The sequence below is a fragment of the Cupriavidus basilensis OR16 genome, assembly GCF_000243095.1.
In the GTDB taxonomy this organism is placed as follows: domain Bacteria; phylum Pseudomonadota; class Gammaproteobacteria; order Burkholderiales; family Burkholderiaceae; genus Cupriavidus; species Cupriavidus basilensis_D.
This window is the reverse complement of record NZ_AHJE01000021.1, coordinates 1-45,328: the sequence shown is the minus strand read 5'-3', so window position 1 is coordinate 45,328 and position 45,328 is coordinate 1. Positions and strand designations below refer to the sequence as shown.

43 protein-coding genes and 6 pseudogenes are annotated in these 45,328 nt (G+C 67.1%); 24 read left to right on the top strand and 25 right to left on the bottom strand.

Annotation, left to right across the window (positions count from 1 at the left end):
* Positions 1-327 (bottom strand): annotated as a pseudogene (locus OR16_RS08990) (MFS transporter); the annotation flags it as partial.
* Between OR16_RS08990 and OR16_RS43460 the strand changes: the two are divergent.
* On the top strand, positions 326-556 hold the full coding sequence (locus OR16_RS43460) for a hypothetical protein (protein WP_141639858.1): 231 nt from the start codon (positions 326-328) through the stop codon (positions 554-556). The pseudogene OR16_RS08990 and the gene OR16_RS43460 sit on opposite strands and share 2 nt — an antisense overlap.
* Before the next feature lie 184 nt (positions 557-740).
* Here the strand turns inward: OR16_RS43460 and OR16_RS08985 are convergent, their stop codons facing one another.
* The 3 genes from OR16_RS08985 to OR16_RS08975 form a co-directional block, all read right to left on the bottom strand.
* Complete coding sequence (locus OR16_RS08985) at positions 741-3,740, bottom strand: c-type cytochrome (RefSeq protein WP_006157656.1); 3,000 nt, start codon at positions 3,738-3,740, stop codon at positions 741-743.
* A gap of 9 nt (positions 3,741-3,749) precedes the next feature.
* On the bottom strand, positions 3,750-4,256 hold the full coding sequence (locus OR16_RS08980) for a (2Fe-2S)-binding protein (RefSeq protein WP_006157655.1): 507 nt from the start codon (positions 4,254-4,256) through the stop codon (positions 3,750-3,752).
* A gap of 82 nt (positions 4,257-4,338) precedes the next feature.
* Complete coding sequence (locus OR16_RS08975; RefSeq protein ID WP_006157654.1) at positions 4,339-5,493, bottom strand: FAD-dependent monooxygenase; 1,155 nt, start codon at positions 5,491-5,493, stop codon at positions 4,339-4,341.
* 381 nt (positions 5,494-5,874) lie between these two features.
* On the opposite strand from OR16_RS08975, the gene OR16_RS08970 reads away from it, so the two are divergent.
* The 5 genes and pseudogenes from OR16_RS08970 (at position 5,875) to OR16_RS08950 (ending at position 9,487) form a co-directional block, all read left to right on the top strand.
* Positions 5,875-6,627: a maleate cis-trans isomerase family protein gene (locus OR16_RS08970; RefSeq protein ID WP_006157653.1), complete on the top strand. Its 753-nt coding sequence runs from the start codon at positions 5,875-5,877 to the stop codon at positions 6,625-6,627.
* A gap of 69 nt (positions 6,628-6,696) precedes the next feature.
* Positions 6,697-6,888, top strand: a pseudogene (locus OR16_RS08965) (Asp/Glu racemase); the annotation flags it as partial.
* 1 nt (position 6,889) lies between these two features.
* Positions 6,890-7,732, top strand: coding sequence for an alpha/beta fold hydrolase (locus OR16_RS08960; protein ID WP_006157651.1), 843 nt, complete (start codon positions 6,890-6,892; stop codon positions 7,730-7,732).
* 38 nt (positions 7,733-7,770) lie between these two features.
* Entirely contained in the window at positions 7,771-8,853 is a 1,083-nt protein-coding gene (locus OR16_RS08955) for a hypothetical protein (protein WP_006157650.1), read from the top strand.
* Entirely contained in the window at positions 8,846-9,487 is a 642-nt protein-coding gene (locus tag OR16_RS08950) for an N-carbamoylsarcosine amidohydrolase (protein ID WP_006157649.1), read from the top strand. Before OR16_RS08955 ends, OR16_RS08950 begins: the two co-directional genes overlap by 8 nt.
* Positions 9,488-9,530: 43 nt before the next feature.
* Here the strand turns inward: OR16_RS08950 and OR16_RS08945 are convergent, their stop codons facing one another.
* Positions 9,531-10,208 (bottom strand): TetR/AcrR family transcriptional regulator, encoded by a 678-nt coding sequence (locus tag OR16_RS08945; protein WP_081488723.1) that lies wholly within the window; start codon positions 10,206-10,208, stop codon positions 9,531-9,533.
* Positions 10,209-10,441: 233 nt separating this feature from the next.
* Here OR16_RS08945 and OR16_RS08940 point away from each other — a divergent pair, with 233 nt between their 5' ends.
* Positions 10,442-12,724, top strand: coding sequence for a xanthine dehydrogenase family protein molybdopterin-binding subunit (locus OR16_RS08940; RefSeq protein WP_006157647.1), 2,283 nt, complete (start codon positions 10,442-10,444; stop codon positions 12,722-12,724).
* Positions 12,725-12,731: 7 nt separating this feature from the next.
* On the opposite strand, the gene OR16_RS08935 is transcribed toward OR16_RS08940, so the two are convergent.
* The 3 genes from OR16_RS08935 to OR16_RS08925 form a co-directional block, all read right to left on the bottom strand.
* The gene (locus OR16_RS08935) at positions 12,732-13,244 is read right to left on the bottom strand and encodes a MarR family winged helix-turn-helix transcriptional regulator (protein ID WP_006157646.1); all 513 of its coding nucleotides are present in this window, start codon (positions 13,242-13,244) and stop codon (positions 12,732-12,734) included.
* Positions 13,245-13,359: 115 nt separating this feature from the next.
* The gene (dmeF, locus tag OR16_RS08930; RefSeq protein ID WP_043419041.1) at positions 13,360-14,319 is read right to left on the bottom strand and encodes a CDF family Co(II)/Ni(II) efflux transporter DmeF; all 960 of its coding nucleotides are present in this window, start codon (positions 14,317-14,319) and stop codon (positions 13,360-13,362) included.
* Between the two features lie 99 nt (positions 14,320-14,418).
* On the bottom strand, positions 14,419-14,697 hold the full coding sequence (locus tag OR16_RS08925) for a metal/formaldehyde-sensitive transcriptional repressor (protein WP_006157644.1): 279 nt from the start codon (positions 14,695-14,697) through the stop codon (positions 14,419-14,421).
* Between the two features lie 263 nt (positions 14,698-14,960).
* Here OR16_RS08925 and OR16_RS08920 point away from each other — a divergent pair, with 263 nt between their 5' ends.
* The 3 genes from OR16_RS08920 to OR16_RS08910 all read left to right on the top strand — a co-directional run bounded on the left by OR16_RS08920 (position 14,961) and on the right by OR16_RS08910 (position 16,925).
* Positions 14,961-15,344: a copper resistance CopC family protein gene (locus OR16_RS08920; RefSeq protein ID WP_006157643.1), complete on the top strand. Its 384-nt coding sequence runs from the start codon at positions 14,961-14,963 to the stop codon at positions 15,342-15,344.
* Complete coding sequence (locus tag OR16_RS08915) at positions 15,341-16,201, top strand: CopD family protein (protein ID WP_006157642.1); 861 nt, start codon at positions 15,341-15,343, stop codon at positions 16,199-16,201. Before OR16_RS08920 ends, OR16_RS08915 begins: the two co-directional genes overlap by 4 nt.
* A gap of 280 nt (positions 16,202-16,481) precedes the next feature.
* Entirely contained in the window at positions 16,482-16,925 is a 444-nt protein-coding gene (locus OR16_RS08910; RefSeq protein ID WP_006157641.1) for a YbaN family protein, read from the top strand.
* 15 nt (positions 16,926-16,940) lie between these two features.
* Here the strand turns inward: OR16_RS08910 and OR16_RS08905 are convergent, their stop codons facing one another.
* Positions 16,941-17,618 (bottom strand): TetR/AcrR family transcriptional regulator, encoded by a 678-nt coding sequence (locus OR16_RS08905; protein ID WP_006157640.1) that lies wholly within the window; start codon positions 17,616-17,618, stop codon positions 16,941-16,943.
* An 81-nt stretch (positions 17,619-17,699) separates the two neighbouring features.
* Between OR16_RS08905 and OR16_RS08900 the strand changes: the two genes are divergently transcribed.
* Positions 17,700-18,518 (top strand): LLM class flavin-dependent oxidoreductase, encoded by an 819-nt coding sequence (locus OR16_RS08900; protein ID WP_006157639.1) that lies wholly within the window; start codon positions 17,700-17,702, stop codon positions 18,516-18,518.
* A 49-nt stretch (positions 18,519-18,567) separates the two neighbouring features.
* Here OR16_RS08900 and OR16_RS08895 read toward each other — a convergent pair whose 3' ends face one another.
* The 3 genes and pseudogenes from OR16_RS08895 to OR16_RS08885 all read right to left on the bottom strand — a co-directional run bounded on the left by OR16_RS08895 (position 18,568) and on the right by OR16_RS08885 (position 20,742).
* Complete coding sequence (locus OR16_RS08895) at positions 18,568-19,095, bottom strand: GNAT family N-acetyltransferase (RefSeq protein ID WP_006157638.1); 528 nt, start codon at positions 19,093-19,095, stop codon at positions 18,568-18,570.
* A pseudogene (locus tag OR16_RS08890) lies at positions 19,092-19,683 on the bottom strand (helix-turn-helix domain-containing protein). Before OR16_RS08890 ends, OR16_RS08895 begins: the two are co-directional and overlap by 4 nt.
* A gap of 138 nt (positions 19,684-19,821) precedes the next feature.
* Positions 19,822-20,742, bottom strand: a complete 921-nt coding sequence (locus tag OR16_RS08885; RefSeq protein WP_043419039.1) for an EamA family transporter — start codon at positions 20,740-20,742, stop codon at positions 19,822-19,824.
* A 116-nt stretch (positions 20,743-20,858) separates the two neighbouring features.
* Here OR16_RS08885 and OR16_RS47655 point away from each other — a divergent pair.
* Together OR16_RS47655 and OR16_RS48175 are read left to right on the top strand one after the other, a co-directional pair.
* A pseudogene (locus OR16_RS47655) lies at positions 20,859-21,086 on the top strand (AraC family ligand binding domain-containing protein); the annotation flags it as partial.
* Positions 21,087-21,370: 284 nt separating this feature from the next.
* Positions 21,371-21,469 (top strand): hypothetical protein, encoded by a 99-nt coding sequence (locus OR16_RS48175; RefSeq protein WP_423739643.1) that lies wholly within the window; start codon positions 21,371-21,373, stop codon positions 21,467-21,469.
* Between the two features lie 247 nt (positions 21,470-21,716).
* Here OR16_RS48175 and OR16_RS08875 read toward each other — a convergent pair whose 3' ends face one another.
* Entirely contained in the window at positions 21,717-23,288 is a 1,572-nt protein-coding gene (locus tag OR16_RS08875) for a methyl-accepting chemotaxis protein (RefSeq protein ID WP_043419046.1), read from the bottom strand.
* 291 nt (positions 23,289-23,579) lie between these two features.
* Between OR16_RS08875 and OR16_RS08870 the strand changes: the two genes are divergently transcribed.
* From OR16_RS08870 to OR16_RS08825, 11 genes are all read left to right on the top strand, one after another.
* Positions 23,580-24,542 carry an aldo/keto reductase gene (locus OR16_RS08870; RefSeq protein ID WP_006157634.1) on the top strand — a complete coding sequence of 321 codons (963 nt, stop codon included), beginning with the start codon at positions 23,580-23,582 and terminating at the stop codon, positions 24,540-24,542.
* A 27-nt stretch (positions 24,543-24,569) separates the two neighbouring features.
* Complete coding sequence (locus OR16_RS08865) at positions 24,570-25,331, top strand: haloacid dehalogenase type II (protein WP_006157633.1); 762 nt, start codon at positions 24,570-24,572, stop codon at positions 25,329-25,331.
* Between the two features lie 222 nt (positions 25,332-25,553).
* Positions 25,554-25,952, top strand: a complete 399-nt coding sequence (locus tag OR16_RS48170; RefSeq protein WP_423739642.1) for a hypothetical protein — start codon at positions 25,554-25,556, stop codon at positions 25,950-25,952.
* Entirely contained in the window at positions 25,919-27,529 is a 1,611-nt protein-coding gene (locus tag OR16_RS08860) for a sigma-54-dependent Fis family transcriptional regulator (RefSeq protein WP_423739641.1), read from the top strand. The genes OR16_RS48170 and OR16_RS08860 overlap by 34 nt, the downstream gene beginning before the upstream one ends.
* 312 nt (positions 27,530-27,841) lie before the next feature.
* Positions 27,842-28,960, top strand: a complete 1,119-nt coding sequence (locus OR16_RS08855; RefSeq protein ID WP_006157632.1) for an ATP-NAD kinase family protein — start codon at positions 27,842-27,844, stop codon at positions 28,958-28,960.
* Between the two features lie 19 nt (positions 28,961-28,979).
* Positions 28,980-29,984, top strand: a complete 1,005-nt coding sequence (locus tag OR16_RS08850) for a thiamine pyrophosphate-dependent dehydrogenase E1 component subunit alpha (RefSeq protein ID WP_006157631.1) — start codon at positions 28,980-28,982, stop codon at positions 29,982-29,984.
* Between the two features lie 60 nt (positions 29,985-30,044).
* Positions 30,045-31,061 (top strand): alpha-ketoacid dehydrogenase subunit beta, encoded by a 1,017-nt coding sequence (locus tag OR16_RS08845; protein WP_006157630.1) that lies wholly within the window; start codon positions 30,045-30,047, stop codon positions 31,059-31,061.
* Positions 31,061-32,083: an acetoin dehydrogenase dihydrolipoyllysine-residue acetyltransferase subunit gene (locus tag OR16_RS08840; RefSeq protein WP_006157629.1), complete on the top strand. Its 1,023-nt coding sequence runs from the start codon at positions 31,061-31,063 to the stop codon at positions 32,081-32,083. Before OR16_RS08845 ends, OR16_RS08840 begins: the two co-directional genes overlap by 1 nt.
* Before the next feature lie 132 nt (positions 32,084-32,215).
* Complete coding sequence (locus OR16_RS08835) at positions 32,216-32,884, top strand: SDR family NAD(P)-dependent oxidoreductase (protein WP_006157628.1); 669 nt, start codon at positions 32,216-32,218, stop codon at positions 32,882-32,884.
* 65 nt (positions 32,885-32,949) lie between these two features.
* Positions 32,950-33,711 (top strand): lipoyl protein ligase domain-containing protein, encoded by a 762-nt coding sequence (locus OR16_RS08830; protein ID WP_006157627.1) that lies wholly within the window; start codon positions 32,950-32,952, stop codon positions 33,709-33,711.
* A 111-nt stretch (positions 33,712-33,822) separates the two neighbouring features.
* A complete protein-coding gene (locus OR16_RS08825; RefSeq protein WP_006157626.1) occupies positions 33,823-34,980 on the top strand; it encodes a CaiB/BaiF CoA transferase family protein in 1,158 nt (385 codons plus the stop codon).
* Positions 34,981-35,569: 589 nt separating this feature from the next.
* Here the strand turns inward: OR16_RS08825 and OR16_RS08820 are convergent.
* The 12 genes and pseudogenes from OR16_RS08820 to OR16_RS08775 form a co-directional block, all read right to left on the bottom strand.
* Positions 35,570-35,872 carry a HigA family addiction module antitoxin gene (locus tag OR16_RS08820; protein WP_006157625.1) on the bottom strand — a complete coding sequence of 101 codons (303 nt, stop codon included), beginning with the start codon at positions 35,870-35,872 and terminating at the stop codon, positions 35,570-35,572.
* Between the two features lie 11 nt (positions 35,873-35,883).
* Positions 35,884-36,162 (bottom strand): type II toxin-antitoxin system RelE/ParE family toxin, encoded by a 279-nt coding sequence (locus OR16_RS08815; RefSeq protein WP_006157624.1) that lies wholly within the window; start codon positions 36,160-36,162, stop codon positions 35,884-35,886.
* Between the two features lie 248 nt (positions 36,163-36,410).
* A complete protein-coding gene (locus OR16_RS45500; protein WP_006157623.1) occupies positions 36,411-36,875 on the bottom strand; it encodes a shikimate dehydrogenase family protein in 465 nt (154 codons plus the stop codon).
* 104 nt (positions 36,876-36,979) lie between these two features.
* Positions 36,980-37,201 (bottom strand): annotated as a pseudogene (locus tag OR16_RS45495) (shikimate dehydrogenase); the annotation flags it as partial.
* A gap of 85 nt (positions 37,202-37,286) precedes the next feature.
* Complete coding sequence (gene gabD / locus OR16_RS08805; RefSeq protein WP_043419037.1) at positions 37,287-38,735, bottom strand: NADP-dependent succinate-semialdehyde dehydrogenase; 1,449 nt, start codon at positions 38,733-38,735, stop codon at positions 37,287-37,289.
* Positions 38,736-38,837: 102 nt separating this feature from the next.
* The gene (locus OR16_RS08800; protein ID WP_006157620.1) at positions 38,838-39,578 is read right to left on the bottom strand and encodes an SDR family NAD(P)-dependent oxidoreductase; all 741 of its coding nucleotides are present in this window, start codon (positions 39,576-39,578) and stop codon (positions 38,838-38,840) included.
* Positions 39,579-39,593: 15 nt separating this feature from the next.
* The gene (locus OR16_RS48165) at positions 39,594-40,334 is read right to left on the bottom strand and encodes an FAD-dependent oxidoreductase (RefSeq protein WP_423739640.1); all 741 of its coding nucleotides are present in this window, start codon (positions 40,332-40,334) and stop codon (positions 39,594-39,596) included.
* Between the two features lie 89 nt (positions 40,335-40,423).
* Positions 40,424-40,951 (bottom strand): annotated as a pseudogene (locus OR16_RS48160) (FAD-dependent oxidoreductase); the annotation flags it as partial.
* Positions 40,952-41,015: 64 nt separating this feature from the next.
* A complete protein-coding gene (locus tag OR16_RS08790) occupies positions 41,016-42,248 on the bottom strand; it encodes a pyruvate dehydrogenase complex dihydrolipoamide acetyltransferase (protein ID WP_006157617.1) in 1,233 nt (410 codons plus the stop codon).
* A gap of 1 nt (position 42,249) precedes the next feature.
* Positions 42,250-42,738, bottom strand: a complete 489-nt coding sequence (locus OR16_RS08785) for a VOC family protein (protein ID WP_006157616.1) — start codon at positions 42,736-42,738, stop codon at positions 42,250-42,252.
* 59 nt (positions 42,739-42,797) lie between these two features.
* Positions 42,798-44,987 (bottom strand): alpha-ketoacid dehydrogenase subunit alpha/beta, encoded by a 2,190-nt coding sequence (locus OR16_RS08780; protein WP_006157615.1) that lies wholly within the window; start codon positions 44,985-44,987, stop codon positions 42,798-42,800.
* A gap of 57 nt (positions 44,988-45,044) precedes the next feature.
* Positions 45,045-45,328 (bottom strand): SDR family oxidoreductase (locus OR16_RS08775; RefSeq protein ID WP_006157614.1); only part of this gene is annotated, 284 nt, incomplete at its 5' end.

Below are 45,328 nucleotides of genomic sequence, written 5' to 3'. Positions count from 1 at the left end.
TTGCGCCGGACAGCAGGCCCACGTCACCATGATGCGGGCGATCCAGAGGCGCGCGCCCACTTTTTGCAGCACCAGGTTGCTGGGCACCTCGAACAGGATGTAGCCCACGAAGAACAGGCCCGCGCCCAGCCCGTAGATTGTCTCGCTGAAGTGCAGGTCGTCCAGCATCTGCAGCTTGGCCAGCCCGACGTTGATGCGGTCGAGATAGGCGGCGAGATAGCAGGCGCAGAAGAACGGGATCAGGCGCCAGGTCACCTTGCGGTAGATGTCTGGCTCGGCCGCCGCGGGTAGTACGCCCGCCGCGCCGTCTTGATACTGATACGACATGTTCACTCCTTTACTGTTTACCGTTGTCTACCGTTTGTATGTCTTTGCCACCGCTGCGGGCGGCTGGCTTGTGCTGTCTCTTATGCAAGCAGCGGGCCAGGCCTGTTCAGTGATGGATGTGTTGTTTTTTCTGGTTTCCGGCGGGCTGGCCGGGGTGTTACGCGCCGTCCTTGTGCAGGGGCGGCACCGCTTTCCTTCATCCGGCACTCATGTAGTGCCCGCTACATGATCGTTCAGCGTAAGCTACATAAAACAAGCTAGCAAGAGCGTGGCTGCGGTTTTCTCCTTGGGGTTTTCCCCTGCCGCGCGGCGTATGCATCGCGTACGCGCGGCAGGGGGGGGCGGCAAGGTGGCTTGCCGGAAAAATGGCGGCCCGATGGCTTCAGGCCAGCCTTGTTTTGTTCAGTGCCTGCTTAATGACTGGATGGGTGAGTGGGAGCCGCGCGCAGCCGCGCGAGCGTATCGTCCACGTTGTCCCAGGCGGGTTTGTCGGGGGCGAAGCGCGCGCGCAGGTAATGCACCAGCTGCGTCAGTTGGTGGTCGTCCAGGCTCTCGCCATAGGCCGGCATATAGCCCAGTTCGCTCGCCGCCGGTGCGGGAATGCCATCGAGCAGCACGCGGATCAGGTTGTCGGGCTTGTCGCCGTGCAGGTTGGTATTGAGCGCAAGCGACGGCTTGATGCCGAATTGCCTGATGCCCTGGTCGCTCTGGTGGCAGACCGCGCATGCATTCTGGTAGAGGCGCGCGGCAGGCCCGCCAAGCGTGCGCGCGGCATCTGCGCTGCGTTGCTCGAGGCGTTGCGCCTGCGCGCTGGCCGCCGCCGCATCGGGCTGCGCGTCGCCGAACGACGCGACATAGTGCGCAATGGCACGCACATCGTCCTCGGGCAGCAGCGCCAGCTCTTGGACCACCGGCGCCATCGGCCCGGCCGCCGCGCCGTGATGCGGGGCGTAGCCGGTGCGCAGGTAGGCGAACAGCGATTGTTCCGTCCACGGCACCGGCGCGTGCGACAGCTTGCCCAGCGCCGGCGCTTCCCAGCCCTCGGCCTCGCCGCCGCCAAGATAACGGCGCCCGCCTTGTTCGGCGCCGAGCGCGTTGCGCGGCGAATGGCAGGCGCTACAGTGGCCCAGGCCTTCGGCGAGGTAGGCGCCGCGGTTCCATTGCGCCGAGCGGGCCGGGTTGGCCGCGAAGGGCTTGGGGCTGTGGAACAGCAGGTTCCAACCGGCCATCAGCGGGCGCAGGTTGTAGGGGAAGGCCAGCGCGGTCTCGGGCGCCTTGGCGCGCACCGGCTCGGCGGCCATCAGGTAAGCGTAGAGCGCCTGCAAGTCGCCATCGCTGGTCTTGGCGAAGGCGGTGTAGGGAAACGCCGGGTAAAGATGCCGGCCATCGCGATGAATGCCCTGGCGCATGGCGCGCTCGAACGCCGCGTAGGACCAGTTGCCGAGGCCGGTCTCAGTGTCGGGCGTGATGTTGGTGCTGTAGATGGTGCCAAACGGCGTGTCCAGCGCCAGCCCGCCCGCATTGCGCACGCCATTGGGCGCGGTGTGGCAGACCGCGCAATCCCCGGCCGCCGCCACCAGCCGGCCGCGCTCGATGGTGGCGGCCGAGTAGAAGCCGGCCCCCGGCGGGGCCACCGGGGCGATGGGCGCGCGCCAAGGCATGGCCGTGGCAAACAAGCCGGCCGCGGCGGTGGCGCCGGCCAGCAGCCAGTTGCGCTTGCGGGCGCCACCGCGCTTGGGCGTGCCCTCGGGATCGGCCTGCGCGGCCAGCGCGAGCCGGATACGTTCGCCGCTGAAGGGCGGCTCGCGCAGGCGCACGCCAGTGGCGTCGAAGATGGCGTTGGCCACGGCCGGCGCGGCGGGCAGGGTGGCCGCTGCGCTCGTGCCAAGCGTGGCGTTGGCGGGGCTCAGCGCGCCGGCAATGCGCACTTCCGGCAACTGCGCCGTGGCCAGCGCTGGCAGGCTGGCATCGTGTGCCGCGGGCACGTCGGCGGCGGGCCAGCTATCGAAGCGGCTGCCGTCGACGGTGAGTTGCTGCGCGGCGCGCGCGGCTTGCCGCTGCAAGGCCAGGGCGTCGGCCCCGCCTGGTTCACCCGCATCGCTGTCGTGTCCCAGCGTAACACCGGTGACACTGACCTCGCCGGTGGTGGCATCCACTTCGACTTCCGCCACCCATGCGGACCAGCTATGCACGGGCTGGCCGCCATCGGCCTGGCCGGCTTCGATGGTGCTGGCGTACGCAAAGCCGCGTCCGCGCCGTACGTTCTGCTGTGCCTGCGGGCGCACGCCGCGTGGCTGCCAGTTGGCCAGCGCCGCAACGCGGCGCACGAGGCCAGCGCCGCGTACGTCGTCGAGATGGCGCAGCCGCAAGGCCACGGGATCTTGCGCACTGGCTGCGGCTACCTCGTCCAGGTGCGACTCATGCGCGAAGACGTGGGCGCGCGCTGTCTGCGCCGGCGTGCCCGCCGCGCGCGGCTGTCCCGGCAGGTCGGCCCGCGCCACGCTCAGGCTGTCAAAGCGGTAGGGGGGCACGATGGCATCGTCGCGCGCGTCGTGTCCGGCGGATGCTTCCGGCTCCATTTCACTGACCGGCGCTGTCGTGTGGGTCAGCCACAAGGCCAGCGGTGGCGCATGCATGACCGCCGCGCTGCCGCGTGCATCCACGGCTGTGTTGACGGCATAGGCGGCGATTGCGCCAGCGCGCGTCCAGGCGCTTTCGATATGGGTGTTGACCACGGCCTGCGTGGCACCAAGCTCATGGGCCTCCACGCGCACGCGCACCGGGCGCCCGGCCGAATGCGCCAGCAGGGCGGCATCGGCGGCGGCGTGGTGGGCGTACAGGGGATCTTCGTCGTGGCTCGGAGCCTGCCAGCAGATCAAGGTGATGCGGTCTTCGCCGATGCCGAGCAGGGCGGCGAGTTCGGCCCGCAGCGCGCCGGGGCGGCGGCTGGACAGCCACACGCGCAGCGCGCCGTCGCGCCAGTCCGCAATCGCGGAGCAGCCGGCGGCCTGCAGGCCGGCAAGTGGCCATTGATAATCCTGCACGCTCCGGCCAGCGGCATCCGCCATGGCCTGCGCGGTGTCGCCGTGTTCGGCAACGATGCGGCGGGCGAGCGGAAGGCTCGAGCCTGCCGCTTTCGGCGGGGCCTGCCAGCGGGCACGCAGCGCGTTGGCGGCTTGCAGCGCTTGTCGCGCGGTATCGGCGGCGATGCCGAGAAAGTCGCCCCGGCGCAGTACCGTGGCAACGCCGGGCAACGCGCGCGCGGCCGCATCGTCGCAATCGATCAGGCGGGCGCTGCGCAAGGCGCCGGCGTGCCATGCCAGCACGGGCGGGCGGATGACGTGCCCGGCAAGCCACAGGCGCTCGGGCGGCGGCTGCCATGCGGCGGGGCCGGCCTGCCATGGCGAGGTCATCGCGCGCGCTCATGCCGCCCCATCCTGGCCGGCGGCCTGGCGCAGCAGCACGGCGGCGCGCTGCACTGCGCGCAGGATCTCCACGTGCGTGCCGCAGCGGCAAAGGTTGAAGCGCAGCGCCTCGCGGATCTGCGCTTCATCGGGGTCGGGGTGTTCCGCGAGGAGTGCCTTGGCGGTCATGATCATGCCGTTCAGGCAATAGCCGCACTGCGCGGCCTGCTCATCGATAAAGGCTTGCTGCACCGGGTCGGGCTGCCCGGCGCTGGCCAGCCCGTCGAGCGTGGTGATGGCACGCTGCACCACCGCCTTGACGGGAATCACGCAGGAGCGCGCCGCCACCCCGTCCACCAGCACCGTGCACGCACCGCACTGGCCCAGCCCGCAGCCGTACTTCGGCCCGTTGCAGGCGAGGTCATTGCGCAGGACGTAGAGCAGCGGCGTGTCGGGATCGACCTCGGCATCGAGCTGGTACGTGGTCCGGTTGACCCGGAGGCACAGGGGGCGGGGCGTGTTCATTCGGGGGCTGGGGGCGTTGTAGAACATCACTCGCTGGGGCCGGGGCGCCCGAAGGCGCCCGGCGGCCTGGCTGGGGCGTGGCTCAGGCTGCGACGGCCACGCGCCCGGCTTCCACCAGCGGCTCGTTGAACACATCGTAACCGAAGCACCAGTCCGGGTTCTCGTTGGTGCGCAGCCACGTGTTGTTATGCGAGACCAGTTGCACCTTGCCGGCACGTTCGGCGCGGTTGGCTTCGTACAGCGAAAACGCGGCGCTGAAGTCCGACAGCCCGGTTTGCTGCAGGCAGCGGGTCAGCATGGCCGCGTCTTCGATGGCCATGGCCGCGCCCTGCGCCATATGCGGCTTCATCGGGTGGCAGGCATCGCCAAGCAGCACCAGGCGGCCGCGGCTCCACACCGGCAACGGATCGCGCTCCAGCAGCGGCCACTTCGTCACTTCCACGGTGCCTTCGATCAGCGATTGCACGCCTTCGTGCCAGCCGTCGAACGCGGCGCGCATTTCCTCGATGCTGCTGGGCAGCCAGCTCTTGGTCATGTCCCAGGTGGGCTCGGGCACGCCGGTGACGTAGTAGATCTCGTCAAGCTTGCTGGTGTCGAAGTACACCATCATATGGCGGTCGTCGGACCACCACTTGGTGCAGCGCTCGTGGGTGAAGCCTTTGACGCGCGCGATCGGGAATACCGCGCGGTGTGCCACGTAGCCGGTGTACTTGGGCGGCTCGGCGCCCAGCAGGGTCTCGCGGATGCGGGAGTTCACGCCATCCGCGCCGATCACGATGTCGGCTTCGTCCACCGTGCCGTCGGCAAACGTCAGGCGCACCACATGGCCCAGGTCTTCCACGCCGGCCAGTTTTTTGTCGAACAGCAGCGTGCCGGGGGCCACCGCGTCGGTCAGCAGGGCGTGGAAATCGCCACGGTGCACGGTGAGGTAGCTGGCGCCGTAATGCGAAAGCGCGTAGTCACCAAGCGGGATCTGGGCGACCACTTCGCCGCTTTGCCAGTCGCGGCTGTACCAGAAGTCCGGGTGGCAGCCCATGTCGTTGAGCGCGTCCTCGAGGCCTAGCCGGCGCATGATCTTCATCACGTTCGGCCCGACGTGGATGCCGGCGCCCAGGCGCGAGAACGCCGGCGCCTGCTCATACAGCTTGACTTGGAATCCGGCGCGCTGCAGCAGGGCGGCCGCAACCGTCCCCCCCAGTCCGGCGCCGATCACTGCGATCCGTGGTTTGCCTTGCACGATATTTCTCCTGGCGGTGTGATGTGGGTCTGAAGAGGCCGTCTGGCCAATCGATAAATCGAGTGTACACACGAGAAATTTGCTTGTAAAGAAATGACAATGCACTCCTATGGAAAACCCTTATATCAAAGTGCCTGAGTCGATTCAATGCCAGCAAACTGTGAAAACAAGCACCAAATCAGGAGTTTATTCATTCAGTGGGCACTGAAACAGTGCGTCATCGGCAAGCGAAGGCCTTGTTGTGAAAATAGCATGTGTACACTACAATCGTTCGCAGGACACGGAGACCGCTGAAGGCTCCGGTCCGGCCGTGCAGGGCGCTTCTCCGCTAAGACGGGCGCCAGGGCGGGTGGACAGAACAGACAGATGACGGAGTCGACAGTGCAGAAAATTTTCCGTATCGGCCAGATCGTGCCGAGCTCGAACACCACCATGGAAACCGAGATCCCGGCGATGCTGACGTTGCGCCAGCAGGTGCGCCCCGAACGCTTTACCTTCCATTCCAGCCGCATGCGCATGAAGAAGGTGGTCAAGGAGGAACTCGCGGCCATGGATGCCGAGTCCGACCGCTGCGCGCTGGAACTGAGCGACGCCCGCGTCGACGTGCTGGGCTATGCCTGCCTGGTGGCCATTATGGCGATGGGCCACGGCTACCATCGCGTCTCTGAAAAGCGCCTGCAGGCCCATACCGCTGCCAACGGCGCTGATGCGCCCGTGATCACCAGCGCCGGCGCGCTGATTGACGCGCTCAAGGTCATCGGCGCCAAGCGCATCGCCGTGGTCGCGCCGTACATGAAGCCGCTGACGGAGCTGGTGGTGGACTACATCCGCAACGAAGGCTATGAAGTGGTGGACTGGCGCGCGCTGGAAATCCCGGACAACCTGGAAGTGGGCCGCCATGATCCGGCCAAGCTGCCCGGCATCGTGGCGCAGATGAACACCAAGGACGTGGACGCCATCGTGCTGTCGGCCTGCGTGCAGATGCCGTCCCTGCCGGCGGTGGCCAAGGTGGAAGCCATGACCGGCAAGCCGGTGATCACCGCCGCCATCGCCACCACCTACGCGCTCCTCAAGCAGCTCGACCTGGAGCCGATCGTGCCCGGCGCGGGCGCATTGCTTTCGGGAGCCTACTGACATGAGCACCTTTGTTTGTGGCGGCAACGTCCATGCCAACGGCATCCGCCAGCAGCGCAGATGAACACCAAGGACGTGGACGCCATCGTGCTGTCGGCCTGCGTGCAGATGCCGTCCCTGCCGGCGGTGGCCAAGGTGGAAGCCATGACCGGCAAGCCGGTGATCACCGCCGCCATCGCCACCACCTACGCGCTCCTCAAGCAGCTCGACCTGGAGCCGATCGTGCCCGGCGCGGGCGCATTGCTTTCGGGAGCCTACTGACATGAGCACCTTTGTTTGTGGCGGCAACGTCCATGCCAACGGCATCCGCCAGCATTACCTGCGTTACGGCGGCAGCATCGGCGCGCGCGCGCAGCGCGACGCCGTGGTGATCGTGCCCGGCATCACCAGCCCGGCGGTCACCTGGGGCTTTGTCGGCGAGCAGTTCGGCAAGCACTTCGATACCTACATCCTGGACGTGCGTGGGCGCGGCCTGTCCGAGGCCGGCGATGCGCTGGACTACGGCCTGGACGCACAGGCGGCGGATGTGGTTGCCTTTGCGCAGGCGCTCGGCCTGGCGCGCTATGCCATCGTCGGTCATTCCATGGGCGCGCGCATCGGCATCCGCGCCGCGCGTGGCAAGCCCGCCGGGCTGACCCGCCTGGTCATGGTGGACCCGCCGGTATCCGGCCCGGGACGGCGTGCCTATCCGTCGCAACTGCCGTGGTACGTGGATTCGATCCGCCTGGCGCGCCAGGGCATCGACGCGCAAGGCATGCGCCGTTTTTGCCCGACGTGGACGGATGAGCAACTGCGCCTGCGCGCCGAGTGGCTGCACACCTGCGACGAGCGCGCCATCGTGGCGAGCTTCGAGGACTTCCATCGCGACGACGTGCATGCGGACATGCCGTCGGTGCAGGTCCCCGCGCTGCTGATGGTGGCCGGCCGCGGCGACGTGATCCGCGCCGCGGACATCGAGGAAATCCGCGGCTTGCTGCCTGCCGTGCAGGTTGCACACGTGCCGGACGCCGGCCACATGATCCCGTGGGACGACGAGGCGGGCTTCTACCGCGCCTTCGGCGACTTCCTCGGTGCGCCGCTGCTGCCGGACCAGGCCGCGGCCTGATCCGGCTGATCCGCTGCTTCACCCGAAAAGGAGAGAAAATGCCAGTAAGCGATCACGACCTGACCCAGGCCTGGCGCCAGGTGCTCACGCTATCCAGGCTGCAGCCCGGGCAGACCGTCACGGTGCTGACCGGCGCCGCCACCCATCCGCAAACGCTGCGCACCGCGCAGCTGGCGGCCGCCGCGATGGGTGCCATCGTCAACCGCCTGGACCTGCCGCCGGTCAACGCAGACAAGGCGCTGAGCCGTGACGCGCTGGCGTACCTCGGCACCACGCCGCTGACCGGCAACCCGGCCGCCATTGCCGCGCTCAAGGCCAGCGACCTGGTGCTGGACCTGATGACGCTGCTGTTCTCGCCCGAGCAGCACGAGATCCTTTCCGGCGGCACCAAGATCCTGCTGGCGGTGGAGCCGCCCGAGGTGCTGGTGCGGCTGGTGCCCACCGAAGGGGACCGCACCCGCGTGAAAGCCGCCACGGCGCGGCTGGCGCGCGCGCGGGAGATGCACATCACGTCCGATGCCGGCACCGACCTGCGCTGCGCGCTGGGGGAGTTTCCCGCCATCAGCGAGTATGGCTTTGTCGATGAGCCGGGCCGCTGGGACCACTGGCCAAGCGGCTTCGTGCTGACCTGGCCGGACGAGGGCGGCACCAACGGGCGCATCGTGCTTGATCGCGGCGACATCCTGCTGCCGATGAAGTCTTACGTGCAGGAGCCGATCGACATTACGGTAAAGAAGGGCTACGTCACCAGCATCGCAGGCGGCCTGGATGCCGAACTGCTGAGCGACTACATGGCCTCGTTCAACGACCCCGAGGCCTATGCCATGTCGCATATTGGGTTGGGGCTGCAGCCGCGCGCGCGCTGGTCCACGCTCGCCATGTATGACCGCGAGGCCACCATCGGCATGGATGCGCGCGCGTTCGAAGGCAACTTCCTGTGCTCCTTCGGCCCGAACAACGAAGCCGGCGGCAGCCGCACCACGGCCTGCCATATCGATATCCCCGTGCGCCATTGCACGGTGCGGCTGGACGGCGAGGCGGTGGTTGAGCAAGGCAAGGTGCTGGATGACGAAACCCAGCAAGCGCAGCAACGAGATGCCAAGGGAGCCATCCATGCATGACGAAGTGAAGACCTACCAGCGCCAGGGCTTCGGCGCCACGCTGGAACCCAAGGCACCCTACGGCCTGCTGATCATCGATTTCGTCAACGGCTTCGCCGATCCGGCTGTCTTCGGCGGCGGCAATATCCCGCAGGCCATCGCCAATACCGTGCCGCTGCTGGCCATGGCGCGCGAGCAGGACTGGCCGGTGGCGCACAGCCGCATTGTGTTTGCCGACGACGACAGCGACGAGAATATCTTCACGCTGAAAGTGCCCGGCCTGCTCGGCCTGAAGGAAGACAGCCACAACAGCGCCATCGTCGAGCAACTGGCGCCGCGCGCGGGTGAACTGGTGGTGCGCAAGACCGTGCCATCTGCCTTTTTCGGCACCTCGCTCGCCGCGTGGCTGACGCAGCGTGGCGTGCACACGCTGGTGGTGGCCGGCGCGGTCACCAGTGGCTGCGTGCGCGCCAGTGTGGTCGATGCCATGTCGTACGGCTTCCGGCCGCTGGTGCTGTCCGATTGCGTGGGCGACCGCGCCATCGGGCCGCACGACGCCAACCTGTTCGATATGGCGCAGAAGAACGCCACGGTGATGCCGCGCGACGAAGCGCTGGCGATGCTGGCGCGGGCTACGGCTACCGCTGTGGATTAAGCAAAAGCATCCGGCGCTGCGCGATGACCGCCGGATGCGAGGCTCAGGCGCGCTTGGCGCGCGCCGGCTTCTTGCGGGCGACGAGTGCCGCCGCCTCCGCTTCTGCCGGGGTCTCCCCAGCCGGGGCGAGCCCGGTGCCCGGCACGCAAACCGTGTTCAGCACCGTACGCTGGATCACATCGCGCCAATGCTCCAGCGCCGGCTTGCTCATCATGGGCTCGCCGAGGAAAGCGCTGAGCGTATGATGATTCGAGTTGTAGAAGTAGCCCAGCGACGCGATCACCAGATAGATATCGCGGGCCAGCACGTCGGGCTGGAACAGCCCGGCGGCCTTGCCGCGCGCCAGGATTGCGTCGAGTACCGAGAGGGCGTAGCTGGAGATCTCCCGCAGCCGGCTCGATTTCTTGGCGTGCTTGCCCTGGCTCATGTTCTCGCTGGACAGGATGGCGACGAACTCGGGATGATCGAGGTAGTAGCCCCAGACGAAGTCAATCAGCTGGGTCAGCGCACGTACCGGATCCTCGGGGTCGAGCTTGAGCGCCTGCTCGGCCTCGTTGAGCTGGATGTAGATGGTTTCGAGCACTTCGACGAACAGCTTTTCCTTGCTGCCGAAGTAGTAATAGATCATCCGGTCGTAGGTCTTGGCCAGCGAGGAGATCTTCTCCACGCGCCCGCCTTCGTAGCCGCGCAAGGCGAAGACCTTGATGGCGGCCTTGAGGATCTTGGCTCGGGTGTCCTGAGCTTGCCGGGCCCGGCGGCTGCCGCGCTTTTCTTAGCGGTCGGGGTGCTCATATGTTTGATACGTATTGCTTGTTCGAGGCTGGCAGTATAACGGCCAAGGCGGGCGGCGCCGGAATCCGGCAGCCCGCCAGCGTGCCCACCTGAGACATGGAACGAATGGAATCGACCCCCGGCACCGGACCCCAGTCCGCGTCACTTCCCGCATCGGCGCCGATGTCCCCCGGCGCGCAGCGCGACGCCCTGCTGCAGGCGCGCGGCGTGCTGCTGGTGACGCGCGCGCCGCAAGCCGCGCCGCGGCCCGCGCCCGGCCAGCCCGGCGCGGCCTCCGACTACATCGCCGCGCAGCCCGACATCTTCGTGGCGGTGCGCGACACCGGCGAGATCCTGGCCTTCAACGGGCACGTCGACCTGGGCACCGGCATTCGCACCTCGCTGGCGCAGATCGTGGCCGAGGAACTCGAGGTGCCGGTGGCGCGCGTGGCGATGACGCTGGGCCATACCGAGGCAACGCCCAACCAGGGCCCCACCATTGCCAGCGCCACCATCCAGATTTCAGCGCTGCCGCTGCGCCGCGCGGCGGCGCAGGCCATGGCCTGGCTGCGCGAGCGCGCTGCACAGCGTCTTGGCGTGGCGCCCGAAGCGCTGATCGCCGAAGATGGCCGCTTGCGTGTGCGCGGCGAAGGCAATGAGAAGGCCAAAGGCCTGGCCTACGGCGACCTGCTGGCCGGCGAGCATATCGAGCTGCCGCTGGCCGACGCCATCGCCACCAAGCCGGTCAGCGAATACCGCGTGGTCGGGCGCGCCGCGCCGCGCGTGGACATTCCCGCCAAGGCCACGGCGCAGCTCACCTTCGTGCACGACGTGCGCGTGCCCGGCATGCTGCACGGGCGCGTGGTGCGCCCGCCTTACGCCGGGCGCGACAGCGGGGACTTTGTCGGCACCAGCCTGCGCGGCGTGGACCGCGCATCGATCCGCGACGTACGCGGTGTCGTCGACGTGGTGGTGCAGGGCGATTTCATCGGCGTGGTCGCGCAGCGCGAGGAGCAAGCCATGCAGGCGGCGCGCCGCCTGCGCGTGGACTGGATGCCGGCGCCGCCGTTGCCCCCGCTTACCGAGCCGGAAGACACCGAGGCCGCGCTGCGCGCCAATCCCGCGACGCGCCGCACGCTGGTGGAGCAGGGCGATGCGCAAGGCGGTTTCGATGCCGCGGGCCACGTGCTGTCGCGCGGCTACGCGTGGCCCTACCAGATGCACGGCTCCATCGGCCCGTCCTGCGCCGTGGCGGACTACCGCGAAGATGGCCTCACGGTCTGGTCCGGCACGCAAAACCCGCATGTACTGCGCATCGACCTGGCGCGCCTGACTGGCTTGGATGAAGGCCGCATCGAGATCGTGCGGATGGAAGCCGCCGGCTGTTATGGCCGCAATTGCGCCGACGACGTTTGCGCCGACGCCGTGCTGCTGTCGCGCGCGGTGGGCCGCCCGGTGCGCGTGCAGCTCAGCCGCGAGCAGGAACATCTCTGGGAACCCAAGGGCGCGGCGCAGCTGATGGACGTGCGCGGCGCTATCGGTCCCGACGGCGAGTTGCTGGCCTACGATTTCGTCAGCCGCTATCCGTCCAACGACGCGCCCACGCTGGCGCTGCTGCTGACCGGCGTGGTCGGCAACGCGCCGCGCATGCTGCAGATGGGCGACCGCACCGCGGTGCCGCCTTACCAGTACGCTGCCATGCGCATCGGCTGTGACGACACGCCGGCCATCGTGCGCGCTTCCTGGCTGCGCGGCGTCTCCGCTTTGCCCAATGTGTTCGCGCATGAGTCCTTTATCGACGAGCTCGCACACGCGGCCGGCGCCGATCCGCTGGCCTTCCGCCTGCGCCACCTGCCCGACGCGCGTGCCACGGACCTGCTGCGCGCGCTGGCGGCGCACGCCGGCTGGCGCGAAGGCGCGCGCGGCTCGCGTGGCAAGCCCGATGCGGATGGGCTGCTGCGCGGGCGCGGCGTGGCCTATGCCCGCTATATCCACAGCAAATTCCCCGGCTTCGGCGCCGCCTGGGCCGCCTGGGTAATGGACCTGGCTGTCGCGCCGGATACCGGCCAGATCGTGGTGGAGCGGCTGGTGGTGGCGCAGGACACCGGCATGATGGTCAACCCCGACGGCGTGCGCCACCAGGTGCAGGGCAATGTGGTGCAGGCGCTTGGCCGCGTGCTCAAGGAGCAGGTGCGCTTTGACGCCGCCGGCGTCGCCAGCCGCGAATGGGGTAGCTATCCGCTGCTGACCTTTCCCGAGCTGCCGCCCATCGAGGTGCTGCTGCTGCCGCGCCAGGAGGAAGCGCCGATGGGCGCGGGCGAATCCGCATCGCTGCCGGGTGCGCCGGCCATTGCCAATGCGTTGTTCGATGCCACGGGGGTGCGGCTGCGGCGCGCGCCCTTCACGCCGGAGACGGTGCTCGCGGCGCTGGCTGGCCAGCTCGGCCAGCTCGGCCAGCCGGCCTGAGGCGCGCTTACTCCGGCTCGCCGTCCGGTGTGTTGCCGCGCTCGTCGCGGTCGTCGAACTCGCTCATCTTGCGCAGCAGGTAGGTGATCGCCACCCGCTCGGCGGGATTGAGGTCGCCAAAGGTCTGCTCGGAGATCTTGTGCGCGAACGGCACGGTTTCCTCGATCAGCGCATGGCCGGCCAGCGTCACCGTGACCACCACCTTGCGGCGGTCGTTGGTGTCGTGCGAAACCGCCACCAGCTCGCGCGCCTTGAGGCGCTCGATGATGCCGCGCACGGTGGCCTGGTCGATGGCCGTGGCCCGCACGATTTCGCTGAGCGAGCACGAGCCGCGCTCGTTGACCGCGCACATCACTACGAATTGCGCCGCGGTCAGCTGCGAATCGGCAATGGTCTGCTGGAAGATCGCCACATGGCGCTGGTAGGCGCGCCGCAGCAGGTGCCCGACTTGCTCGGTGAAATCGTAATCGGCGGCGGCGGCTTTTTGCGCGGCGGTCTTGCGCGCGGAGGAGTTGGACACGATGGGCGGTCTGCAGGCATGAGATAGACGTGCTTCGGAGTATACCGAGTGGGGCCGCGCGCGGCGGTTTTTTTGCGCGTGCACAGCCCCTCGCCGCGCAATCCGCTCAATCTGCTTAATCCGCGCAGCGGTGAATTTCCACAGTGATGTGCACCAGTTCTTCATGCACTGCAAGGGCGTTCCTGATGCGAGCTGCCGTCAGCGCGGCGTCGTGAGTCACCAGGCTGACAAGGCAGGAGAATTTCTCCTTGCCCACGCGCCAGACATGAAGGTCGGCAATACGGGTACCCTCGTCGCCGGTATCGAAGGCCTGCAACACGTCGCGTACCTCATCCACGACCGGATGGTCCATTTCGCGATCGAGCAGGACGACGCCGGTTTGTTTCAACAGGCCGAAGGCCCATGTGCCGACCAGCCCGGCGCCAACGATGCCCATGACCGGGTCGAGCCAACGCCACCCCAGCAGCCAGCCCCCAGCGAGTGCCAGAATGGCGAGCACCGATGTCGCGGCATCCGCCAGCACATGGACGTATGCCGAGCGCAGATTCAAGTCATGCTGGTGATGGCCGCCGTGGCCGTGCTCGTGCCCATGTTGGTGCCCATGTTCGTGGCCATGGTCATGCGCATCGCCCAGTATCAGCGCGCATCCTATATTGACAAGAAGCCCGATGACCGTGACTGCCATGGCCTCCTTGTAGTGAATTGCCTGCGGGCTGAAGATCCGTTCAACGGACCCGAAGACCATCAAGGCTGCGATGCCGAGAAGAAAGATCGCACTGGCGAATCCCGCCAGGATTTCAATCTTCCAGGTGCCGAACGCGAATCGATGGTCATGCGCATAGCGCCGCGCCGCCACATAGGCAAAGGCGCTCAACCCGATGGCAAGCGCGTGGGAGCTCATATGCCACCCGTCAGCCAGCAGCGCCATCGAGTTGAACCAGAGGCCGGCGGCGATTTCAACAACCATCATCGCGGCGGTGATCAGCATGACGAGGCGCGTTCCTCGCTCAGCGGCCTTGTTGCCTGAGTCGAATACGTGGGTATGCGTCCACGGGGTGATGTCATGTGTATGCATGGTCGGTCTGTTTGGGTTTTGCCCAGGTAGCCACAGGCTTGGGCAGTTTTACGGCGATTCGGGCGTGAAGCGGGTGAAAAACGAAGTGATCCGGGCCACTCACTTGAAGTAGCTGTGCACGACCTCGATGAGTTGTTCCCGGGCGTCGCCCTCGGACTCGCCATGGGCAGGTTCGGCTTCAACAAGGTGCGTGCGGATGTGGTCTTCCAGTACCACCGCCAACAGGCCGTTCATGGCACCGCGGCAACTCGTGATTTGCTGCAGCACGCCCACGCAGCCTTGTTCCTCCTCGAGTGCGCGCTCGATGGCATCAATCTGACCCCGGATGCGGCGCACCCGGTTCAGCAACTTCTGTTTCTCGCGGATTGTGTGGCTCACGGCTTCATCCCAGATATAGTATGGGGGAGTATATATTGTCTGCCGGGGCGAGTCGCAAGATTAGCTAACGCGACATGCCAAGCTTGCCATTTGTCAGATTTGCCCCGTCCCTGCTCGCATGCCTGGACATGTTCCAGAAGCGACCGGCACCGACGGAGGGAGGGTGCCAAGGTCCGCCCTGTGGCCCGCTGCCACGGTAGACGTGGCAGCGGGCCAGATGTGCACATTCGAATTCACCGCCAGTAACCTGGGAGCAAATACATATGAAAACACTGACGCAGAAGACGTGGTTGGGCATGATGACCGCCATCGCTATCGGTATCGGGCTTGCGCCTGCACTCGCGTTCGCGCACGGCAAGCTCGAACGCGCGGAACCGGCGGCAGGCAGCATAGGCGATGCGCCCGCGAGTCCGCTTCGGCTGACATTCAACGAGGACCTTGAACCCGCGTTCAGCAATGCGAACGTTGTGGACGCCAGTGGCACGGCTGTCAGCAAGGAGAAGGCCAAGGTCGACTCGTCCAATCCGCGCGTGCTGACCGTTGCCGTCCCGAAACTGCTGCCGGGTTCCTACGCCGTGCACTGGAGCGTGATGACGCGCGACGGCCACAAGGTCAAGGGCGAGTACAAATTCGCGGTGAAGCGATGAACGACGGTTTCCTTGGCGTTGCGCGCCTTGCCTTGACGGCCTTGCAGAACCTCGGTTTCGCGGTGCTTGTCGGCACGTTGTTGAGCGACCGCTGGCTGGCCCGGTCCCCGTCCCCGTGGCAAGCTCGCATGAGCCAGCACCTGGCAAGGGGTTTCCGGGTTGGCGCTATCGTTGCGCTCCTGTCCGGCGGACTCGCTTTCTGGATACATTGCGCGTTGATGAGTGAATCTTCGCTGGTTGACGCAGGGCCGGCGGTACGCTCGATGCTAATGGATACCGGTTTCGGTCACGCTTGGGCCGTTGGTGCCGCCCTGATGCTTTGCGTCACTATCGCTGCATTTTTCCGGTGGACCGGAAGAGGCCGTGGCTTCAAGTCGTCTCTGTGGCTGGCGCTTGCAGGCTTTGCGCTGAGCCGAAGCCATGCCGGCCATCCGGTCGATGCCGGGGCGTTCAGCTTGCCCGTCTGGGTCGACTGGGTTCACCTTCTGGCCGTTAGCGCATGGGTTGGCATCGTGTGCGTCGCCGCATTCATGGTGGCGCCGAGGATGGCAGAGGCGCCCGAGGGTGACCGCCGCAACGGTGCGTCGTTCATTCAATCGCTGTCGGATACGGCCACGTGCGCGCTCGTCGCGCTCTTTGTCACCGGCGCCTATGGCGGGTGGCACGGGGTCGGTTCGCCAGGCAAGTTGCTCGATTCCACGTACGGTCGGCTGCTAGTGCTCAAGCTCGGCCTCGTGTTGGTTGCCGTGACCCTCGGTGGACACAACCGGTTCCGCGGTGCTGGTGGCCAGTCCGTTGCCCGGTACGTCCTGAGATGCGCGAACCTAAGCGGACGCCAGCGTCCGTGGGTACCATGAGCGAAATAGGCGTCGCGCAGGACCTGGGATGCCATCGCTGCCATATTGCCTGTAGAGCAGGTAGTCCGGCGACTGGTGCCACGTTTCGTGCCCAGCGAAGGAATCCGGCTGCGCACATGAGGCGTTGACCACCTGCATCTCCCGCGTGGACAATGGGGCCAGCCTTGCCCTCTGCCAGAACCGAGAGAATTGCCACATGCCTTCTGCCGTTGCCGCGGCGGCCGCCGCCGCCATCAGGCTTGCACCGCCGCAGCGCCACTTCGCACCGCGGTGACCGATCTTGGATGACGCCGATACGGCTTCGCCGATGCCGCCTGGCGCCAACGCAAGCGATCCGCCGCTGCGGCTGGCGCGCACCCGCACGGCGCGCGTGCTGCTGACCGCGCTGGCGCTGCTGAGCCTCGGGGTGGCCATCCTCGGGCTGTTCGTGCCCGGCTTGCCCAGCACCGAATTCGTCCTGCTGTCCGCCTGGGCCGCGGCCAAGGGATCGCCGCGCCTGCATGCCTGGTTGCTCGGCCATCGCGTGTTCGGACCGATGCTCTACAACTGGCACAACGGCCGCATGGTGAGCCGCCGCGCCAAGTGGAGCGCCACGGCGGCCATGAGCGTTTGCAGTGCCGTGCTGTTGTTCGGCACGCATCGGCCCTGGCTGGCCTACGGGGCGATTGCCTGCATGGCTTGTGTGCTGGCGTGGCTGTGGCGCCGGCCCGAGCCGGCCGCCTGATGCCGTGCCCGCACGTTACGCTGTCTGGGTTGCCCGCGGCCTGGGCGTCTTTGCCGCCTTGACTGGCGTGGCCGGCGCCGCTGGCCACGCCAGCATCGCGCTAGCCGCCAAGGCTTCCAGCGCGGCGCGCGGCGCGCCATCGCGCGCCTGCATCGACATCCCCTGCATCACCGTGTTGAAGAACTTGGCCAGCGCGGCCGCATCGGTGCCGGGCGGCAGCTCGCCGCGCTGGATGCCCTGCTGGATGCAGGCCTGCAAGGCTTGCTCCTTCTCCTTGCGCCGCTCGCGCAGCGTGTCTTCGATGTAGGCGCAGTCGGCCGAGCAACTGGTGCCGGTCATCAGGAAGCAGCCGGCGGGGTTGCCCTTGGCGCTGAACAAGGCGGCCGCGCCGGCGAGCAGGCCGTGCACGGCGTCATGCGCGCTGCCGGCGCCTTGCAGCGGCGCATAGAGCAGCGCACCGTGGGTATCCGCATAGCGGTCCACGGCTTCGTAGAACAACTGCTCCTTGCTGCCGAACGCGGCGTACAGGCTGGGCGCGGTGATTGCCATGGCCTCCGTGAGCGCGGAGATCGAAGTGGAGCTATAGCCATAGCGCCAGAACAGCGACAAGGCCTGGCCCAGCGCCTCGTCGCGATCGAACTGCCTGGGCCGCCCGCGGCCCGCACCGGAAACACTCTTTTTCATAGTGGTCATTATATTTTTCCGTTGCCAGTGACGCCAGTGGTGATTAGTATAGTGATCGTTCAATAAATTGCTGCGCCGCAGTCGCTCGCCATGATCCCCTATTCCCTGCTTGACCTGTCGCCCATCGTGGAAGGCGGCGACGCCGGCCAGGCCATGCGCAATTCGCTCGCGACGCTGGCCTCGCTGTTCCCGGGCCGCATCGACCTTGGCCTGGGCCGCGCGCCCGGCACCGACCAGTCCACCGCGCGCGCGCTGCGCCGCAGCGCCACGCAGGACACGGCCGATGCGTTCCCGCAGGACGTGGAGGAGTTGCAGGCGTACTTCGACGACCCGCGCCCCGGCCAGCGCCTGCGCGCGGTGCCCGGCGCGGGCCTGAAGGTGCCGTTGTGGCTGCTCGGGTCGAGCCTGTTCAGCGCACAGTTGTCGGCGGCAATGGGCCTGCCCTTTGCTTTTGCCTCGCACTTCGCGCCGGGTTTCATGCGCCAGGCCGTGGACATGTATCGCAAGACCTTCCAGCCGTCCGCCCAGCTCTCCAAGCCGCACGTGATGCTCGGCCTGAATGTGTTCGCGGCGGATACCGACGCGCAGGCGCGCCGGCTGTTCAGTTCGCTGCAGCAGCAGTTCCTGGCGCTGGTGCGCGGCAGCCCCGGCTTCCGGCCCCCGGTGGACAACATCGAGCTGATGTGGACGGAGACCGAGGCCACGCATATCCGGCGCTCGCTGGCGTGCTCGGTGGTGGGCGGCCCGGAAGGCGTGCGCAACGGCCTGCGCGCTTTCATCGAGGACCTGCAGCCCGATGAGCTGATGCTCACCGCGCAGATCCATGATCACGAGGCGCGCCTGCGCTCGTTTGAGATCGCGGCGCAGGCGATGCGGGCGGTGGAATCGACGGCCAGGATCACGATCTGAAGCGCCGAGCGCGCCGAGCTTGCCGATTGAGCCGATCGAGCCGATTCGCTCAGAGGTGCTTGTAGAAGAACGTGGTCCCGCAGAACGCGCCATCGGGCATCAGCGCGTATTTGGGCACCACGCCGGCGCGCTGCCAACCCGCGCGCTCGTACAGGCGTTCGGCATCGCCGCCGGTCACCGTGTCGAGCACCAGCACGGTCTTGCCTTGCGCGCGCGCGGCATCGTCCAGGGCCGCCAGCAGCCGCTGTGCCACGCCGCGGCGGCGCGCTCTGCGGTGCACGAGCATCTTGGCCACGTCGGCGCGGTGGGGCTGGTTGTCAGGCATCGACAGGATGATCTGCACGGTGCCAAGGATTTGCCCCTCCCGGTCCTGCGCGATCAGCAGCACGCGCTCGCCACGCGCCACGCCATCGGCCACGCCGCGCCAGAAGTGCGTGGCCTTCTCGCGCGGCAGCGGCAGCATGAAGCTCACCGACGCGCCACCTTCCACGCAATCGATCAGCACATCGGCCAGCGGCTCGATGCAAGCCGCGGCCTCATCGGCACCGACGCGGCGCACGGTGATGGGTTCGGTCATCCGTTTCTCCTGGCTGGCGTGAGGGGCAATGTGGCCAGCGCCACGACGTAGCGCGCCGGCTTGCGGGTAGGATTCTTGTAGACGATGGGGCGGTCCAGCCGCATGGACAGGCAGTCGCCGGCCTCCAGGCGCCAGTGCGTGTCGCCCACCGTCATTTCCATGACACCTTCGATCATCCAGACCTGCTGGTGGATGTCGGCTTCGCGGGCAGCGGTTTCATAGGCCACGCGCTTGCCCGCGGGGAAGACCACCTCGACCAGCTGGATCGCAGAGGGCGCCGCCGGGGGGGGAGAGGTTGCGGCGGATGTAGCCCGAGGCGGGATCGGTCCACACCGGCTGCTCCGCCACGCGGGCCATGGGTGATGGCTCGGCCCGCGGCATGCTGTGCTCGAACAGCGACGCCACGGTGACGCCCAGCGCAGCAGACAGCTTGTCGAGCACCGTGGCCGTGGCGCTGCTCTGGCCACGCTCGATCAGCGAGATATTGGAGCGGCTCACGCCGCTGCGCTCAGCCAGCGCGGCCAGCGAGAAGCCCTGGGCGTCCCGCAGTGTCCGCACGCGCCGGGCGACGAGATCGTTGATGTCCATGCTTGTCCAGTATGCTGGATGTCAATGTCCGGTAAACTGACATACATCGCGACGCAAGGCAACTGGAACTTGCCAATGCCCGTGGCGCGTTGCAGACGTCGAAAGACCGGAGCCCGTGCCGGGCTGGGCCGGTGCCGCTCAAGGCTCCCTCATGGGGACTCGGCTTTCAAGCGGCCGGCGCGCAACGGGCCGCCTTGTCAGCAAGATGCGGCCCTGCTTCACGCCGACGGCGAGTGCCAGCAGGATCAGCGCAATGGAGACGCCATCCGGGGCACTGGGGCGTTGGCCGATGATGAACATGGAACTGATGATGCCGAACACCGGAATCAGCAGCGACAGGGGCGCAACCCGCGACACCGGGTACTCGCGCAACAGCAGGTTCCATCCCCAATAGCAGAAATGCGTCGCGCCGTAGACCTGGAACGCCAGTGAAAACATGGCGACGCCGTTCAAATGCGAGGGCAACGCGGTGAACGGCGCCGGCCCATGCAGCAGCCAGGTCAACAGAAACAGCGGAATCGGCGGGAACAGGCTGGCCCACACCACGAAGGCGAGAATCTCGCGTACCTTGGAGACCTTGATGACGATATTGCCGATGCTCCATGCCACGGCGCTGACCATCACCAATACAAAACCAATCGTGGTGGCTTTGCCGGGACTGCCCAGCAGGATGCCCGCCAGCCCGATGGCAGCCAGCATGACGCCGATCAACTGGGGCAATGCCAGGCTTTCACGGAACAACAACACGCCCCAGCCCAACGTGAAGAATGCGCTGAACTGGATCAACAATGAGGCGCTGCCGGGCGGTACGCCCATCGCGATCCCCAGGTTGATCAATGCCCACATCGCCACCCCGAAGATCAATCCATAGATCGCTAGCCAGTGGAAGGCCACTTGCGGTCGTTTCACGAAGAAGACCCACGGCAAAGCGGCCAGCGTGAAACGCATGGCCGTCAACAGCAGTGGATCGATCTCGGCTAGCCCGAGTTTGGTGATGGGGAAGTTGAATCCCCAAACGGCCGTCACGACGACGGCCAGCAACAGGTGTTTTCTCTGCATGGTCGGTGTGCCTCTTCCTGGGTTGCAAGGCGTAAAGCCTCGGCATCGACGGAAATTTGCCGGAAATCCGCATGGCCTGCATTCGATTGCGGGTCAGAAAGCAATAGAATCAGGCCATGCTGAAAACCACGATCGATCCCTACGAGAACACGCCGCGCGATGCCGTCGTGACGGCACGAGACTACGCGGACGGCGCGCTTTTCCCATCGCACCTCCATCAGCGCGGGCAATTCGCCTATGCCGCGCGTGGTGTCATCACGGTACTCACCGAAGAAGGCAACTGGGTGGTGCCGCCCCAGCGCGCTGTCTGGGTGCCGGCCCGGCTGCCTCACGCCATGCAGATGCGCGGGCCGGTCACCATGCTCAATACCTACATCCGCAAGCAGGCCGCGCAGCGCCTGGGCCTGCCTGCGCATTGCCAGGTCTTCGATGTGTCGCCGCTGTTGAAGCAATTGCTGCAGAAGGCGCGCGACGTGCCCGCGCTCTATGCGACCGATGGGCGCGATGGCCATCTGATGGGTCTGTTGCTGCACGAGATCGCCGAGATGCCCGCGCTACGTCTCAATGCGCCATTGCCAGCCCGGCCGTGGTTCGGCTCGGCAAAGGCGAACCCGTTACGCGCGTTGCAATGGAGCTGGGTTACAGCAGCGCAAGTGCATTCGCGACGGCCTTCAAGCATGTGCTGGGGGAGGTGCCCAGCCGATACTTCGCAGAACGAGGCGCTTAGGCATCCAATCCCGATCCGAACTTGGGTGATCTCCTTCGGTGGCGCGCAGAAATCTCGGGGGGGTATCTACGGCGGGCCAGGTGATGAACCGTGGGAGAACACGCCGTGTACGGCCTCGGCGCAGATCAGCCAATGCGGTGCCGGCGTCGGCATGAAACGAAAAAGCCCGCTGCCGGTGAGGCGCGGGCTTCTGACCATCCCCTCGGTCCTGCCTTCCTGGTTTCCCTTATCCCCTATCCCCTATCCCCTATGCAGCCAGTCGGAACGACGCCACCGAGCGCATCATCGATTGCGCCTGTTCGGCCAGCGCTGCGGCCGCGGCGGCGGCCTGTTCCACCAGCGCCGCGTTTTGCTGGGTCACCGTGTCCATCTGGTTGACCGCCTGGCCGACCTGCTCGATGCCGGCGCTCTGCTCGTTCGAGGCCGCGCTGATCTCGCCCATGATGTCGGTCACGCGCTTGACGGCGCCGACGATGTCTTGCATGGTCTGGCCGGCCTTGGCGACCAGCGCGGAGCCGTTGTCCACCTGGGCCACCGAGTTGTCGATCAGGCCCTTGATCTCCTTGGCGGCGGTAGCGGAGCGCTGGGCCAGGCTGCGCACCTCGCCCGCCACCACGGCGAAGCCGCGGCCTTGTTCGCCGGCGCGGGCCGCTTCCACGGCGGCGTTCAGCGCCAGGATATTGGTCTGGAAGGCGATGCCTTCGATCACGCCGATGATGTCGACGATCTGGCGCGAGGCGCCGTTGATCTCGCCCATGGTGGTCACCACCTGGTTGACCACCTGCCCGCCGCGTTGCGCGATATCGGAGGCGTTGACCGCCAGCGAGCTGGCCTGGCGCGCATTGTCCGCGTTCTGGCGCACGATGCCCGTCAGCTCTTCCATGCTCGACGCGGTTTGCTCCAGCGCCGAGGCTTGTTCCTCGGTGCGTTGCGACAGGTCGGTATTGCCGGCGGAAATCTGCTGCGTGGCCGAGGCGATCGAGTCCGCCGCGCCGCGGATCTCGCCGAGCGTGCCGGACAGGCGCTGCTGCATGCGTTGCATGGCTGCCAGCAGGCTGGTCTGGTCGCCGGCGTGGATGCGCACGGGCACGGTGAAGTCGCCCTCGGCGATGCGCGTGACCACCTCGGTGGCGTAGGCCGGATCGCCGCCCAGGCTCCTGCGCACGGTGCGCATGATGGCCAGCATGAATACCGACACCAGCGCGCCGATCAGCAAGGTGCTGACGGCCACCGAGATCAGGTTGTCCTGGAAGCTGTTTTCGATGTCCTTGAGGTACACGCCGGTGGCCACGTGCCAGTCCCAGGCCGGCACATAGCGCACGTAGGTCAGCTTGCGCGCGGGGGTTTCCGTGCCCGGGATGCGGCCGCGGTAGGTGACGAAGCTGTCATCGGGGCTGGCGCCGGCGCGCGCGCCCGCCTTGCCCGCATCGACGATGCTCTGGTAGACCAGCTTGCCGTCGGGGTCCTTGAAGTCGCCCACGATCTTGCCTTCCGTATCCGGCAGGCCGGGGTTGAGCACCACCTGTGGCTTGGAGTTGAGCAGGAACAGGTAGCCCTTGTCGCCGAAGCGCATCACGCGCAGCGTGTCCTTGGCCGCTGCCTGCGCGGCTTCAAGGCTCATGGTGCCGTTGGCGGTGCGGTCCACGTAGAGCTTGATGACGCCTTCGGCGGTGGCCACCAGCGACTGCAGGCTCTCGCGGCGCTCGGCCATCATGGTGGCGCGGGTGTGCACGGCGCCCCAGGTGCCCAGCGCCAGCAGGGCCAGCCACATCGCCACCAGCGCGGCCCAGAGTTTGGCGTTCAACGAGATTCGATTCATGATCATGCTTAGCGGGAACGGGCAGCCGTTCGCGCCTGCGGCGCGGCATCGGCCTGACCTTGGTGTTGACAGAGGGGGCACAGCGGGGACGATTCCGCTCGCTGCGCGGAGCCTGGCCACAGCCGGTTAACGACGCATCGCCGGTGGGACTTGAATGGCAGATTGAAAAGTGCCTTAAGAGATTCTCGATTCTCGATTCCGAGCCGGCAGGCTTTTCGATCCCTGCCTACAATGTGCCTTTCGCCGCGCCCGGATCACGGCCGGCTCGATGCAACCCGCGGAGCAAAACGCATGACCTCAAGCATCACCACGCGCAAACTGGGCCGGTCCGGGCTGGAAGTCTCGCCCCTGGCATTCGGCGGCAATGTGTTCGGCTGGAGCGCCGACGAGGCCACTTCCTTCAAGCTGCTCGATGCCTTTGCCGGTGCCGGCCTCAACTTCATCGATACGGCCGACGTGTATTCGCGCTGGGTGCCAGGCAACCAGGGGGGCGAGTCCGAAGCCATCCTCGGCAGGTGGTTCAAGCGCAGCGGCAAGCGTGCCAGCGTGGTGCTGGCCACCAAGGTGGGCATGGACATGGGCGAAGGCCGCAAGGGCTTGTCGCGTGCCTATATCGAACGGGCCGTCGACGCTTCGCTGCAACGCCTGCAGACCGACTACATCGATCTCTACCAGTCGCATACCGACGACCCGGACACCCCGCTGGAAGAAACGCTGGACACCTACGACCGCCTGATCAAGGCTGGCAAGGTGCGCGCCATAGGCGCCTCCAACTACACCGCCGCGCGCCTGGCCGAGGCGCTGGAAACCAGCCGCCGCTACAACCTGCCACGCTATGAAAGCCTGCAGCCGCACTACAACCTCTATACCCGCAGCGAATATGAGAGCGAGCTGGAGCCGCTGGTGCTGCGTGAAGGCCTGGGCGTGTTCAACTACTATGCGCTGGCTAGCGGCTTTCTGAGCGGCAAGTACCGCTCCGAGGCCGACCTGGACAAGAGCGGCGCGCGCGGGCAGCGCGTGAAGGCCTACCTGGACGCGCGCGGGCTGCGCATCCTGGCGGCGCTGGACGAAGTCGCGGCGCGCACCGCCACCAACCCGACGCAGGTTGCGCTGGCCTGGCAGATCGCGCGCCCCAGCATTACCGCGCCAATTGCCAGCGCGACCTCGCTGGCGCAGCTGGATGACCTGATTGCCGCCACGCGCCTGCAACTGGGCGCCGCCGATATCGCGTTGCTGGATCAGGCCAGCGCCTGAGCGCGGCCAGCCTGGAGGAGACACGGGATGCATGAGAACAGGAAGAGCCACGCTCATGGCGCCAATGGGAACACGCCGGACCTGAGCGCGGTCAAGGCGCTGGTGTTCGACGTATTCGGCACCGTGGTGGACTGGCGCACCAGCGTCATCGCCGAGCTGTCCGCGTTCGGGCGGAAGAAGGGCATCGAAGCCGACTGGACCGCCTTCGCCGACGCCTGGCGCGCCGGCTATGTGCCCGGCATGGAGCGCGTGCGCAAGGGTGAGCGGCCATGGGCCAATATCGACGTGCTGCATCGCGAGCGGCTCGATGCGCTGCTCGATCAGTTCGGCATCGAGGACCTGGGCGAAACGGAGAAAGACCACCTCAACCGCGCCTGGCACCGCCTGCGCGGCTGGCCGGATACCGTGCCCGGCCTCACGCGGCTAAAGCAGCGCTATATCATCTCGACCTTTTCCAATGGCAGCGTGCAGTGCCTGGTCGATACGGCCAAGCATGCCGGCCTGCCGTGGGACGCGGTGTTCAGCGCGGACATCGTGCGCCACTTCAAGCCGGAGGCGGAGATCTACCAAGGCGTGATTGCCTTCTTCGACCTGCAGCCGTCCGAGGTGATGCTGGTTGCGGCGCACAACAATGACCTGCGGCATGGCCGCTCGCACGGCATGCGCACCGCCTATGTCAACCGGCCGACGGAGTACGGGCCGAACCAGTCGAAGGATCTGGCGGCCGAGTCGGACTGGGACGTGGTGGTGGATAGCTTGACGGCGCTGGCGGGCCGGCTGGGCGCTTGAGCGCTTGAGCGCCTGCATGCGCTGGCTCGCGCACTTCCGGCGGTGCAAGCCCGGCGCCTGCGCCTGGCCGGCGCATTCGGGTTTGCCCAAGGTGCTCCCTGTCGGATACATTAAGACTCCCGGCCGCCCACGCCGCAACCCCGCGGCGCACAGAGGCCACGCCAGAGCCGGGAGTTGGCGCGCCGGCAGGGCCACGCGCCAGGAGACGACAAGGAGACCACGATGGACCTGCGGCAACGCGAGCACATCGACACGGTAGTCCGGCTCACCACCCGCGCCAGCGCGCCGATGGTGCGTGCGCCGGAAACCATCATCCAGAATTCGTGGCGGCGCTGCGTGCATCAGTACGGGCTGGATCCGGCGCGCATGCAAGAGGCGCGCATCCTGCCGCAGACCCGGCTGCGCGAGCATCAGCAGCGCATCGACGATTTCGCACGGATCGCCCGCCACGGGCTGCAGACGCTCTATAGCCAGGTGGCCGGCATGGGCTACGTGGTGCTGCTGACCGATGCGCAGGGCGTGACGGTGGATTACCTGGGCGACGCCAACGCCGATAATGGAGCGAATCCGGCGCCGGCACCTGTGCGGTGGGTACCGCGCTGGCCACCGGCCAGGCGCTGACCGTGCACCAGGCGGATCATTTCGATGCCACGCATATCCCGCTGACCTGCACCGCCGCGCCGCTGTTCGATTCGCACGGCAGTCTCTGCGCCATCCTCGATATTTCCGCGCTGACTTCGCCGCAGGCCAAGGATAGCCAGGGCCTGGCGCTGCAGATGGTGCGCATCTACGCCAGCCGGATCGAGAACGCCAGCTTCGTGCGCAGCCACCGCGAAGACTGGATCCTCAAGCTCAATGCCGCGCCGGAGTTCGTCGACGTCAACCCGGAATACCTGCTGGCGCTCGATGCCGGTGGCCGCATCGTCGGCCATAACCGCCGCGCGCAGCAGATGCTGGAGGCGGAACTGGGGGTAGCCCCCGGCGGCGCGGCGCTGCTGGGCATGCCGTTCGAGTCGCTGTTCGAGGCGCGGCTCGATGAGCTGGGCCGCTTCGTCCATTCGCGCCCCAGCGAACAGCGCGCGCTGGCGCTGGCCCGCAGCGGCGCGCGGCTATACCTGAGCGTGATGCCGCCGGCCCTGCGCTGGCAACGCGCGCGCGACAACGCTGGGCGGGCCACGCCGCTGCAGGCGCCACTGGCTGCGCTGTGCGGTGGCGACGCCGCGCTGCAGCAGCAATTGCTGCGCGCCGCCAAGCTGGTCGATTCGCCCATCAACCTGCTGATCAACGGCGAAACCGGCAGCGGCAAGGAATACCTGGCCAAGGCCCTGCACCAGGCCAGCGCGCGCCGCGACGGCCCCTTCGTGGCAGTGAATTGCGCGGCGATTCCCGAATCCCTGATCGAGAGCGAGCTGTTTGGCCATCTGCCCAACAGCTTCTCGGGCGCCGGCTCCCGGCCCAAGCGCGGGCTGATCCAGGAGGCCGACGGCGGCACGCTGTTCCTCGACGAGATCGGCGATATGCCGCGCGAGCTGCAATCGCGCCTGCTGCGCGTGCTGGCCGAAGGCGAGGTGCTCTCCATCGGCGCGGCGCGCCCGGTGCCGGTCAACCTGCGGGTGATTTCCGCCACGCACCATCCGCTGGACCAGCTGGTGAGCAGCGGGCGCTTCCGTGAGGACTTGTACTACCGGCTCAACGGCGCGCGGCTGATGCTGCCACCGCTGCGCGAGCGCACGGACCTGGATTGGCTGATCGGCAAGATGCTGGATGGCGGCGGCAAGCCGGCTACCATGAGCCTGTCGCCCGCAGCGCGTGCGCGGCTGCACGCGCACCGCTGGCCCGGCAACCTGCGCGAGCTGCGCAATGCGCTGGAGTACGCGCGGGCGGTCTGCGACGACGGCCACATCGAGGTGGAGGATCTCCCGGAAGGGATTGGCGAGGGGACGGCGCAGCAGGGCTGGCTTGCGGTTTGCGCCAGCGTCCCGCCGGGCAGCGCGGCCGTCGAAGCCGCCTGCGCGCCGGCCTTGCCAGCCGCTGGCTTCGATCCGCATCCATTGCCGCCGGAAGTGCAATACCTGCGCGCGGCTGGCTGGAACCTGAGCGCGGTGGCCCGCCAGATCGGCGTGAGCAGGATGACGCTGTACCGCCGCATGGCGCGCTACGGCATCGCGTCGCCCAACCAGCGCGACGCGGCGCATTAGCCAGCCAGCCAGCGAGCATGGCGGCGCGGCTCGCCCGCACCGCCTTCCCTGCCCAGCGCAAGATCCCCGCGACACTTGCTACACCCGCTACACCCGCTACACACCCGCTACACCCGCTACACCTGTTCACCCCTCTGTACACGTGATGCTGTGACACCTGTCACGCCGCGGCGTGCGCATGGCCCGCAATATCCCTGCACGCCCCGCATTTTCCTGGGGTAATCCCGAGTTTTTTCCGCCTCCGACGTGCTGATACGGGTTGGCACGGCCGTTGCGATATGCCTGTCATAACCAGAAAGACAGGAGACAGGCATGGGTGAGCAAGCGCTGGCCGGCCGGCCACTGGTCGGCATCATCGCCAACCCGATTTCCGCGCGCGATATCCGCCGCGTGATCGCCAACGCCAACACGCTGCAGCTGGCCGATCGCGTCAATATCGTGCTGCGCCTGCTGGCCGCGCTGGCCGCCTGTGGCGTTGGCCGCGTGCTGATGATGCCGGACCGCGAAGGCATGCGCGTGCTGCTGGCGCGCCACCTGTCGCGCCGCCAGGGGCCGGACGCCGCGCTGCCGGAAGTGGCGTACCTCGACATGCCGGTCACCGCGCGCGTCGACGACACCTTGCTGGCCGCGCGCATGCTGCGCGAGGCGGGCGTTGCCGCCATCATCGTGCTCGGTGGCGATGGCACCCACCGCGCGGTGGTGCGCGAATGCGGCAACGTGCCGATTGCCGGCATCTCTACCGGCACCAACAACGCCTATCCCGAAATGCGCGAGCCCACCATCACCGGGCTGGCCACGGGGCTGTTTGCCAGCGGCCGCATTCCCGCCGCGCATGCGCTGGCCGGCAACAAGCGGCTGGACATCGCGATTGCCGGCGACGACGAGGTGCGCCGCGACATCGCCCTGGTCGACGCCGTGATCTCCCACGAGCATTTCATCGGCGCACGCGCCTTGTGGAAGACCGAGACGCTGGGCGCGGTCTACGTGTCCTTCGCCGATCCGCAGGCGATTGGCCTGTCCGCCATCGGCGGCTTGCTGGAACCCGTGGGCAGGCATGAGTCCGGCGGCCTGGCGATCGAGCTGGCGGCACCCGGCGAAGGCCGCTTCGCGCTGCGCGCGCCAATCGCGCCGGGCCTGCTGCGCGCGGTGCCCATCGCGGGCTGGGAGCGCCTGACCAACGGTGTTGCGCACCGCGTGCGCCAGCGCGCCGGCATCGTCGCGCTCGACGGCGAGCGCGAGCTGGTATTCGGCCCGCGGGACGAAGTCACCGTGACGTTGCGCGAGCACGCCTTCCTGAGCATCGACGTGGCGGCCTGCATGCGCTACGCCGCCGCGGCGGGGCTGATGCGCGGCGAGTGTGCGCCGCCGCAGCAACCCCCACCCCCACCCCAGCCACTCACCGAGCTTTTTACCGCCACCACAAAATCATGAAATCATGAAGGAGACAGACATGACAGCCAACGCATCCGGTACCACCGGGAACACGCTGCCCCTCGACAAGCAGGAACTGCTCGCCGTCTATCGCAGGATGCGCACCATCCGCGATTTCGAAGAGCGCCTGCACGTGGACTTCGGGCGTGGCGATATCCCCGGCTTCGTCCACCTCTACGCCGGCGAGGAAGCCGCCGGGGTCGGCATCCTGCATCACCTGGGCGACGGCGACCGCATCGCCAGCACGCACCGCGGCCACGGCCACTGCATCGCCAAGGGCGTGGATCCGGTGGCGATGATGAAGGAGATCTACGGGCGCAAGGGCGGCTCCTGCAACGGCAAGGGCGGCTCCATGCATATCGCCGACCTGTCCAAGGGCATGATGGGCGCCAATGGCATCCTGGGCGCGGGCGCGCCGCTGGTCTGCGGTGCCGCGCTGGCCGCCAAGTTCCGCGGCAAGGGCGAGATCGGCATCACCTTTGCCGGTGACGGCGCGTCCAACCAAGGCACCTTCCTGGAGAGCCTGAACCTGGCCGCGGTGTGGAACCTGCCGGTGATCTTCGTGATCGAGAACAACGGCTATGCCGAATCCACCGCGCGCGACTACGGCACGGCAGTGGACAGCTACGTGGACCGCGCCGCCGGTTTCGGCATTCCCGGCGTGACGGTGGATGGCACTGATTTCTTCGCCGTGCACGAGGCTGCGGGCGAAGTCATCAAGCGTGCCCGCGAAGGCGGCGGCCCGGCCCTGCTGGAATGCAAGATGGTCCGCTTCTACGGCCACTTCGAAGGCGACGCGCAAACCTATCGTGCCGCCGGCGAGCTCGACGATATCCGCGCCAACAAGGATTGCCTGAAGAAGTTCACCGCCACCGTGACCCAGGCCGGCGTGATCGCGCTGGAGGAGCTCAAGGCCATCGACGAGCAGGTTGCCGCGCTGATCGAGGACGCGGTGCAGCAGGCCAAGGCGGCGCCGTTCCCCACGCCCGCCGACCTGCTGACCGATGTGTACGTCAGCTACTGAGCGCCCGGCCTCAGCCATTCCAAGACATAACGACAGCAAGCACGATCAGGAGACCACACCATGTCCCGCAAATTAAGCATGAAGCTGGCGATCAACGAGGCGATCGACCAGGAAATGACCCGTGACCCGAGCGTGATCATGCTCGGCGAAGACATCGTCGGCGGCGCCGGCGCGGACGGGGAGAAAGACGCCTGGGGCGGCGTGCTCGGCGTGACCAAGGGCTTGTACGCCAAGCACGGCGACAGGTTGCTCGACACGCCGTTGTCTGAATCCGCCTATGTGGGCGCGGCCATCGGCGCCGCCGCTTGCGGCATGCGCCCGATTGCCGAACTGATGTTCATCGATTTCATGGGCGTGTGCTTCGACCAGATCTTCAACCAGGCGGCCAAGTTCCGCTACATGTTTGGCGGCAAGGCCGAGACGCCGGTGGTGATCCGCGCCATGGTGGGCGCGGGCTTTCGCGCGGCGGCCCAGCACAGCCAGATGCTGACGCCGCTGTTCACGCATATCCCAGGCCTCAAGGTGGTGTGCCCCAGCACGCCGTATGACACCAAGGGCCTGCTGATCCAGGCGATCCGCGACAACGATCCGGTGATCTTCTGCGAGCACAAGAACCTCTACGGCTTCGAAGGCGAGGTGCCGGAGAACTCATACGCAATCCCCTTTGGCGAGGCCAACATCGTGCGCGACGGCAAGGACGTCTCCATCGTCACCTATGGCCTGATGGTGCACCGCGCGCTGGAAGCCGCGGCCACGCTGGCCAAGGAAGGCATCGAGGCGGAAATCGTGGATCTGCGCACGCTCTCGCCGCTGGATATCGACACCGTGCTGGAGTCGGTGGAACACACGGGCCGCCTGGTGGTGGTGGACGAAGCCAGCCCGCGTTGCAATATCGCTACCGACATCTCGGCACAGGTGGCGCAGCGCGCGTTCGGCGCGCTCAAGGCCGGCATCGAGATGGTCTGCCCGCCGCACACGCCGGTGCCGTTTTCGCCCGCGCTGGAAGACCTCTACATCCCCAGCGCGGCGCACATCGCCGACGCCGCGCGCAAGACCGTGAAGGGAGGGAAACACTGATGGCCGATATCACTCCGATCGTCATGCCCAAATGGGGCCTGTCGATGAAAGAGGGCACGATCAACGACTGGCTGGTCGAGGAAGGTACGCAGATCACGGTCGGCATGCCGATCCTGGACGTGGAGACCGACAAGATCGCCAATGCGGTGGAAGCACCGGACGCCGGCACCCTGCGCCGCAAGGTGGCGGCCGTGGGCGACATCCTGCCGGTCAAGGCGCTGCTCGGTGTGCTGGCGCCGCCCGAGGTCAGCGACGCGGACATCGACGCCTTTGTCGCCGCCTATGAAACGCCCGCCGCCGATGAGCAAGACGAGGGCGCCGCAGCAGCCGCCTATCAGTTCATCGATGTCGACGGCATTCGCGTGCGCTACGCAAAGCGCGGGGAGGGCGCGGACACCGTACTGTTCATCCATGGCTTCGGCGGGGATCTGGACAACTGGCTGTTCAACCTCGACGCACTGGCCGATGCGCACACCGTCATCGCGCTGGACCTGCCGGCGCACGGACACGCCACGCCCAGGCTGCCCGGCACCACGCTGGCATCGCTGGCAGGGTTCGTCGCGCATTTCATGGATGCACTCGACATCGGGCAGGCCCACCTGGTGGGCCATTCGATGGGCGGCGGCGTAGCCGCGCAGCTAGCGGTGGACGCGCCGCAACGCGTGCGCTCGGTCGCGCTGGTGGAACTCCTGTTCGCCGATGCCGGGCTGGTCAGCCGCCAGATGCTGGACGACCTGCTCAGGTACAAGCGGCTGGACGGCGTTACGGAAGCGCTCGGCGCGCTCGGCGCCAGCCTGTTCGGTGGCGGCCGGCAAACCGAACTGCCCGGTCACAGGCTGGGAGGCACCGGCAAGCCGGTGCTGGTGATCTGGGGCGCGCAGGATCAGATCATCCCCGCGTCGCATGCGGCCAATGCGCCAGCCGGCGCGACGGTGAAGGTGTTCGACGATGCGGGCCATATGAGCCAGATGGAGAAAGCCAACGAGGTGAATGCGCTGCTCAAGCGGCATATCGGCGGCTGACGACCTTGAATTCCGCCGGTTAGCTCCCCTCTCCCGCAAGCGGGAGAGGGGAGAAGGCCAGCGCGTCGCGCGACGTATTTCGTTGCTGTATGCACTGAAGAAAATCAACAAAACAAGCAAAGGAGACCACCCATGGACGAATCCCTGAAGGGACAAGTAGCCGTCATCACCGGCGGTGCCCGTGGCATCGGCCGAGGCATCGCCCTGACACTCGCCAAAGCCGGCGCCGACATCCTGATCGCCGACCTTCTCGAAGACGCCATGCGCGAAACCGCGGAAGAAGTGCGCGCGCTCGGCCGCCGGGTGAGCACCCTCAAGGTCGACGTGACGAAGGCCGAGATGCACCGCGCCATGATCGGGCAAGCACTCGACCAGCTCGGCGGCCTGGATATCCTGGTCAACTGCGCAGGTGTCATCAGCATCCACCCGGTCGATGCACTCAGCGAGCGTGACTGGGACTTCGTCATGGACGTCAACGCCAAAGGCACCTTCCTCGGCTGCCAGGCCGCGCTAGAGCACATGAAAGCACAGCGCAAGGGCCGCATCATCAACGTCGCCTCGATCGCCGGCAAGGAGGGTTTCCCCAACCTTGCCCACTACAGCGCCTCCAAGTTCGCGGTGGTCGGCTTCACCAACGCCCTGGCCAAGGAAGTCGCACGCGACGGCATCACCGTCAAGCTGATCCCGCAGGGGCGGGCGCAGACGCCCGAAGACATGGGGCGGATGGCGTTGTTCTTCGCGACCATGGACAATGTGACCGGGCAGTCGGTCAACGTCGACGGTGGCTTCACCTTCCATTGACCGGCACCGGGCCGCGGTGCGGCCCGGCATGCGCGCCTTGCGCCCCGGCGCTTACCGGTCATGCCATGCGCTTTGAATTCCTCGATCCCGATCCATCCGACCCCAATCCCCTGCACGCCGAGCAGGCGCTGCTGGAACAGGCATCCGCCGGCCGCTGGCTGGCGCACCTGTGGCAGGCGCCGGTTTCGCTGGTGGTGCCGCGCAGCTACCTGCGGCATGCGCAACTGGAGGCCGCGCGCGCCGATTTTGCCGCGCGTGGCTGCCCGGTCTGGCTGCGCCTGTCAGGCGGAGGCCTGGTGCCGCAGGGCCCGGGCATCGTCAACCTGAGCCTGGCCTACCCGGTGCGCGGGGGCGCTGGGACCCATGCCGAGCCGGTCTATCTGCATCTGTGCGCGGTGCTGGCCGCCGCGTTGCGCCGCCTTGGGTTGCGCACGCACTGGCAGGCAGTGGACGGCTCGTTTTGCGATGGCCGTTTCAACCTGGCCTGGGGCCCGCCGGAGCAGGCCCGCAAGATTGCCGGCACCGCGCAATACTGGCGCCGCGTGGCGGGCGCAGGCGACGCTAGCCTGCACGTGGTGCTGGCGCACGCTGTGCTGCTGGTCAGCGCCGATCCGCAGGAGATCAACGGCCGCGCCAACCATTTCGAGGCCGCTATAGGCAGCGGGCGCCACTACCGTGCCGACAAGGTGGTCAGCGTGGCCCAGGCGCTGGCCGATAGTGGGCAGCCGGTGCCCGGCGATCTCGCCGAGCGCACGTCGCAAGCGCTCGGCGAGGCGCTTGCCGCGACACCGCCGGCTTTCGCGGCGACGATTCCGGCCCAGGCCTAGGCCGTCGTCGCGCGCGGTTTCGTCGTTATTGACGATTCCGTATCCCGGCGAGCGTGGCAAACTGACCGGCAAGACGCTTCCTTCGCGGGAGCGCACAACCGGAGACAGGACATGGCGGGACCGTTGGCTGGACTGAAAGTGGTGGAAATGGTTGGGATCGGCCCGGCGCCGTTCTGCGCGATGATGCTGGCCGACCAGGGCGCCGAGGTGATCCGCATCGACCGCCCGCGCCCAGCCAAGCCGGGCGAGGCGCCGGCCACCGGCGCCGGCCGCGCGCAATGCGACGTGACCGCGCGCGGCAGGCGCTCCCTGGCCATCGACCTGCGCAAGCCCGGCGCGGCCGAGGTCGTGCTGGACCTGATCGCCAAGGCCGACGTGCTGATCGAAGGCTTCCGCCCTGGCGTGATGGAACGCCTGGGCCTGGGGCCGCAGCCTTGCCTGGCGCGCAATCCGGCGCTGGTGTACGGCCGCATGACCGGCTGGGGCCAGCATGGCCCGCTGGCCCAGGCCGCCGGCCACGATATCAACTACATCGCCATTGGCGGCGCCCTGCACGCCATCGGCCGGGCGGGGGAGCCGCCCGTGGTGCCGCTCAACTACGTTGGCGACTTTGGCGGCGGCGGCATGCTGCTGGCGTTTGGCGTGATGTGTGCCGTCAACGAAGCCCGCAACTCCGGCAAGGGGCAAGTGGTGGACGCGGCCATGACCGACGGCACGGCCTTGCTGTCCGCCATGATGTACGGCTTCAAGGCCGCCGGGCGCTGGACCAACCAGCGCGGCGACAACCTGCTGGACGGGGCGGCGCATTTCTATGACACCTATGCGTGCGCGGATGGCAAGTATGTGGCGGTAGGCGCCATCGAGCCGCAGTTCTACGCGCTGCTGCGCGAGCGCTGCGGCCTGGACGACCCGCTCTTCGACAAGCAGCTCGACAAGCGCCACTGGCCCGAGCTCAAGGCCCGCATGACCACGCTGTTCCTCACCCGCACGCGCGCGCAGTGGTGCGAGCTGCTGGAAGGCAGCGACGCCTGCTTTGCGCCGGTGCTGGACTGGGACGAGGCGCCGCAGCATCCGCACAATCGCGCGCGGGAAACCTTCCTGGAAATCGACGGCGTGATGCAGCCGGCCCCGGCGCCGCGCTTCAGCCGCACGCCGGCTGCCGTGCCTCAGGCGCCTGTGGAGCCCGGTGCGGATAGCGAGGCGGTGTTGCGGGATTGGGGCGTGGCGGGGGAGGTGATTAGCGGGTTGCGGAGGGATGGGGTGATTTGATACTGCAACTGCAACTGCAACTGCAACTGCAACTGCAACTGCAACTGCAACTGCAGCTGCTTAACGTCAAAGGCAGTTTCACCCCCCTGCGGGGGGCGACCTACTTTTTTGTCTTGCAGGCAAAAAAGGCGCGCCGGATGGGGCGACACCCTCCTCGTCGGCAGGCAAAAAGAGCGGCCGGGCCCCAAACTCGCATCGCCTTAAGGCGATACTCAAACATGGGTCCCTCTTTTCCGCTCTTTTTGCCTGCCGACGAGGCGCCCCATACGGCCTGGTACACCTTGACGGCTCGCTTCGCATCGCGCTGGGGTGTGGCCCGCCCCTGGGGGCGCTCCACACGGCTACGCCGAATCGTTGATCTGGCGGCGGCGCTCTTGCCTTGGTCCTCGGATGTCGAACGTTTGGGCTTTCGCGCGGGGCGGCATCTGCCGGCACGCTACCGTCTGCCATCCACCAGTTTGTTCCCCTCTCCCGCGTGGCGGGAGAGCAACCGGGGGAGAGGGCGGGCGTTCACTCTCGCATGCCGCGTGCCGGAGGCCCCACGCCCGGAACCCCCGGTGGGCTCGCATGACGTGGGGGAGGCCAGGCGCTAAGCGGCGATGGCATGCTCCTTGATCGCTGCCAATTTCTCCGCGCCGATCTTTTCCTTTGCCATCTCGGTGTCGTAGTGGGTTTGGAGGTTCATCCAGTTTTGGGCATCGGTGCCGAAGAACACGCCGAGTCGGACGGCCGTATCGGCGGTAATGGCGCGCTCGCCCTTGACGATTTCGTTGATACGCCGAGGTGGGACATCGATTGCCTTGGCGAGCGCGTATTGGCTGATCCCAAGCGGCTCAAGCCAGTCCAGTTGCAGGATCTCGCCTGGCGTGGCCAGCGGAATGTCTCGTGCCATGGATTGCTCCTTTAGTGGTAGTCGACGATCTCGACGTCGGTCGCGTTGCCGTTGGCGAAACGAAAGCAGATGCGCCATTGATCGTTGATGCGGATGCTGAACTGTCCCGCGCGATCTCCTTTTAGCGCTTCCAGCCTGTTGTTCGGTGGGATGCGCAAGAAGTTGAGTTCAGTGGCGGCATGCAGTTGCTGTAGCTTTCGCATCGCGACCTTCTCGATGTTGGCGAACCGGGCAACCCGGGTACCAGCAAAGACCGTCTCAGTATCCCGGCAATTGAACGAGGTGATCATGGATTGATAGTAACGTCATGCGTTATTAACGTCAAGCGTTATTATCTTCGGGGTTTGTGGCATGCCGGTGTCTTTCCGGCCGCCCTTTTTGCCTGCCGACGAGGCGCCCCATACAGCCTGGTACGCCTTGACGACTCGCTTCGCATCGCGCTGGGGTGTGGCCCGCCCCTGGGGGCGCTCCACACGGCTACACCGAATCGTTGATCTGGCGGCAGCGCTCTATCCGGGCATTTCGAAGGTTGCCGCGCTCAGTCCGCTGGCCCCAGGATCCGTTCGACAAACTCAGGTGCCAGCGGAACGCCAAGGAAGCGCGAGATTTCCACGATCTGACCGTACAGCATCCACTGCCCGTGGTGCACCGTGCAACCTAGTTCGCGCGCGGCTTTGAGCAGGGGCGTATCGCCATCGCGCACCACCGCTTCGCACACCAGCGTGCCTGCGCTCAGCTGTTGCGCGGGTACTGGCGTGGGGTCCGTGTCGCGCAGGCCGAGGGCCGTGGCGTTGACGACTACTTCGAAGCCGGAGGGGTTGTTGTCGCCGCTGCGGATCGGGACGGATGGCAGCGCTTTGCTCAGGCTCGCGGCGAGCTCTTCGGCCTTGCCGGCGGAGCGGTTGTAGATGACCAGTTCTGCGGGGCTCTCGCGGGCGATGGCGTAGGCCATCGATTTGCCGGCGCCGCCGGCGCCAAGCTGCAGCACGCGCTTGCCGGACAAGCTGTGGCCGCGTTCGCGTGGCCTTTCTCGCGGTCCAAGCGCATGGCGTTGACGGAGCCGACCAGGCGGGCGGTGTCAGTCAGCTCGCCACAGGCGGCGACCACGTTTTCCTTGTGCGGGATGGTGACCACCAGGCCTTGCAGGTTTTGCGCGGCCGGCGCACCGGCAAGGAATGCCTGCAATTGCGCTGAATCCACATGGAAGGGCACGCAGATGGCGTTCAGGCCCTGGCGGGCGACCGAGGCATTGAAGAGTTGCGGCGTGCGCACGTGCGCGATGGGGGCGGCGATGATGCCGACAAGCTGGGTACTGCCATCGATCTGCATTGCGGGATTGTGGGTAATGTGGAGGAAGGGGGAGGGAGAAGGGAGGCGGGACGGACGCGCTCCGTCCCGCGGGCATGCCGATGGCTTAGATGCCGGCCATGCAGGTGTACTTGATGACCAGGTAGTCCTCGATGCCGTAGTGAGAGCCTTCGCGTCCCACGCCCGATTGCTTGACACCGCCGAAGGGCGCCACCTCGTTCGAGATCAGGCCGGTGTTGACGCCGACCATGCCGTACTCGAGCCGCTCGGAAACGCGCCACACGCGGCCGAGATCGCGTGCGTAGAAATAGCTCGCCAGGCCGAATTCCGTGTCGTTGGCCATGGCGACCACTTCGTCCTCGGTCTCGAAGCGGAACAGCGGCGCGAGCGGGCCGAAGGTTTCCTCACGCGCTACCAGCATGCCGGGCTTCACGTCGGCCAGCACGGTAGGCTCGAAAAACGATTGCCCGAGCGCGTGACGCTTGCCGCCTTGCAGCACGCGCGCACCCTTGGAGATCGCGTCGGTGATGTGTTCCTCGACTTTGGTGACGGCCTTGCCGTCGATCAGCGGTCCGATGCGCACGCCGTCTTCCATGCCGTTGCCCACCTTCAGAGCGCGCACCGCCGCGACCAGCTTTTCGGCGAAGGCGTCATAGACCTTGCTGTGCACATAAAGGCGATTGGCGCAGACGCAGGTCTGTCCCGCGTTGCGGTACTTGGACACGATGGCGCCTTCCACGGCGGCATCCAGGTCGGCATCCTCGAACACGATGAAGGGCGCGTTGCCGCCGAGTTCCATCGAGACCTTCTTGACGGTGGATGCCGTTTGCGCCATCAGCGTGCGGCCGACTTCGGTGGAGCCGGTGAAGGTGAGCTTGCGCACCAGCGGGTTGGTGCTGAGCTCGCTGCCGATGGCGGCGGCCGAGCCGGTCACCACCGACAACACGCCGGCCGGGATGCCGGCGCGCTCGGCCAGCACCACCATGGCCAGCGCGGTCAGCGGGGTTTGCGAGGCGGGCTTGACCACCATGGTGCAACCGGCCGCCAGCGCAGGGCCAGCCTTGCGCGTGATCATGGCCGCCGGGAAATTCCACGGTGTGATGGCCGCGCACACGCCCACCGGTTCCTTGGTGACAACGATGCGCTGGTTGCTCACTGGCGCGGGAATGGTCTCGCCGTACACGCGCTTGCCTTCCTCGGCGAACCACTCGATGAAGGAGGCGGCGTAGCCGATCTCGCCGCGCGCTTCTGCAAAGGGCTTGCCTTGCTCGGCGGTCATGATGCGGGCCAGGTCGTCCTGGTTCGCCAGCAGCAATTCGAACCACTTGCGCAGCAGCGCGGAGCGCTCCTTGGCGGTACGCGCGCGCCAGGCCGGCAGGGCGCGGCTGGCGGCCTCGATGGCCTGGCGGGTTTCATCCGCGCCCAGCACAGGCACCTGCCCGACGCGCTCGCCGGTGGCGGGATTAGTCACGTCGATATGGCGCTCTGCATCGATCCAGCAGCCATCGACATAGCACTGCTGGCGCAGCAGGGAGGGGTCTTGGAGTTGCAACATGGTCTGGTTCCGGTTCCGTAGCGATGTTGGGGGGATTCGGCGCAGCGCCGCTGACGGCAGGTTAGCAGGATCCGGCGATCTTGTTGGCCGCCGGACCGATGATCAGCCCGCGATATACAGCCCGCCATTGACGTGCAGCACCTCGCCGGTGACAAAGCTGGCCGCGTCGCTGCACAGGAAGCCGATGGCGGTGGCGATCTCGCGCGGGTGGCCGAGGCGCTTGAGCGGTGTCTGCTCGACGGAATCGGCGCCACGTTTCTGGACCAGCTCGGTGGTCATGGGGGTTTCGATCACCCCCGGCGATACCGCATTGACACGGGTGCGCGGCCCGAGTTCCCGCGCCAGGCTGCGGGTGAGGCTGAGCAGCCCGCCCTTGGAGGCCGAATAGTGCGCATTGTAGTAAGCGCCCCGATGCGCAGCCACCGACGTCAGGTTGACAATGGCGCTGTTCTCGCGCAGCGCGGGAATGGCGCGGCGCACAAGATAGAACACGCCATCCAGGTTGATGGACAGCGTCTGCCGCCATTGCGCATCGCTCATCTGCGCGACCGGCTGGGCCTGGTACAAGCCGGCCGACGGCACCAGGAAATCGATGCCGCCGAAGCGGTCCTGCGCCAGTGCCACGGCGCGGGCGCAATCGTCGGGGTTGGCGGCGTCCATGCGCAGCGTGGCGATGCGCTCGCCGGTGGGGTCCAGCTCGCGCGCAAAGCCAGCGAGGCCGGGTTCGTCGAGATCCGTCAGTACCAGGTTGGCGCCGTGCGCCAGGAACAACTTGGCGGTTTCACGGCCGATGCCGCCATTGGCGCCGGTCAGCAACAGGGTGCGTTGATCGAAGTTGTACATGTTCTCTCCGGGAGGTCAGATATGCAGCGCGCGCCCGTAGGCCGCAAGCACGGCTTCGTGCATGGCCTCGGACATGGTCGGGTGCGGCAGGACGGCGGACATCAGGTCGGCCTCGGTGGTCTCCAACGTCTGCGCGATGGCGTAGCCCTGGATCATCTCGGTGACCTCGTCGCCCACCATATGGGCGCCGAGCAGTTCGCCGCTGCCTTCGTCGAATATGACTTTCACCAGGCCCGCGGTGCTGCCCATGGCAATGGCCTTGCCGTTGCCGACGAAAGGAAACTTGCCGACCTTGACCTGATGGCCGCGCTCCCTGGCCTGTGCCTCGGTCAGGCCTACGCTGGCCACTTGCGGATGGCTGTACGTGCAGGCCGGGATGCGCGTTGTATCGAGTGCATGCGGGTGCAGCCCGGCGATCTGTTCCACGCAGATCACGCCTTCGTGGCTAGCCTTGTGCGCCAGCCAGGGCGGGCCCGCCACGTCACCGATGGCGTACACGCCGGGCTCTGCCGTGCGGCAGAACGCGTCGGTCACGATATGCGTCTTCTCGACCCTGACGGCGGTCTTCTCCAGGCCGAGGTCTTCCACGTTGCCGACGATACCTGCCGCCACCAGCACGACATCGGCCTCGATCTTCGCGCCGCCGGGCTTGCCGCCTCGCAGCTCGACGGACCAGCCGGACGCCTTGCGTTCCGCGCTCCCGATGCTGGCAGCCGTATGCAGCACGATGCCTTCCCGACGCAGGCTGTTGGCCACCTGCGCGGAGATGTCGGCATCCTCCGCTGGCAGGATGCTGGCAGGATGCGGTCCGCCATCTCGATCACCGTCACCTCGACGCCCACCGCCTGATAGAAGCTGGCGAACTCGATGCCGATGGCACCGGCACCGACGATCAGCATGCGCTTTGGCACCACGGGCGGCGCCAGCGCCTCGCGATAGGTCCAGACCGTCTTGCCGTCCGCCGGCAGCGCGGGCAGCTGGCGGGCGCGCGCGCCGGTGGCAAGCAGGATGTGGGCGGACGACACGGTACTCGTCTTGCCATCCGGCGCGGTGACGTCCAGCTTGCCCTTGCCCGCTAACCGTCCGTGGCCGTTGAGCACGGTGACGCCATGCTTCTTCATCAGGTGGACCACGCCCTTGTTGAGCTGCGCGGCAACCGCGCGGGAGCGGGCCACCATGGCCGGCAGGTCGGCAGTGGGCGCGGCTGCGCGCACGCCAAAGGACGCCGCGTTCCTGACCAGGCGCAGCACATCGGCGGAGCGCAGGAGCGCCTTGGTGGGAATGCAGCCCCAGTTCAGGCAGACGCCGCCCAGGTGCTCTTTCTCGACCAGCGCGGTTTTCATGCCGAGCTGCGTGGCACGGATCGCTGCCACATAGCCGCCGGGGCCGCCGCCGACGACGATCAGGTCAAAGGAGGAATTTGCCACGTCATGGTCCTCAGATCAGCATCGACAATGGGTTTTCAAGCAGGCGCTTGAACGCGGCCAACCATTGCGCAGCCAGCGCGCCGTCGATGGCGCGGTGGTCCACCGACAGCGTGCAGCGCATGACCTGCCCGACCTTCAGTTCGCCGTCTTCCACCACCGGCACTGCCTGCGTGGCGCCCACGGCAAGGATGGCGGCCTGTGGCGGATTGATGATGGCGGAGAACTCGGACACACCGAACATGCCCAGGTTGCTCACGCTGAAGCTGCCGCCCTGGTACTCCTCGGGCCGCAGTTGCGAAGCACGCGCGCGCGTCGCCAGGTCGGCGATCTCGGTGCTGATCAGCGACAGCGGCTTCGTGTCTGCCGCGCGCACGATGGGCGTGATCAGGCCGGCGTCGGTGGACACCGCCACGGCGATATCCGCTTGTTGGAAATGCCGCATGGCCGCGTCGGTCCAGCCGACGTTGGCGTCCGGGACCTCGCGCAAGGCAACTGCCACGGCGCGCACGATGAAGTCGTTGAGCGAGATCTTGCGCGGCGCATTGGCATTGATCTCCGTGCGCAGCGCCAGCAGCCGCTCCATGCGGCAATCTGCCGTGAGGTAGAAATGCGGGATGGTGGACTTGCTCTCGCTCAGGCGGCGCGCAATGGTGCGGCGCATATTGCTGTGCGGGACTTCGGTGAGCGCTTCCCTGGGCTGGGCCTGCGGTGCGGCCGGGGGCGCGACGGCAGGTGCGACGGCAGCGGCAGGAACCGCGGCGGCCTGTTCGATATCGCGCTTGACGATGCGGCCGTTGGGGCCACTGCCGCGCAATGCCGCAAGGTCCAGTCCGCGTTGGGCAGCCAGGCGGCGGGCAAGGGGGCTGGCGAAGATGCGCACGGCCTGCGGTGCGGCAGTCTTGGAAGCAGCAACAGCCTCGCCAGCGGATGCCGCCACGGCTTCCTGCGCTTGCGTGCTGCCACCGGAGGCCGCGATCAGCGCATCGATGTCCACGCTGGTTTCGCCGTTGACCAGCAGGACCCCGATCGGCGCGCCCACTTCCACGTCCTGGCCCGCCGCGACCAGGCGGCGGCCGAGTACGCCGGCCGAGTCGGCATTGAGTTCGACCACGGCCTTGTCGGTTTCGATCTCGGCGATGCAGTCGCCCACGGCAATCGTATCGCCTTCGTTCTTGGTCCACGCTTGCAGCGTGGCCTGGGTGGCATTGGCCGCCACCTCAGGCATGCGTAGCAGGGTGGCCATGTCAGGCATTCCTCGGCTGTTGCAGGTCGGGGCGATAAGTCGCGATATCCGCGTACTGCACGATCTCGAGCACATTGCCTTCGGGGTCGCGGCAGAACGCGAGGTAAGTGCCGGGGCGCACCTCAATGCGCTGCGGACCGGTCAGGAACGCCACGCCGGCGGCGATCAGCCTGTCGACCGCGGCCTGGATGTCGTCCACGATAAACGTGAGGTAGGTGGCGTTTGCTTTGTCGAGGATGTATTGGGGAGCGGGCTCGGCTGCCGGCGCTTGCACCGGGGCCAGCAGCTTGATGCGCTCGCCATGGTTCGTCTGCAGGCGCACGGCGGTGTAACCGCCGGCATGCATCGCGGCCTGCACGGCGTTGGCCGCGGGCACGGCAACTTCGCTCACGAAGGTGAAGCCCAGCACCTGCTCATAGAAGCGGCGCATGCGCGGCAGGTCGCGCACGGCGATGCCGACCTCCAGGGGAACAATCATGTTCAGGGTCATTGGAATTCCTTGGATTTCCTTGGATTCGTTCAATTGGCTTGCCGGGTAAGCCCCGGGGCTCAGGTCGCGCCTTTTTCGCGCATCACTTGCCGCAGGCCTTCCACCACTTCCTCGGTGCGGGCGGCAGCGGCACGCTCCAGCACCTTGGAAATGCTCGGCGCGGCTTCCGCCCCGGTCACGCGCTGCACCGGCTGGTCCAGCCAGTCGAAGTAGCGGCGCTGGATCTCGTCGGCCAGCCAGCCGCCGTAGGACGTGCCACGCGCGCCTTGCTCCGCGATCAGCACATTGTTGGTCTTCCTGATGCTCTGCTCGATGGTGTCCCAGTCCAGGCTGGCGCGGTCCAGCCAGCGCAGGTCGATCACTTCGGCGTCGATGCCGGTCTGCTCCACCGCTTCGAGCGAATGGGCGACCATCGACAGGTAGGTGATGACGGTGACGTCGCTGCCGTTGCGGCGCACCGCCGCCTTGCCCACCGGCAGGTGGTAGTCGAAATCGTCGACCGGCCCGACGCCCGATGCGTTGTACAGGTCCACGTGCTCGATCACCAGCACAGGGTCCTTGCACGCCAGCGCCGTGTTCATCAGGCCCACGTAGTCGAACGGCGTGGACGGCGCCACGATGCGCCAGCCCGGGTTGGTGGCGAAGATGCCGGCTGGGTCCATCGAATGCTGCGAGCCGTAGCCCGTGCCCATCGCCACCTTGGTGCGCAGCACCAGCGGCACGTCGCTCTCGCCGCCGAACATATGGCGCGCCTTGCCGATCTGGTTGAAGACCTGGTCGGCGGCCACCCACATGAAGTCCGGGTACATGAACTCGACCACGGGCTTGTAGCGGCCATCCAGCGCCAGCCCGCCGCCGAGGCCCACGAACGCGTTCTCGCTGATCGGCGTGCCCAGCACGCGGTCCGGGAAGGTGTCGCGCAGGCCGCGCGTGGCGCCGTTGGTGCCGCCCTTGAGGCGGTGCACGTCCTCGCCCATCACCACCACCGACCGGTCGGTCTCCATGCGGCGGTGCATGACGTCCGCCACCACGTCGATGAACTTGCGCTTGTCCAGCTTGCCGGAGAAGCCCGCTTCGTCCTCGCAGCGCAGGCCTTCCAGTTCGCTCAGGTCGCCACGGACGCCCACGTCGCGGAAATCCGGGCTCGGCCACAGCTCAGGCCGGATGCGGCGCCTGCCAGGCTTGCCGGAAGGATCGGCCTCGGTCAGCGCGGCCATGGCGTCGCGCATGCCTTGCTTGATGCGCTCGCGCAGCGCGGCGATGTCGTCGGCGCTGATCAGGCCGCGTTCCTGCATGCGGCGCGCCATCAGTTCGAGCGGATCGCGCGCGCGCCATTGCTGTTCTTCTTCCTTGGTGCGGTAGCCAAAGGCGCTCCCCGGGAACGGGCCGTTCTGGTGGAAGAAACGGTAGAGATCGGCTTCGATGACCGTGGGACCCTTGCCGGCGCGCATGTGTGCCAGGGCTTCCTGCGTGGCGAGATACACCGCCAGCGGGTCCATGCCATCGACCTTCCAGCTCGGGATATTGAAGCCCATGCCGCGCGCGGACAGGCGCGGCTCGGCGGTGGATTCTTCCACCGTGGTGGAGACGGCGTAGCGGTTGTTCTCGATAAAGAAGCACAGCGGCAGCTTCCACGCAGCCGCCAGGTTCATGGTCTCCAGCACCGAGCCGATATTGACCGCACCATCGCCGAAGTAGGTGATGGCCACCGCATCCGTGCCCGCGTGCCGGTGCGACCACGCCGCCCCGGCAGCCATCGGCACGCCGCCGCCCACGATGGCGTTGGTCCCCAGCGCGCCAGCCTCGGCCCACTGCAAATGCATGGAGCCGCCACGGCCTTTGCAATAGCCCTGCGCTAGCCCGAGGATTTCCGCAAGCGTGCGCTGCAGCAGGGTTTGCACATCTGCCGACAGCGGTGCGCGCGGGTCGATGCCGTTGGGCGCGAGATAGCCCAGCGCCTTGGAGATGAACTGGTGATGCCCGCGGTGCGAGCCGTTGATCTGGTCGGCACCGGTCAACGACACGATCGAGCCGGCGGCGCCGCCTTCCTGCCCGATGCTGGAGTGCGCTGGGCCGTGGACCAGGCCTTCGGCGGCGAGTTCGAGCACGGCTTCCTCGAAGCCGCGGATCAGGTGCAGGTGGCTTAGCAACGTGCCGAGCAGGGCGGGGTCGGCCTTGGCCCAGTCTTCATCGGTGGTGCGCAGTTCCACCCATTCGGCGGCAGGGCGCAGGGCGTTACGTTCAGACATTTGAGAATCCTTGATTACCGGTCGAAGGTGTATTCAATCGTGTTGGGAACAGCGTGCTCAGAAGCCGTCGGCGGTCCAGCCGCCGTCAGAGACCAGCGCATGGCCGGTGATGAACGCGGCCGAGTCCGAAGCCAGGAAGAGCGCGACTTCCGCCATCTCCTGCGGCGCGCCGAAGCGCCGCAGCGGCGTGCGCGCCAGCAAGGCTTCGCCGTCGATGGCCTTGCTGGCCAGCAACGTTTCCATCAGCGCGGTGCTGGTGTAGCCTGGGCATACGGCGTTGACGTACCCAGGCAGCGGCACGCCGCCCTGGCGCACCATGCGGCGTGCCGCTGCCTGGGTAC

Excerpts from the sequence above, each read along its gene's own strand:
- OR16_RS43460 (WP_141639858.1), top strand. The coding sequence starts at position 326 with ATGTTCACTCCTTTACTGTTTACCGTTGTCTACCGTTTGTATGTCTTT.
- OR16_RS48175 (WP_423739643.1), top strand. The coding sequence starts at position 21,371 with ATGGAGCTGGGTTACAGCAGCGCAAGTGCATTCGCGACGGCCTTCAAG.
- OR16_RS08915 (WP_006157642.1), top strand. The coding sequence starts at position 15,341 with ATGAACGACGGTTTCCTTGGCGTTGCGCGCCTTGCCTTGACGGCCTTG.
- OR16_RS08905 (WP_006157640.1), bottom strand. The coding sequence starts at position 17,618 with ATGACCACTATGAAAAAGAGTGTTTCCGGTGCGGGCCGCGGGCGGCCC.
- OR16_RS08955 (WP_006157650.1), top strand. The coding sequence starts at position 7,771 with ATGCCAGTAAGCGATCACGACCTGACCCAGGCCTGGCGCCAGGTGCTC.
- OR16_RS48170 (WP_423739642.1), top strand. The coding sequence starts at position 25,554 with ATGGACCTGCGGCAACGCGAGCACATCGACACGGTAGTCCGGCTCACC.
- OR16_RS08885 (WP_043419039.1), bottom strand. The coding sequence starts at position 20,742 with ATGCAGAGAAAACACCTGTTGCTGGCCGTCGTCGTGACGGCCGTTTGG.
- OR16_RS08785 (WP_006157616.1), bottom strand. The coding sequence starts at position 42,738 with ATGACCCTGAACATGATTGTTCCCCTGGAGGTCGGCATCGCCGTGCGC.
- OR16_RS08950 (WP_006157649.1), top strand. The coding sequence starts at position 8,846 with ATGCATGACGAAGTGAAGACCTACCAGCGCCAGGGCTTCGGCGCCACG.
- OR16_RS08900 (WP_006157639.1), top strand. The coding sequence starts at position 17,700 with ATGATCCCCTATTCCCTGCTTGACCTGTCGCCCATCGTGGAAGGCGGC.
- OR16_RS08980 (WP_006157655.1), bottom strand. The coding sequence starts at position 4,256 with ATGAACACGCCCCGCCCCCTGTGCCTCCGGGTCAACCGGACCACGTAC.
- OR16_RS08855 (WP_006157632.1), top strand. The coding sequence starts at position 27,842 with ATGGGTGAGCAAGCGCTGGCCGGCCGGCCACTGGTCGGCATCATCGCC.
- OR16_RS08830 (WP_006157627.1), top strand. The coding sequence starts at position 32,950 with ATGCGCTTTGAATTCCTCGATCCCGATCCATCCGACCCCAATCCCCTG.
- OR16_RS08840 (WP_006157629.1), top strand. The coding sequence starts at position 31,061 with ATGGCCGATATCACTCCGATCGTCATGCCCAAATGGGGCCTGTCGATG.
- OR16_RS08870 (WP_006157634.1), top strand. The coding sequence starts at position 23,580 with ATGACCTCAAGCATCACCACGCGCAAACTGGGCCGGTCCGGGCTGGAA.
- OR16_RS08845 (WP_006157630.1), top strand. The coding sequence starts at position 30,045 with ATGTCCCGCAAATTAAGCATGAAGCTGGCGATCAACGAGGCGATCGAC.
- OR16_RS08820 (WP_006157625.1), bottom strand. The coding sequence starts at position 35,872 with ATGGCACGAGACATTCCGCTGGCCACGCCAGGCGAGATCCTGCAACTG.
- OR16_RS08835 (WP_006157628.1), top strand. The coding sequence starts at position 32,216 with ATGGACGAATCCCTGAAGGGACAAGTAGCCGTCATCACCGGCGGTGCC.
- OR16_RS08790 (WP_006157617.1), bottom strand. The coding sequence starts at position 42,248 with ATGGCCACCCTGCTACGCATGCCTGAGGTGGCGGCCAATGCCACCCAG.
- OR16_RS08985 (WP_006157656.1), bottom strand. The coding sequence starts at position 3,740 with ATGACCTCGCCATGGCAGGCCGGCCCCGCCGCATGGCAGCCGCCGCCC.
- dmeF (WP_043419041.1), bottom strand. The coding sequence starts at position 14,319 with ATGCATACACATGACATCACCCCGTGGACGCATACCCACGTATTCGAC.
- OR16_RS08875 (WP_043419046.1), bottom strand. The coding sequence starts at position 23,288 with ATGAATCGAATCTCGTTGAACGCCAAACTCTGGGCCGCGCTGGTGGCG.
- OR16_RS08825 (WP_006157626.1), top strand. The coding sequence starts at position 33,823 with ATGGCGGGACCGTTGGCTGGACTGAAAGTGGTGGAAATGGTTGGGATC.
- OR16_RS08895 (WP_006157638.1), bottom strand. The coding sequence starts at position 19,095 with ATGACCGAACCCATCACCGTGCGCCGCGTCGGTGCCGATGAGGCCGCG.
- OR16_RS08920 (WP_006157643.1), top strand. The coding sequence starts at position 14,961 with ATGAAAACACTGACGCAGAAGACGTGGTTGGGCATGATGACCGCCATC.
- OR16_RS08865 (WP_006157633.1), top strand. The coding sequence starts at position 24,570 with ATGCATGAGAACAGGAAGAGCCACGCTCATGGCGCCAATGGGAACACG.
- OR16_RS08850 (WP_006157631.1), top strand. The coding sequence starts at position 28,980 with ATGACAGCCAACGCATCCGGTACCACCGGGAACACGCTGCCCCTCGAC.
- OR16_RS08815 (WP_006157624.1), bottom strand. The coding sequence starts at position 36,162 with ATGATCACCTCGTTCAATTGCCGGGATACTGAGACGGTCTTTGCTGGT.
- OR16_RS08800 (WP_006157620.1), bottom strand. The coding sequence starts at position 39,578 with ATGTACAACTTCGATCAACGCACCCTGTTGCTGACCGGCGCCAATGGC.
- OR16_RS08780 (WP_006157615.1), bottom strand. The coding sequence starts at position 44,987 with ATGTCTGAACGTAACGCCCTGCGCCCTGCCGCCGAATGGGTGGAACTG.
- OR16_RS08940 (WP_006157647.1), top strand. The coding sequence starts at position 10,442 with ATGTCCCCCGGCGCGCAGCGCGACGCCCTGCTGCAGGCGCGCGGCGTG.
- gabD (WP_043419037.1), bottom strand. The coding sequence starts at position 38,735 with ATGTTGCAACTCCAAGACCCCTCCCTGCTGCGCCAGCAGTGCTATGTC.
- OR16_RS08960 (WP_006157651.1), top strand. The coding sequence starts at position 6,890 with ATGAGCACCTTTGTTTGTGGCGGCAACGTCCATGCCAACGGCATCCGC.